The sequence below is a fragment of the Paenibacillus sp. 1781tsa1 genome, from assembly GCF_024159265.1.
Lineage (GTDB): Bacteria > Bacillota > Bacilli > Paenibacillales > Paenibacillaceae > Paenibacillus.
The window spans coordinates 57,672-115,342 of the sequence record NZ_JAMYWY010000001.1 but is presented as its reverse complement, the minus strand read 5'-3'; the positions used below and the strand labels follow the sequence as shown (position 1 = coordinate 115,342).

The 57,671-nt window shown below is 47.5% G+C and carries 50 protein-coding genes, 1 tRNA gene, 3 rRNA genes and 1 riboswitch (2 of these 55 cut by a window edge); of the genes, 11 read left to right on the top strand and 43 right to left on the bottom strand.

From position 1 onward, the window contains the following. Positions 1–1,228 carry the 3' portion of a transglycosylase domain-containing protein gene (locus NKT06_RS00555; RefSeq protein ID WP_253428976.1) on the top strand. It extends 851 nt beyond the left edge of the window, so the window shows 1,228 of its 2,079 coding nt (coding positions 852–2,079); its start codon lies beyond the left edge, outside the window; its stop codon occupies positions 1,226–1,228. A 198-nt stretch (positions 1,229–1,426) separates the two neighbouring features. Here the strand turns inward: NKT06_RS00555 and NKT06_RS00550 are convergent, their stop codons facing one another. Then, positions 1,427–1,930 (bottom strand): YwhD family protein, encoded by a 504-nt coding sequence (locus NKT06_RS00550; RefSeq protein ID WP_253428974.1) that lies wholly within the window; start codon positions 1,928–1,930, stop codon positions 1,427–1,429. Positions 1,931–2,031: 101 nt separating this feature from the next. Between NKT06_RS00550 and NKT06_RS00545 the strand changes: the two genes are divergently transcribed. From NKT06_RS00545 to NKT06_RS00525, 5 genes are all read left to right on the top strand, one after another. Next, positions 2,032–4,023 (top strand): M1 family metallopeptidase, encoded by a 1,992-nt coding sequence (locus tag NKT06_RS00545; protein ID WP_253428972.1) that lies wholly within the window; start codon positions 2,032–2,034, stop codon positions 4,021–4,023. 10 nt (positions 4,024–4,033) lie between these two features. Next, positions 4,034–4,885: a hypothetical protein gene (locus NKT06_RS00540; RefSeq protein ID WP_253428970.1), complete on the top strand. Its 852-nt coding sequence runs from the start codon at positions 4,034–4,036 to the stop codon at positions 4,883–4,885. Between the two features lie 245 nt (positions 4,886–5,130). Next, positions 5,131–5,268: riboswitch (cyclic di-AMP (ydaO/yuaA leader) on the top strand. 3 nt (positions 5,269–5,271) lie between these two features. Further along, on the top strand, positions 5,272–5,742 hold the full coding sequence (locus tag NKT06_RS00535) for a C40 family peptidase (RefSeq protein ID WP_301289666.1): 471 nt from the start codon (positions 5,272–5,274) through the stop codon (positions 5,740–5,742). Positions 5,743–6,094: 352 nt separating this feature from the next. Further along, entirely contained in the window at positions 6,095–6,589 is a 495-nt protein-coding gene (locus NKT06_RS00530) for a GNAT family N-acetyltransferase (RefSeq protein ID WP_253428968.1), read from the top strand. A 150-nt stretch (positions 6,590–6,739) separates the two neighbouring features. Further along, positions 6,740–7,099, top strand: a complete 360-nt coding sequence (locus NKT06_RS00525; protein WP_253428966.1) for a c-type cytochrome — start codon at positions 6,740–6,742, stop codon at positions 7,097–7,099. Positions 7,100–7,169: 70 nt separating this feature from the next. Here the strand turns inward: NKT06_RS00525 and rbsK are convergent, their stop codons facing one another. From rbsK to NKT06_RS00510, 3 genes are all read right to left on the bottom strand, one after another. Continuing rightward, positions 7,170–8,156 (bottom strand): ribokinase, encoded by a 987-nt coding sequence (rbsK, locus tag NKT06_RS00520; RefSeq protein ID WP_253428964.1) that lies wholly within the window; start codon positions 8,154–8,156, stop codon positions 7,170–7,172. 45 nt (positions 8,157–8,201) lie between these two features. Further along, a complete protein-coding gene (locus NKT06_RS00515; protein ID WP_062838136.1) occupies positions 8,202–8,498 on the bottom strand; it encodes a 4a-hydroxytetrahydrobiopterin dehydratase in 297 nt (98 codons plus the stop codon). Positions 8,499–8,750: 252 nt separating this feature from the next. Next, positions 8,751–9,044, bottom strand: coding sequence for a hypothetical protein (locus NKT06_RS00510; protein WP_253428962.1), 294 nt, complete (start codon positions 9,042–9,044; stop codon positions 8,751–8,753). A 233-nt stretch (positions 9,045–9,277) separates the two neighbouring features. Here NKT06_RS00510 and motA point away from each other — a divergent pair, with 233 nt between their 5' ends. Both motA and motB read left to right on the top strand, forming a co-directional pair. Beyond that, entirely contained in the window at positions 9,278–10,078 is an 801-nt protein-coding gene (gene motA / locus NKT06_RS00505) for a flagellar motor stator protein MotA (protein WP_017691317.1), read from the top strand. Next, positions 10,065–10,883, top strand: coding sequence for a flagellar motor protein MotB (gene motB, locus NKT06_RS00500; protein WP_253428960.1), 819 nt, complete (start codon positions 10,065–10,067; stop codon positions 10,881–10,883). Before motA ends, motB begins: the two co-directional genes overlap by 14 nt. A gap of 135 nt (positions 10,884–11,018) precedes the next feature. On the opposite strand, the gene NKT06_RS00495 is transcribed toward motB, so the two are convergent. After that, entirely contained in the window at positions 11,019–11,720 is a 702-nt protein-coding gene (locus NKT06_RS00495) for a pseudouridine synthase (protein ID WP_253428958.1), read from the bottom strand. A gap of 18 nt (positions 11,721–11,738) precedes the next feature. After that, the gene (locus tag NKT06_RS00490; RefSeq protein ID WP_253428957.1) at positions 11,739–14,084 is read right to left on the bottom strand and encodes an ATP-binding protein; all 2,346 of its coding nucleotides are present in this window, start codon (positions 14,082–14,084) and stop codon (positions 11,739–11,741) included. A 333-nt stretch (positions 14,085–14,417) separates the two neighbouring features. Between NKT06_RS00490 and tadA the strand changes: the two genes are divergently transcribed. Together tadA and NKT06_RS00480 are read left to right on the top strand one after the other, a co-directional pair. Further along, positions 14,418–14,924: a tRNA adenosine(34) deaminase TadA gene (gene tadA, locus NKT06_RS00485; protein WP_253428955.1), complete on the top strand. Its 507-nt coding sequence runs from the start codon at positions 14,418–14,420 to the stop codon at positions 14,922–14,924. A gap of 43 nt (positions 14,925–14,967) precedes the next feature. Next, positions 14,968–15,537: a GNAT family N-acetyltransferase gene (locus NKT06_RS00480; RefSeq protein ID WP_253428953.1), complete on the top strand. Its 570-nt coding sequence runs from the start codon at positions 14,968–14,970 to the stop codon at positions 15,535–15,537. A gap of 262 nt (positions 15,538–15,799) precedes the next feature. Here NKT06_RS00480 and NKT06_RS00475 read toward each other — a convergent pair whose 3' ends face one another. The 13 genes from NKT06_RS00475 to NKT06_RS00410 form a co-directional block, all read right to left on the bottom strand. Then, complete coding sequence (locus NKT06_RS00475) at positions 15,800–16,894, bottom strand: hypothetical protein (RefSeq protein WP_253428951.1); 1,095 nt, start codon at positions 16,892–16,894, stop codon at positions 15,800–15,802. A 233-nt stretch (positions 16,895–17,127) separates the two neighbouring features. Continuing rightward, a complete protein-coding gene (locus NKT06_RS00470; RefSeq protein ID WP_253428949.1) occupies positions 17,128–17,280 on the bottom strand; it encodes a small acid-soluble spore protein P in 153 nt (50 codons plus the stop codon). A gap of 21 nt (positions 17,281–17,301) precedes the next feature. Beyond that, the gene (locus NKT06_RS00465) at positions 17,302–17,478 is read right to left on the bottom strand and encodes a hypothetical protein (RefSeq protein ID WP_017691325.1); all 177 of its coding nucleotides are present in this window, start codon (positions 17,476–17,478) and stop codon (positions 17,302–17,304) included. 26 nt (positions 17,479–17,504) lie between these two features. Beyond that, the gene (locus tag NKT06_RS00460; RefSeq protein WP_253428947.1) at positions 17,505–17,846 is read right to left on the bottom strand and encodes a hypothetical protein; all 342 of its coding nucleotides are present in this window, start codon (positions 17,844–17,846) and stop codon (positions 17,505–17,507) included. 192 nt (positions 17,847–18,038) lie between these two features. Then, a tRNA-Ser gene (locus tag NKT06_RS00455) sits at positions 18,039–18,127 on the bottom strand. Positions 18,128–18,319: 192 nt separating this feature from the next. Then, positions 18,320–19,603 carry a serine--tRNA ligase gene (serS, locus tag NKT06_RS00450; RefSeq protein ID WP_253428945.1) on the bottom strand — a complete coding sequence of 428 codons (1,284 nt, stop codon included), beginning with the start codon at positions 19,601–19,603 and terminating at the stop codon, positions 18,320–18,322. A 272-nt stretch (positions 19,604–19,875) separates the two neighbouring features. Further along, a complete protein-coding gene (gene pdxT, locus NKT06_RS00445) occupies positions 19,876–20,466 on the bottom strand; it encodes a pyridoxal 5'-phosphate synthase glutaminase subunit PdxT (RefSeq protein WP_253442309.1) in 591 nt (196 codons plus the stop codon). A 341-nt stretch (positions 20,467–20,807) separates the two neighbouring features. Next, positions 20,808–22,196, bottom strand: coding sequence for a D-alanyl-D-alanine carboxypeptidase family protein (locus tag NKT06_RS00435; protein ID WP_253428943.1), 1,389 nt, complete (start codon positions 22,194–22,196; stop codon positions 20,808–20,810). A 417-nt stretch (positions 22,197–22,613) separates the two neighbouring features. Continuing rightward, on the bottom strand, positions 22,614–24,071 hold the full coding sequence (guaB, locus tag NKT06_RS00430; protein WP_253428941.1) for an IMP dehydrogenase: 1,458 nt from the start codon (positions 24,069–24,071) through the stop codon (positions 22,614–22,616). Positions 24,072–24,436: 365 nt separating this feature from the next. Next, positions 24,437–24,553: ribosomal RNA gene (rrf, locus tag NKT06_RS00425) — 5S ribosomal RNA — on the bottom strand. 81 nt (positions 24,554–24,634) lie between these two features. Then, positions 24,635–27,560: ribosomal RNA gene (locus tag NKT06_RS00420) — 23S ribosomal RNA — on the bottom strand. Between the two features lie 317 nt (positions 27,561–27,877). Further along, positions 27,878–29,430 (bottom strand): 16S ribosomal RNA (locus NKT06_RS00415). Together the 16S, 23S and 5S rRNA genes form the textbook arrangement of a ribosomal RNA operon. Positions 29,431–29,871: 441 nt before the next feature. Further along, the gene (locus tag NKT06_RS00410) at positions 29,872–30,423 is read right to left on the bottom strand and encodes a hypothetical protein (protein WP_253428939.1); all 552 of its coding nucleotides are present in this window, start codon (positions 30,421–30,423) and stop codon (positions 29,872–29,874) included. Between the two features lie 88 nt (positions 30,424–30,511). Between NKT06_RS00410 and NKT06_RS00405 the strand changes: the two genes are divergently transcribed. Then, on the top strand, positions 30,512–31,102 hold the full coding sequence (locus NKT06_RS00405; protein WP_253428937.1) for a TetR/AcrR family transcriptional regulator: 591 nt from the start codon (positions 30,512–30,514) through the stop codon (positions 31,100–31,102). A gap of 88 nt (positions 31,103–31,190) precedes the next feature. Here NKT06_RS00405 and NKT06_RS00400 read toward each other — a convergent pair whose 3' ends face one another. The 24 genes from NKT06_RS00400 to spoIIE form a co-directional block, all read right to left on the bottom strand. Continuing rightward, the gene (locus tag NKT06_RS00400) at positions 31,191–32,528 is read right to left on the bottom strand and encodes a TrkH family potassium uptake protein (RefSeq protein WP_253428935.1); all 1,338 of its coding nucleotides are present in this window, start codon (positions 32,526–32,528) and stop codon (positions 31,191–31,193) included. A gap of 203 nt (positions 32,529–32,731) precedes the next feature. Beyond that, the gene (gene lysS / locus NKT06_RS00395; protein ID WP_253428933.1) at positions 32,732–34,243 is read right to left on the bottom strand and encodes a lysine--tRNA ligase; all 1,512 of its coding nucleotides are present in this window, start codon (positions 34,241–34,243) and stop codon (positions 32,732–32,734) included. A gap of 116 nt (positions 34,244–34,359) precedes the next feature. Then, positions 34,360–34,839: a transcription elongation factor GreA gene (gene greA, locus NKT06_RS00390; RefSeq protein ID WP_076216743.1), complete on the bottom strand. Its 480-nt coding sequence runs from the start codon at positions 34,837–34,839 to the stop codon at positions 34,360–34,362. Positions 34,840–35,087: 248 nt separating this feature from the next. Continuing rightward, positions 35,088–36,107: a tRNA dihydrouridine synthase DusB gene (dusB, locus tag NKT06_RS00385; RefSeq protein ID WP_253428931.1), complete on the bottom strand. Its 1,020-nt coding sequence runs from the start codon at positions 36,105–36,107 to the stop codon at positions 35,088–35,090. Positions 36,108–36,203: 96 nt separating this feature from the next. Beyond that, complete coding sequence (locus tag NKT06_RS00380) at positions 36,204–36,398, bottom strand: helix-turn-helix domain-containing protein (RefSeq protein ID WP_483311605.1); 195 nt, start codon at positions 36,396–36,398, stop codon at positions 36,204–36,206. Then, positions 36,359–36,907 carry a 2-amino-4-hydroxy-6-hydroxymethyldihydropteridine diphosphokinase gene (folK, locus tag NKT06_RS00375; RefSeq protein WP_253428927.1) on the bottom strand — a complete coding sequence of 183 codons (549 nt, stop codon included), beginning with the start codon at positions 36,905–36,907 and terminating at the stop codon, positions 36,359–36,361. The genes NKT06_RS00380 and folK overlap by 40 nt, the downstream gene beginning before the upstream one ends. 9 nt (positions 36,908–36,916) lie before the next feature. Beyond that, the gene (gene folB / locus NKT06_RS00370) at positions 36,917–37,279 is read right to left on the bottom strand and encodes a dihydroneopterin aldolase (RefSeq protein WP_150364151.1); all 363 of its coding nucleotides are present in this window, start codon (positions 37,277–37,279) and stop codon (positions 36,917–36,919) included. Between the two features lie 116 nt (positions 37,280–37,395). Beyond that, positions 37,396–38,259: a dihydropteroate synthase gene (folP, locus tag NKT06_RS00365; RefSeq protein ID WP_253428925.1), complete on the bottom strand. Its 864-nt coding sequence runs from the start codon at positions 38,257–38,259 to the stop codon at positions 37,396–37,398. After that, positions 38,256–39,140: an aminotransferase class IV gene (locus NKT06_RS00360; RefSeq protein ID WP_253428923.1), complete on the bottom strand. Its 885-nt coding sequence runs from the start codon at positions 39,138–39,140 to the stop codon at positions 38,256–38,258. The genes folP and NKT06_RS00360 overlap by 4 nt, the downstream gene beginning before the upstream one ends. A 1-nt stretch (position 39,141) precedes the next feature. Then, entirely contained in the window at positions 39,142–39,717 is a 576-nt protein-coding gene (pabA, locus tag NKT06_RS00355) for an aminodeoxychorismate/anthranilate synthase component II (RefSeq protein ID WP_124118817.1), read from the bottom strand. Between the two features lie 50 nt (positions 39,718–39,767). Beyond that, complete coding sequence (locus NKT06_RS00350) at positions 39,768–41,378, bottom strand: anthranilate synthase component I family protein (RefSeq protein ID WP_253428922.1); 1,611 nt, start codon at positions 41,376–41,378, stop codon at positions 39,768–39,770. A 139-nt stretch (positions 41,379–41,517) separates the two neighbouring features. Beyond that, complete coding sequence (gene cysK / locus NKT06_RS00345) at positions 41,518–42,456, bottom strand: cysteine synthase A (RefSeq protein ID WP_253428920.1); 939 nt, start codon at positions 42,454–42,456, stop codon at positions 41,518–41,520. A gap of 345 nt (positions 42,457–42,801) precedes the next feature. Then, positions 42,802–43,752, bottom strand: coding sequence for a peptidyl-prolyl cis-trans isomerase (locus NKT06_RS00340; RefSeq protein ID WP_253428918.1), 951 nt, complete (start codon positions 43,750–43,752; stop codon positions 42,802–42,804). Between the two features lie 23 nt (positions 43,753–43,775). Then, entirely contained in the window at positions 43,776–44,696 is a 921-nt protein-coding gene (gene hslO, locus NKT06_RS00335; protein ID WP_253428916.1) for an Hsp33 family molecular chaperone HslO, read from the bottom strand. Positions 44,697–44,769: 73 nt separating this feature from the next. Then, positions 44,770–45,540 carry a type III pantothenate kinase gene (locus tag NKT06_RS00330; protein ID WP_026081372.1) on the bottom strand — a complete coding sequence of 257 codons (771 nt, stop codon included), beginning with the start codon at positions 45,538–45,540 and terminating at the stop codon, positions 44,770–44,772. Between the two features lie 6 nt (positions 45,541–45,546). Next, entirely contained in the window at positions 45,547–46,413 is an 867-nt protein-coding gene (nadC, locus tag NKT06_RS00325; RefSeq protein ID WP_253428914.1) for a carboxylating nicotinate-nucleotide diphosphorylase, read from the bottom strand. Continuing rightward, positions 46,410–48,044: an L-aspartate oxidase gene (gene nadB, locus NKT06_RS00320; protein ID WP_253428912.1), complete on the bottom strand. Its 1,635-nt coding sequence runs from the start codon at positions 48,042–48,044 to the stop codon at positions 46,410–46,412. The genes nadC and nadB overlap by 4 nt, the downstream gene beginning before the upstream one ends. 35 nt (positions 48,045–48,079) lie before the next feature. Further along, positions 48,080–49,018 (bottom strand): quinolinate synthase NadA, encoded by a 939-nt coding sequence (gene nadA / locus NKT06_RS00315; RefSeq protein ID WP_253428910.1) that lies wholly within the window; start codon positions 49,016–49,018, stop codon positions 48,080–48,082. Positions 49,019–49,317: 299 nt separating this feature from the next. Next, positions 49,318–51,363, bottom strand: coding sequence for an ATP-dependent zinc metalloprotease FtsH (gene ftsH / locus NKT06_RS00310; RefSeq protein WP_253428908.1), 2,046 nt, complete (start codon positions 51,361–51,363; stop codon positions 49,318–49,320). 100 nt (positions 51,364–51,463) lie between these two features. Next, positions 51,464–52,003, bottom strand: coding sequence for a hypoxanthine phosphoribosyltransferase (gene hpt, locus NKT06_RS00305; RefSeq protein ID WP_253428906.1), 540 nt, complete (start codon positions 52,001–52,003; stop codon positions 51,464–51,466). 52 nt (positions 52,004–52,055) lie between these two features. Further along, the gene (tilS, locus tag NKT06_RS00300) at positions 52,056–53,495 is read right to left on the bottom strand and encodes a tRNA lysidine(34) synthetase TilS (RefSeq protein ID WP_253428904.1); all 1,440 of its coding nucleotides are present in this window, start codon (positions 53,493–53,495) and stop codon (positions 52,056–52,058) included. A gap of 44 nt (positions 53,496–53,539) precedes the next feature. After that, on the bottom strand, positions 53,540–54,487 hold the full coding sequence (locus NKT06_RS00295; RefSeq protein WP_253428901.1) for a serine/threonine protein kinase: 948 nt from the start codon (positions 54,485–54,487) through the stop codon (positions 53,540–53,542). Further along, on the bottom strand, positions 54,471–55,223 hold the full coding sequence (locus NKT06_RS00290; RefSeq protein WP_253428899.1) for a VWA domain-containing protein: 753 nt from the start codon (positions 55,221–55,223) through the stop codon (positions 54,471–54,473). The genes NKT06_RS00295 and NKT06_RS00290 overlap by 17 nt, the downstream gene beginning before the upstream one ends. An 85-nt stretch (positions 55,224–55,308) precedes the next feature. Then, on the bottom strand, positions 55,309–57,671 hold the 3' portion of the coding sequence (gene spoIIE / locus NKT06_RS00285; protein ID WP_253428897.1) for a stage II sporulation protein E. 145 nt of this gene lie beyond the right edge of the window; only the last 2,363 of its 2,508 coding nucleotides appear in the window; its start codon lies beyond the right edge, outside the window — the gene reads right to left on this strand; its stop codon occupies positions 55,309–55,311.

Below are 57,671 nucleotides of genomic sequence, written 5' to 3'. Positions count from 1 at the left end.
ACTGGGAATCAGTGAAGCGATGCTGGATCATGGAGGATTGAATATCTACACTACCCTGGATCTGCGTGTACAAAAAGCAGCTGAAGACGCTATAGCGAAGGGTATGGATGCCAAAAGCGAGCTGGAGACAGCTCTGGTGTCCATCGACCCTCGGACGGGCTACATTAAAGCCATGGTGGGCGGCAAGAATTACCGCACCAATCAGATTAACCATGTACTGGCGACAACGCGCCAGCCAGGTTCGGCGTTTAAACCCATTATGTATCTGGCAGCCTTGGAATCCAAGCAGCTTACTAGTGCATCCATGTTTAAAAGTGAACCTACCCTGTTTCACTACGACAATGACCGCAAAACCTATAAACCCGGCAACTTCGGAGACAAGTATCTGGGTGAGATTGATCTAAGACAGGCGATCGCCGCTTCAGACAACATCTATGCGGTCAACACCATTATGCAGATCGGTCCTGAGCAGGTTGTGAGTATGGCGAAAAACCTCGGTATTACAAGCAACCTGAGCGCCGTACCTTCTCTTGCACTGGGAACATCACCTGTCAGCCCGCTGGAGATGGCATCGGCCTTTTCCGTCATTGCTGCTGGTGGACAACGGACGCCGCCTGTCGCCATTCTGCAAGTGACGGATGCAGCAGGACGTGTACTCTATGAATCGCCTCAAACCAAGGCTGAGAACGTTGTAGAACCTGCGGCAGCTTATGTACTAACTCGATTAATGGAAAGTGTATTCGAAAATGGGGGAACGGGTAACAGGGTATCTGCCGCGATCAAACGCCCGGTTGCCGGAAAGACAGGGACGACCAATACGGATGCCTGGCTCGTTGGATTCACACCAGAGCTTTCCACTGCCGTATGGGTTGGATACGACCAAGGCAAAGCCATATCGACTTCGGATGGCCGCCGGGCTGCGCCGATTTTTGCCCAGTTCACAGAGCAGGCGCTTGCGAGCGTACCACCCAAAATTTTCACCGTGCCTGATCATGTCGTAAGTGTCTATATCGACCCGGAATCCGGCAAGCTGGCAGGCAACGGTTGTGAAGAGAAAAGGCTGGAAGTTTTTATTGATGGTACTGAACCGACAGAGGTCTGCCATGGGACGACAGATGATTCGGATTCAGGAGAAGATGAAAAGACACGTCAGGTACAGAATCAACAAGGCATACAGGAAGAGAAACATTCCTGGTGGGGTGATTTCAAACGTTGGTGGGTAGAATGACGCAAATGCGCGATGACTTAATTGCGTCACCTGTACCCTCTGGTTACATTGGGCATTTGGAAATTCACTTTGGATGAAAACTCATAATTATTCAGATCAATGAATACAGTTCATGCACAAGCAAAAGACCCCAAACCGAACTTTACGGTCAAGGGTCCTTTTGCTTTTTTAATTTTATACGGTGTTGAATGATTTGCCTTAGGCGAGTGCTTCTTTCAATTCATCTGGAGAAGCATTCCACCATTCTTCGTTGTGTGAGATCAGCAGCTTCTTAAGTGCAGCCCGATCTTCCGGCCCCAGCTCATCCAGCATGAAACGGCGCTTCATGGCATAATCCATGCGATTCACATGTTCAGCCAGCAGTTTCCAGCCACGTCTCGCTTCTGTATCGATCCACATCTCACATGCCGTTGCTCCACCATACAGTTGCCCCTCTTCCGTGCGATCTACAGCTACCCACACCAGCCATACTTGGCGTCCGTTGGGTACATCCTCACGATTCGTCGAGAACTTGATATTGCGCTCCACTTTACTCTTCGCATGCATCGCACCAATATCAATTTTGGCTTCGCCATTGTCAATAATGACCGGAGATAGGTTATTCAGATCAATGGAGCCTGCACCGAAGCCCTTATGCTTGCTTTTTGCACTAACGATATTCAAGGCAATCTGTTTTTTGCCGTTTTGCTCGTTTTGGTCCATGTTTATAGCCTCCAAGGGTTGATACAAATATTTTAACTAATAATTGGCCCATTGCAAACATATACATGCTGTAGATGCTTGTCAACGGGAGGTATTTAACGATGATTCCACGACGCGCCAAGAGCTGGCTCACCGCATCCCTGGCCCTATGTGTGCTGGCCGGAGGGATATGGATCACTCTGGGTTATACTCACTCAACACATTCCGAATTGCCCACACTTGCCCCGGAATCGGGCAAGCCTAAGGCAAAAGCCCCAACGCCAGCACCTCCAGAAAGTGTACAGACCCCCACTGCCGAAGTGTACAGCAACCGTGTTGTGGAATATCACATGGATGTAAAACTGATCGAAGGGAACGTACTGGAAGGGACTCAGACGATTACCTGGACACATCCAGGTAAAAAAACCGTCAACGAGCTTTACTTTCATATGTATCCCAACGCCTTTTCTTCTGCTGACACCACCTTTATGAAGGAATCCGGTGGAAAGCTTCGGGGTGATGTCATGCCTACCAACGGTTATGGCTCCATGAACATTACCGAAATGAAAACGGAGGACGGGCTCTCTCTGCTGCACCGGATGCAGTATGTACAACCAGATGACGGAAATATCAAGGACACTACCCTCATTAAAGTACGCTTACCCAAACCCGTCAAAGGCGGAGAAAGCATTACACTCCACACCCGATTCCAAGTGAATCTGCCAAAGATTTTTGCCCGGATGGGAACTGCTGATGATTTTGTCATGGCAGGTCAATGGTTTCCCAAATTAAGTGCCTATGAACCTGTGGGCAGGCGCGGACGGACAACGGAAGGCTGGAATCTGCACCAATACCATGGCAATTCAGAGTTTTACGCCGACTTCGGTATATATAGTGTGCGTATTCGAGTGCCTGAAACATACAAAGTTGCTGCTACCGGATTTCCAACGCAACAAGCCGTGGTGAAGAACGGAGAAAAAGTCTATCAATTCTATGCCGATGATGTGCATGATTTCGCCTGGGCAGCTTCGCCGGATTTTGTCTACGCCGAGGAACCCTTCTCTGCACCCAATGTGCCTGGTGTACGAATCAAGTTATATTTAGATCCTGCTCATCAGGATCTGAAAGAACGTTATTTCTACGCCGCGAAGGCCGCACTAGCCAATTATAGCAAATGGTTTGGCCCCTATCCTTACGCTACCTTATCCATCGTTGTTCCACCCAAAGCGGGGAACGGTGCTGGAGGTATGGAATACCCTACGCTAGTTACGGCCTTTGGAGCTGATGACACTACTCCAGGTTATGACTTGGAACGTACCGTAGTCCACGAGATCGGACACCAGTACTTCTACGGCATGGTTGCCAGCAACGAATTTGAGGAAGCCTGGCTGGATGAGGGGTTCACCTCTTATGCAGAAGACAAACTGATGGAGCAGGAATACGGATTGATTCCGAATCTGCCGGTACAATCGGGACTGATTACGTCTCCTTCATCCTTAACGCAAGAATCCTGGAAGTTCGATTCACAGAATGAGTATGCAGCCAATGTCTACACACGTGGCAAGCTTGTATTGCTTGGTATTGAACATCAAGTCGGCACAAAAAAGATGGAACGCATTCTCTCTACCTATGTAAAGAAGTACCGCTTCAAACATCCCACTTCAGCTGATTTTCAGAACGTTGTGGAACAAGTGACCCGCACTTCCTGGTCTGATTATTTTGACCAATACGTCTATGGTAATGGAATGGCTGACTTTGCTGTAGAGAAGATTCGTGTTACGCCTGTACAGAAAGACGGTCAAACATTGTACGAGTCATCCGTGACGATCGCCAAAAAAGGCAGTGATTACAACGCCGTTCCTGTTCGAATTGCTTTTGAAGACGGACATATCCTCACCAAGCAATGGGATGGCAAAGAAGATCGCATTACCTATAAATTAACGCACACATCCCCCGTATCCTGGGCCATGACCGATCCCCTATACACGATCGTGCTGGAGAACCGCCATATGAACAATTTCCTGAAATCCGGACTGGATGAGCAGGCAAAATCCCGCTGGAGCATGAGTGTAACCAAACTAATAGAAGCTATATTCGGAGGTCTGTCATGGTGAGGTGGAAACGGTGAAAGCGAAAATACGTGAAGGCTGGTTTCTCGTCCGTCAGCATATGTTCATTGCCGCACTCTTATTTCTTTATCAACTCATTTGGGGATATTTCTTCTATCGAATGGTACAATCAGCAGTCGTCCCGCTACTCCTGCGCTATCCAGATTCTGATGCTGGGGAGCTGAGTACACTTTTGTTCAAAATGGAAAGTCAACTTAACTTGTCTACCCATCCGGAGGTTCATCGTTATCTATGGATCCTGGGGGGCATGCTGCTGGTTCGCATGTTGATCAGCCCCCTCATTCAGGCAGGACTGCTCTACTCACTTCAGCACTTTAATTCTACAGAAGAGCGCATCCCATTCGTCCGGGGAATCAAAAAACTCTGGAAACCGATGATGCTGCTGCACACCATACGTACATTATTGATACTTCTACCCGCCTACTGGCTTATACCGAAGCTCTACTCGATTCTCATGGACGGATTTCATTCCCTTCAATTACTTTTGCCTGGTATACCTTATGTTGCTGCCTGGATTGTATATAGTTGGATTATCCACCATGCCATCCTCTACATGCAGTTCGGTGTGTCGGCACCAGAAGGAGAAGGCGGGGCTCACGGCACCCTCAAAGCACTCTGGATTGCACTGCGTCATCTTATCGCCGTTATCGGCATTGCACTCCTGCTGGGCGGAATCCACCTGCTCGTCTTTGGGGCATTCACTTCAGGCTCATGGTTATTAACGGGACTTACCGGACTTATACTACAACAGACGTATCCACTTGCCAGATGTCTATTGAATCTGTGGAAAATATGCAGCCATTTCCGATTATGGCAGTCCAAAATATCCAAAGGTGAGAGCACATAGTTTAAAAATTGTTACCATCACATGTTAAACTCATGGCCTAATATGTACTTATAAATAGGCAAACCTCAACCTTTCCCCGTCAAAGGTCGAGGTTTTTTTTGCTAAATTTGTTGCTAAACGTTGCCAAAGCCGTACTCCTCTGTTACAATAATCGCAGTGAGTTTTTAGTAACAACTTTGTAATCTTTACATTCATATTTGTAACTACTTAAAATTAAATCGTCATTTCTTGATTTCGCAGGTGCATAACTAGCATAGCCAAATTCCTGGCACCTGGGAAGCGGGGGAACCAGTTATGGGTGAATTGATCTTGCTACAGAGGGATCATAGGGGACCTTCAACCGAATCCTTAAGCTAACCTCGCAGGCGTTGGAAGGGGAATATCTCTTGTTCAAGAAGAAATTAACCGCAGCTGTACTTAGCATCACATTTGCATTATCGCTTGGTGCAGGTAGCGCATTCGCAGATTCAAAAATGGATAAAGTAATTGATTCAGCAATGGGAACTACATACAAAAGTGGGGGAACAACGCTTAACGGCTTTGACTGCTCCGGATTTACACGGTATGTATTCGACAAGTTGGGTATTGATTTGGCACGCCAATCCAGTTCCCAATTCGACATGGGTGATTCCGTATCCCGCATGGAAATGAGAGCTGGCGATCTGGTATTCTTTAATACAACAGGCAAAGGCGTATCACATGTAGGAATCTTTGTAGGGGATGGAAAGTTCGCACACTCCTCTTCTTCCAAAGGCGTTACGATCAGTGCATTGAGTGAAAACTACTGGGCCAATCGTTATGTTGGCGCTAAACGGATTATGAGCACGGACGCATATGAATCACTGGCCCTTGACTAGGGACAAGCTGAGCAACATGATGCTGTAACCATTAACCATACTGGAACGAAGCAAGAAGCATAACAGAACCGCCCGGTACATTCTCCGCAGGAATGTATCCGGCGGTTTTTTTGTGCTTCCATCCTGATTCATCTTGCAAGTTACCCTCGGGGCTATCCTGCGACATAACAGGCTCATTTTGCGTTCGTTCGTCCGTGCCCTTATGATGTTTTTACCCATCCTGTTATAATATAAACGAAATTAACGGAACTTTTGTTTCATTTTTTTCCTGGTAAGGGTGACTTGCTAAATGAACTGCTCTTTTGTAGAGTGGACAAAGAGTTCTGTTTCAATGAAAGGAGCATGCAAGTGTATGAAGGAAGCCCCTGTGACGTTCCACGTTGTACCCATGCGAGAAGAACATGCGGAGCTTATCTGCAGTTGGCAGTATGATCCGCCTTATAATATCTACAGCTGGCTTCCCTGGGAGCAGATGAAAGCACTGGAAGTGGAATTCGGAGATGCACAGCTGCGGCAAGAGCAATATGCGACCGTCCTGGATCAGAACGATCGTATATGTGGATTTGCTCAATACTTCCCACTTCAAGGGGTAACTCGGATTGGCCTCGGCATGCATCCAGAGCTGTGTGGTCAGGGTCAAGGGACAGCTTTTGTCACGGCCATTGTACAGGAAGCCATTCGCCGAAATCCGAAGAATGAGATCGATCTGGAAGTGCTCACTTGGAATGCTCGTGCCATTCAAGTCTATCTCAAAAGTGGATTTGTCACTCAGGATACATACGAACGACAGACCCCGAGCGGCTTAAAGCCCTTTCACTGTATGGTTTATGAAGGGCCTCGTGATTAAAATCGATTGCAAAACAACCTAATTTGCGCCTTGTTATGTGATTAGTTCAAAAATTTCCCACAAAATGCTATGATGTCAGTACAGGTTCCGTTATAATGATATGGATAGTTTCAGGTTAGATGATCTTTCATTCTGGAGGGGACATAAGGGATGCACAAATGGATCATGAGCGGAGTATTTTTTGCAGCATGCGCTTTAGCTATTGTTTTAATGTTTACGCTTCCAGGGAAAGAAGAAGTGGCTGAAGAAGCCAAGCCAACCATGCCGGAAGTCACATTGGATGCCGGACAGGCTGAAGCACTGGTGAAAGCCAATTGTATCTCCTGTCACGGGGATCAGCTTCAGGGTGGCGTAGGACCCGCTCTGGCTAACATCGGTAGCCAGGATGATCTGGAGAAGATCTACACTACGATTGTCAAAGGTAAAGGTGGTAGTATGCCTTCCTTCAAGGGCAAACTGCAGGATGAAGAGATTGCCAATATCGCCATGTGGCTGTCAGAGAAGAAATAATCTCTGCATGCACATAACAAAGAGGCTCTTAATTCCCTTTGGGAGAATAGGAGCCTCTTTGTTATGCCAATTATTCGGCGTCTGCCGCATGCTCGGCCAGAAAGGCCTCCACTTCACGTGCGGATGGCATCCCGGACTGGGCGCCGAGCTTCGTCACGGATAACGCGGCCGCACCCATGGCGAAGCCTACGGCCGCGTCCAACGTCTCACCGCGCGCGAGGGCTACCGCCAACGCGCCGTTGAAGCAATCGCCAGCGCCGGTCGTATCGACGGCGCTTACGGCGTAGCCGGGCGCACGGCATGCGCCGGCACGCCCTGCCTGTACGCGGCCACCAGGCGCCGCCGCGTACACAGCCCCCTCGGGGCCGAGCGTCGTGACGACAGCGGCCCCGAGGGATGCGGCGAGCTCTGCGACCGCCGCATCCAGGTCTTCCGGCCGGAGATGATCTCGGCCGGTAAGCACGGCAAGCTCACTGCGGTTCGGCGTGACAACGTCGACGCACCGCAGGAGCTCCTGGGGCAGACCCGGCACCGCGGGAGCCGGGTTGAGCACCACCAGTGCGCTGCCTTCAGCCGCCAGTTGGGCGGCGCGGGTAACCGCTGGCAGCGGGATCTCCAGCTGCAGCAGCACCGCTGCGGCTGCAGTCAGGCTTTTTACCGTATCCGCCTCTTCCAGCATCTCAGGCACGACTTGCCCATTCGCACCAGGAATAACGATAATCCGGTTGTCTCCCCGAGAGAGCCAGATGGAAGCTGTCCCTGTAACCGTGTCTTCCAATATGCGAACCTGCGAGGCATCTGCACCACTTTCCGTCAGACTGTGCAGCAGACTTTCGCCAAAACCGTCCGATCCTACCGCACCAATCATTGTGGTCTGTCCACCCAGACGTGCAGCAGCGACAGCTTGATTTGCACCTTTGCCGCCAGCGAGATAATGCAGTTCCTCACCGCTCACCGTCTCTCCCTCTTCCGGTATCGTATCTGTCTTCACCACGAGATCCATATTGAGACTGCCTACGACAGCAATAAGAGGTTGTTCCTGATTATAGTCTGACATGTATGGGTTCACTCACTTTCGGGCGTGCGATAATAACCAACCTCGTTATTCCGACCTCATTTTGTCATAAGCTTCGTTGTATTGCCCTGCTTCCTTAATATCCACAGATGTAATACCGCCTGCATCCCATGACGTGAGACGCAGCGTAACCGTTGTATAGTCAATCGTAATAAAAGGATGATGATTGAATGCTTCCGAGATCGCAGCGACCTCATCCACAAATGCAATCCCTTTCATGTAGTTGGAGAACACGAATTTACGTACAATCCACCGTCCCTCTTCCAGTTCCCAGCCTTCCAGCCTTCCCAGATGAGCTTCGACTTCCTCTTGCGAAAAAACCATGCGTTATCTTCCTCCCCATAGGATGGTACATTACAGACGTGCGTCCGTATAACCACCAACACCTTCGGCGCTATCGACAGCATCCTCAAAGGCCAGGCTCACCGCCATGCGGTTGGCCCATTTCACGACTAACATCTTACCACGGACAAGCTTCTAAATTCAATCAACTTAAAAGGGCATAGAACCACTAACCATAAGGCTTTGAGGAAAATTATAGTGCCATTTATACCCCTGAAAATGCATGTAAACACACTAAATTAAAGGTACAAATGTTAACTCTTCTTCCCCGATCAAAATATGAATGCGGTGCTGCTCCTTATCATGGATGACCACGCCACTTCCAACCGGAATCACAGACTCCTCGCCCAGCGCATAGAACAAATCCTCCGCCAACGCCTCATCCACTTCAAGTTGCTCCGGTGCAGCCAGTCTCTCCCACTCTTCCGCGTCCATTTCAAAGAAAACATACCGATCTGGTATGCGTCCAATTGCCGTTGTCAGATCTGTCAAAATTCCTTCATAATCCCGTCCATGCTTTACGCCCATTGGCTTTTCACTCCTATTCGGCCCCTAAGGAGCGGATTTGATCTTATTATACCTGAAAATAGCCCTTAAAAAAAAAGGCCTTCTGGTCGATAAATACATATATGACCGTTTTAACTGTTTTAGCAACCGTAAGGAATGCCTAACATTGAACGGATTGCGGCCAAAAATTCGTCCGGAAGCCCGAATACAGCCGCTTGAAAGGATTCAATTTTATCTCATGGATGAGGTGTATGATGAACATTTCAACGATTATTGGACTCGTTTTTGGACTGGTCTCCCTTGTACTCGGTATGTTCCTGAAGGGTGCGCCCTTAATCAACCTGGTTAACAATCCGGCAGCCTACGTTATTATCTTTGTTGGTACGGCAGGAACTATCTTTATCGCATTTCCAATGTCTGAAGTTAAGAAAATCCCTAAGCTTTTCGGGATTATTTTCAAAAATCAAGTACTTATTGATCGAGTGTCTCTGATCGGCACGTTTATGGATTGGGCTTCCACTACCCGTCGTGAAGGTTTGCTTGCACTGGAATCAAAAGTAGAAGAGATTGACGATCAGTTCCTTCGTGGCGGTATGCGTATGATTATCGACGGCAACGATCAGGAATTTGTAAGTGATGTACTGATGGAAGATATTCATGCTACAGAGGAGCGCCACCGCGGCGGTGCCTTGATCTTCGCTCAGGCGGGGATGTACGCGCCAACGCTCGGGGTTCTCGGGGCCGTTGTAGGTCTCATCGCAGCACTTGCCGATCTCAGTGACATGGAGAAACTCTCCCATGCGATTGCGGCAGCATTTATCGCAACACTCCTTGGTATATTTAGTGGTTACGTGTTATGGCACCCGATGTCTAACAAGCTGAAGCGGATGTCCAAGCAAGAAATGGAGATCAAGCTGATGATGGTTGAAGGATTGTTATCCATACAATCCGGTGTATCCACCATTGCCATCAACCAAAAGTTATCCGTATTCCTGACACCTTCCGAACGCAAACAACTGGAAGAGAAGGAGGGATCATCAGGTGAAAAAGGCTAAAAAGCACGAACCACATGAAGAACATATAGACGAGAGCTGGTTGCTTCCCTATTCTGACTTAATGACCTTGTTGCTTGCCCTGTTTATCACGTTGTTCTCCATGAGTTCACTCGATGCGGCCAAGTTCGAGCAGATGGCTTCCGCACTAAGCAGTGCATTGAATGGAGGCTCCGGTATTCTGGATCATACGTCCATGAATCCGGATACGCCAGGTGCCGATCTGGGCAAGAACAAACAGGAACCTACAGAAATCACCAAGAAAACACCAGCTCAAATTACGGATGCACAGATGGCTCAGAAAGAACAGGAAGATCTGGAGAAGCTCAAGAAACGGCTTGACCAGTATATCTCGAAGAACGGGCTTTCAGACCAGCTGAACACCAAGCTGAATCAGTCTGAATTGAAGATCACCATCAGTGATAACGCCCTGTTCTCCTCAGGCCGAGCAGATGTGAAGCCTGAATCACGGTCTCTGGCCAAAGCCATTTCAAGCATGCTGCAAGAGTTCCCTGAATACGAAGTGGTTGTATCCGGTCATACCGATAATATTCCCATTTCGAACAACCAATATAAGGATAACTGGGATCTGAGTGCAGATCGTGCGCTCAACTTCCTGAAAATCCTGTTGCTGAACACGCAATTGGACCCTTCCAAATTCACACCAAGTGGTTATGGAGAGTATCACCCGATTGCCAGCAATGACACCAATACCGGACGGGCACAGAATCGCCGTGTAGAGGTATCTATCATTCGGAAGTATCAAAGTAACAATACCAATGTAAAAGCCGTTGGCGAAGGAAACTAGAGGCCTGCTGCGATGCATTAACAAAAGACCGTTCTCCAGATACAAGGAGAACGGTCTTTTCGTGTATATATCTTTATGTTTGGTATATCTATACATTTATCTCTACATCGTTTAAATCAGCCAAAGTCGAATCGACTATTCCAGTGAATAATCCAACAGTCCGCCCAGCTCCGCTTTTTCAGCAGCGCTAAGCTCTCTCCAAGAACCTGTTGCCATTTCTCCAAGATGGATGTTCATGATCCGAATCCGCTTGAGCTTACGAACTTCGTAGCCAAAGGCACTACACATCCGCCGAATCTGACGGTTCTTTCCTTCGGTCAAGATAATACGGAATACACGATCCGTCATCCGGGTCACTGTACAAGGCAGTGTCATTTCACCCAAAATCTTAACTCCGGTACTCATCCCTCTAAGGAAACTCGGTGTTACCGTTCGATCAACAGTGACGATATACTCTTTCTCATGGCGCCCTTCTGCTCTAAGAATCCGGTTAACGATATCTCCGTCATTGGTCATCAGAATCAAACCTTCCGAGTCCTTATCTAGACGTCCAATTGGAAAGATACGTTCATCGTGTCCGACAAAATCAACAATATTCCCCTGAATATGCTGCTCGGTTGTACTTGTGATTCCAATCGGTTTATTCAGCGCAATGTATACATGTTTTCTCTTTTCATTGATCGGTTTTCCATTAATTCGTACATCGTCGCCTTCTTCTGCCTGACTGCCCAGTTCAGCCTTAACTCCATTAATGGTTACCAGCCCACGATCCACCAACTTGTCGGCTTCACGCCGGGAGCAATAACCTGTTTCACTAATAAATTTATTAATACGCAAAAGGTAATCTCACCTCATCTATTTCTCTTCATCTGTAATTGGTTCATCCGTTACAGTTACCTGATCTACCTCAATAACCTCCGGTTGTTGCTCGGATGCAGGCAGTTCAATGATAACCGTCGTCCCCTTGTTCATGACGCTTTTAATATCCATCATGCCCTTATGTGATTGAATAATTCGCTGACTGACCATCAGACCAAGCCCTGTCCCAGACTCCTTATTCGTAAAAAAAGGCTCCCCAAGCTTGGGCATCATCTCTTCCGGGATACCAATGCCTTCATCCCTGATCTCAATTCTGACGCGTTTCGACTGCTCGTCATGCTTGAGCTTGATATGAATGCTTCCTCCATTTGGCATGGCCTCCATACCGTTTTTCAGCAAATTGATGAATACCTGCTTCAACTGGTTCTCTTCACAGTGTACCATAGCCGAATCGGATGAGGCACGCAGTACAAATTCTACACCATGCAGATGCGCCTGACTATCCAGTAACGAGATGACATCGCCGAGAATAAAACGAATATCCCGATTCTGAAAATGAACCGCCTGCGGTTTGGCCAAGATCAGGAATTCACCAACAATAAGGTTGATGCGATCCAGCTCCGATAACATCAGATCCAGATGACGATGGTTCAGCTTGTTGCTCTCTTGCTGTAACTGTAGGAATCCGCGCAGCGTGGTCAGTGGATTACGTATCTCATGTGCCACACCTGCGGCAAGCTGCCCCACGGTCGTTAGCTTCTCAGAGCGTCTGAGCAGCTCTTCCATCCGATTACGGCTCGTAATATCCCTGGAGACACTAATGAGCGCGGTTATCTCTCCAGCTTCGTCTCGTACCGGAGCCGTACTGACACTGACTTCCACCCGAGTCCCATCTTTCTTCATCCAGGTGGTTTCATTGGACGTAATAGACATTCCCTCAACGAGTTGGGCATGCTGACGTTTCATTTCTTCTTCTGCCTCTGGCGGGATGATCTTCAGATTACGACCTTCCACCTCGCGACTTCGAAAGCCATATAATTGTTCAAATGCCCGGTTAACCCGCAGCACTTTCCCTTCAAGATCCGTAATATGAATGGCATCCGCTGTCTGATTGATAATGGACTCCAGATGCTCTTTTACCGCGCGATTTTCTTCATACATCTGTTTCAGACGACTCGTATAATGGCCCAGATTACGAATCATGGCATTAATCCGATTGGCCAGTTGGCCGAGTTCATCCTTCCTCCGTACTTTCAGACGGAAGTCAAAGTGTCCATCCGCTACATCATTCACTTTGCCCAGTATGGATTGGATCGGACGCGTAATATAACCTGCGAGCAGATAGCTACCAAAGATCACGATCTCCAGCAACACCAACGATATTGAGGCATGGCTCACCAGTTGCTCAGACACCATGGAGGATATTTGCTTATAGTCCATGACAATACTGATGACATATGAAGACTGATTAGGTGTGAAAATGGGAATAAAACTCTTCAGTACCTTCTGTTCGTGCGTTTCACTGACAAAAGATACATTCTGTCCTGTTCGAATGGCGCGCACCACAGCACGATGATCTTCATCTGTAGATCCATACTGGTACGTCCCGAACCGAATAGGTCTGTTATTCAACTTGCTAAAATTCGAATCTCTTCCGTCATCACCCATGTTCGGGCTGCCAAAAGTCAATGGATTGATGCCTGTAATCTCCAGAATGGAGGGATTGACCTCACGGATCTTATTCAAAATCTCATCCGGACTAGAGATTTTCACATAGTCATCAACTTCCGTATTATTATAGAAGGGATTGATTATGTAGTTTCTCTTTCCATCATGGTAGTAACCCCAGATATCAATATCCGAGGGACTGGATGTCGAATACTCGAAACCATCGGACCAGAAATGCTCTAGCTTCTGCCCTTGAGGAATGGTTACCTGTTGTTTTTCAAATAATTGTTTAAACGCCTGATACCAATAGGTCATGGATTTGGTGGATAGCCCGATCTCTCTTGGATCTGAAGAGCGGCTTACCACAATATCATCATCCGTCTGTTCCATCAACGAAATATGCGAGACGCCAACCTTTTGACTCAAGCGAACAAGTTCTTCATTTGTGATATTATTAATATCCGGGTCCAATTCTCCCGCTGCCATGACAGCAGCAAGCCACAGATTGTTTCCAATCTGCCTTTTTACATAATCCGAACTGTATTGATTCTGTTCGACAGCAATTGCAATCTGCTTTGCAGTGAGTACCATCTTGGTTTCACTGTCCTGCCTCAGATTCTCTTCTGTAGTATAATAACTCAGTGCGATATTCAACACTAAAATAACGAGCACTGAGCAGGACATAATCATGGATAATTTCGTTTTAATAGACAAGTTTTTTTGTTCACCTCTCGGCTTGTACCCTCTGGCGATATATGGCAAAACCTATCTCCATCATAACGCTTGTATGTCTTTTTGAAAAGGATAATTGACCTGTGTCCAAAAGTTACCGAATGACATAAAAGCTCGAAATTCGTTGTTTTTTGCATTTTCGAACTCTACAATGAAATTAATCACTATATTTGTCCACATACCCACAGGCTTGTGGATAGTTTGTTTATAACTATGTGAGCAACTCCATGGTTATCCACATTTCTATACACAACATGTTAACAACCCGAATACTTGTTCGCTGAATAAATGCTTTTTGGAAGGAGTTATATTGTAATGAATGACCATTCTCTCCAGCCCGACCTTTCTCCATTATCCGAGGAAGCCCAGCATGAGCATTGGATGCGAGAGGCCATTGCCGAGGCATACAAAGCCGAGGCCCTTGGGGAAGTGCCGATTGGAGCTGTAATTGTACAAAATAACCAAATTATTGGCCGAGGATACAATCTGCGTGAAACTACACTGGATTCTACCGCCCATGCAGAGATGGTGGCTATTCGTCAGGCCAGCGAGACCATCGGAGCTTGGCGTTTGTTGGATTGTTCTCTGTACGTCACACTGGAACCTTGTCCGATGTGTGCAGGCGCAATTGTACAATCTAGGGTCCCCCGCGTAATCTTTGGTACGGCTGATCCCAAGGCAGGCTGTGCAGGTACACTGATGAACCTGCTACAGGAGCCTCGATTTAACCATCGCACCGAGGTGATCCCGGATATCCTGCAGCCTGAATGCTCTACTATGCTAACTCAATTTTTCAGAAATCTGCGCCAAAAGTTAAAATAATCACCGACTACAAACATCCCAATTGGAAAGGAAGTGTGCTGTAATGGCTCTAACACTCTATGATACAGCCAATGGCATAAGCCTTCGGTTGCTCACACCCCAGGATACACAATCCTATCTGGACCTGATTCAGATTACACGAATCCCATACCAGTCTGTAGAGCCCGTGCGAGAAGATGATTTCTATACATTGGATGTTCAGACTCGTCGGATTGAGGATCGGGTCAAGGCAGCAGAAGAAGGTACAGGATATCAATTTGGAATCTACACCATTAAAGACAGCCTGTTGATCGGACAAGTAAGTCTTAACAATGTCGTATTAGGCGTTGCCAATTATGCTGATATGGGCTACTTTATCCATCCAGATTATCAGGGCGGCGGGCGAATGACAGCAGCGGTTAAACTGGCCGTAGCCTATGGCTTCCTTGCGCTGAAGTTAAATCGGGTTCAGGCTGCGGTATTGGCGTCTAACAAGGGTTCGCAGCGCGTATTGGAGAAGAACGGATTCCAGTTTGAAGGTACGGCTCGCAAATACCTCAAGATCAATGGCAAATATCAGGATCATCAGATCTATGCTGTACTTGCTGAGGACTTGGATGAACTTGCGGATTAATTAATTTAGAAGCTCCACCACAAAGCTGTCTGTATCCCCAATTCAAGATGATACAAATTCAATATTCAAAACCGCACAACCCTATTCATGTAGGAGAGAGTGCGGTTTTATTTGTATGTATTCCCAGCCAAAATTCAAAATCAAAGATCAATCATTCTGCGGATATCCCCTCTTACGCTGTCTAACATAAAAAAACCGCCTGTATCCAAGCGGAAGGAGATTATCCTTCACTTGAATCACAGACGGTTTGAACTCAGCGAGATTAGTATCCGTATGAAGCGCTCATCAGTTCTTCGAACTCTTGCATAGTAATTACGTCATCGCCAGTAGGGATGTTAATTTTGAATGCTGCTTTTTCGTTAATCTTGGTGTACGTATTGGAACCGGTAAATGCCAGTTTCACTTCGTCTTTCGTATCTTCTGGCTTGATCAGCACATCAGCGACCATCTTCTGATATACAGGGAAGTCGTTTTTGTCCAATGCGAAATCGATGTTGAATTGGTTAATTGTCAGAACATCTTTCAATTTATCCAAGTCTTTAGCCATTTCAGCCTGATCTGCTTCAGTGATTTTCAAATCTTCTTTAGCTTTGTCGATATCAGCCTGATCCATTTGAAGCATTTCACGATATTCCTCTTTGGAAAGAATATCCAATACTTTAGGCATAGCTTTTGTTACCAGTACAGTAACTGCTTCTTTAACATTGTCATTATTCACCGAGAATTGTACAACCTGCTTCGCATCTACACCTTCAGGAAGTTGTGCATCTTTGGTGTCTAGATTTTTGAAGAATTTAGCTTGATCGTATTCGCTCAGCACTGCGTCCATGACTTCGTTGCTCAGCTTTTGAGTTTTGGCTGCGTCCATAGCATCCGGGTTCCATTCTGTACCCTCTTGCTCAGCCAGCTCTTTCAGATCAAGTTCTAGGAATTTGCCAACAACGTTCTCCGGAATTGGGAAAAACGGAATATTCGGCACTTTCACATAGAGTTTCTCAGCTGTCATCACCATTGGAATGGTAAAGGTCATACCCATGTCGCCTTTAAGTTCAATGCCAAGAGTCATCTCTGTCTGCATTGGCTCACTTTGGTATACACCTGTTACATTCAACTGAGCATCCTTCAACATGCTCATAAACTGAGTCATGGTCGGATCCGTTTGAGATGCATCCCCAGGTTTATAGCTCAATTCATTAATAGTGAAGTTGGAACTCATTTCATACGAAGTTAATTTGGAAGCATTGGCCGCAGCCGTCTTCAATGCCTCTTTTGGTTCCTGCTTACTGCTACATGCTGTCAAGGCCATGGATACGGTCAACAGCAACGTAAGAAGAAGCGCCCCCATACGTTTAGTCATTTGTTTCTCTCCTCTCGTGATAACCCCAAAAAAAGTAATTCAATATCAATGATATACCATATCACCAGATACTGAAACCTAATTTGGGAAAAATGTGATCTTTCCTCTTTAAAATGGCTACAAAGACCTATGTGAGGTTTGGGAATAACCATGTGCCTGTCTTTATATATGTATGAATACGCAAAAGCCCCCTGTTAGGTAACAAGGGACTTTTGCGTAAATCTTCTTCTAAGTTAACCTTGAGGATTCAGATGATCCACATGATTTTGATTTTTCACTTTTTTGGAACCGGATAATGGTTCCTGCATGGAAGAACGTTTGGATGAATGATGATGCTGTTCGGCAGCTTGCGCTTCCGGTACAGGAATTGTTTTTGGTTTGCTCATAATGTTGCCCCCTCATCAATGTTAGGAATGGGATGGGTCCCTATCTTCCGTTTTATCATGATTTAGTGCATCTTGATGACGGCGATCATTGATATCTTGCTGAATTTGCTGAGCATGGTGACTGTTTACGGCTGGCTGCTCCAGATCATCGACTACATTTTGCAGGTTTTTGTCTACTCCCGCTTTGGCTTTAGTCAATTGAGTTCACTCCTTCAGATTTCAGGCTATTGTCTCGTCTGGGATTGTAACGACTGGGCGCATTCGTGAATATGCCGCGTATAATCGTGAGCCAGTTCCTGAATTGGCTCTGTACGCTCATCTGTCGTTCGTCCATCCCGTTCCACATCAATCAGTTGTACACTGACTTCACGGGAATCCACATACTCACACTTGAAATCAAAAGAGTACATCTCATGACCTGCTGTCGCAATGTGTATGCGGATGGCCTGTTGATCGGCTTCATCCGCCATTACTTGAGCCTGATCGCCAACATTCAAGACTTGAGGCAAACGCTCTTGCCAAGCCCCTACAAGCTCTGTCTGATCGATGTTTAACTCGCGATTCATCTTACCACCTCCACTCCTATAAAGTGCGGCGATGAAGATGTTTTTATACATATTTGAATTACTCAAAATATAACGTTGTACTGAGCAACGTATACACCGGTCATCAACCTGTATGCTCACTACGTTGAACAAACCCAAAACGCAAAAAAGGACCCGAGCGAGATCGCTCGAATCCTTGTTATAAGTGTAGTATGGCGGAGAGGGTGGGATTCGAACCCACGTGGAGTTGCCCCCTAACGGTTTTCAAGACCGCCCCGTTATGACCGCTTCGGTACCTCTCCAGGGAATTAACTTTTATAAACTTGCCACGAAAATTATCATACCACATCTCGACATCATAATGCAACCTTTTTATATTAAAATTGATAATCCGTATCAGACGTATGCCTCAGTGATACAAAACACTCCAATCCGCCATTCCTAAATGACGGATTGAATTTGTATTCCTTTTGATGAGGATGTTTAACTCTCGCTTAAGAGCGACGTGCAATCACACTTGCGCCGCCCATATAAGGACGCAATGCTTCAGGAATAACAACCGTACCATCTTCCTGTTGATAGTTCTCCAGGATAGCGGCTACCGTCCGTCCAACGGCCAATCCTGACCCGTTCAATGTATGCACAAATTCCGGTTTGGCTTTTGGTTCTCTGCGGAAACGGATATTGGCACGGCGTGCCTGGAAGTCCTCACAGTTAGAGCAGGAAGAAATCTCACGATAGGTGTTGCTCTCAGGTAACCATACTTCGATATCATACGTTTTAGCTGAAGTGAAGCCCATATCTGCGGTACATAATGTCAGAACGCGATACGGCAATCCCAATAATTGAAGCACACGCTCCGCATTTTGAGTCATCTGCTCCAACTCTTCATACGAAGTCTCCGGAGTAGAGAGCTTGAGCAGCTCTACTTTGTTAAACTGATGCTGACGAATCAAACCGCGTGTATCCCGTCCAGCCGAACCGGCTTCAGAACGGAAACAAGAGCTGTATGCCACAAAATGCTTAGGCAATTGATCTACATTCAGAATCTCTTCGCGATGATAGTTCGTTACCGGAACTTCAGCAGTAGGGATCAGATAATATTCGGTATCTTTCAACTTGAACAGATCTTCTTCGAACTTCGGCAGTTGACCTGTTCCAAACAAGCTATCCCGATTAACGATGTATGGAGGCAGAATCTCTTCATATCCATGTTGATCGCTGTGCAGATCCATCATAAAGTTAATCAATGCACGTTCCAGACGGGCACCCAACCCTTTATAAAAGGTAAAACGAGATCCTGTTACTTTGGCAGCAGCTTCAAAATCCAGGATATCGAGATCCTGAGCAATTTCCCAGTGGGCTTTTGGTGCAAAAGTAAATGACTTTGGCTCTTCCCAACGACGAATCTCAACATTGTCGTCTTCAGAAGCTCCAACAGGTACACTTTCGTTAGGAATGTTCGGAATTGCCATGGTGAGATCATTGATCTTCACTTCCAGTTCACGAACTTCTTCGTCCATGGCTTTGATTCGATCAGAGACTTCGCGCATCTCCACAATCAGATCATCAGCATTCTCGCGGTTCTTCTTCAGTCTAGCAACTTCCGCAGAGACCGTATTCCGACGGCTCTTCAGCGTCTCACTCTCTTGAAGCAATTCCCGACGTTTGGTATCCATATCGGTAAACCCAGCGATAAGATCCAGCGATTTGCCTCGTTTAGTCAATGCTTCTTCTACACGTGCATACTCATTCCGCAATATTTTCACATCAAGCACGATATACCCCTCCTAAATAACCCCACGAAGTGAAGCCTTATGTTAATTCAATTCTCAAAACTCTACTGTGTATACCTTACTATATACTTATCGGAATCTGTAACCACAAAACAACCTATGTCCCCGGTGTGACCCTGCGCTGCGATTCCCGCTATGAAGCAGATACAGGCAACATCAGGCATCCGTTCAGATGCAACTGCCAATCAGCGGCCTTACAAGGCTGCTGGGGAAGTGATCCGATGACCGGGAGATCATAGGTTGTACATCATACACTATTTAGGGTCTACCGCGTGTTTGTAGGACTTGGCCATGTCTACAAAATAAGCATGCAGACGATAGTCATCCGTTAACTCCGGATGATACGAGCAAGCCAGTAAATGTCCCTGACGAGCTGTAACAATCTCATCATTGTAAGTAGAGAGAACCTCTACCTGGTCTCCCACACTCTCAATCAAGGGAGCCCGGATAAACACAGCTCTCACCGTTTCCTCAATGCCTTTGACCGGCAAGTCTGTTTCGAAACTTTCTCTCTGCCGTCCAAATGCATTTCGGGATACAGTCATATCCATTAGCTCCAAATGAGCCTCTTCCTGTCCTGTGATGTGCTTAGCCATAACGATTAAACCAGCACAGGTACCAAATACCGGTTTGCCCTCGGCAGCAAAGGCTCGAATGGCATCCATAAACCCATACTTACGCATCAGTTTGCCAATCGTTGTACTTTCCCCGCCAGGAAGGATAAGACCATCCAGATCATCCAATTGCTGAACCTGTTTGATAGCCACACCTTCTGCTCCAGCGCGTTCAATACTCCGTATATGCTCTGTGACAGCCCCTTGAAGTGCTAATACGCCGATCTTCATTTGCACATTCCCCTTCTCATACCAGCCGCGATCTTGCATACGCTCGGAAGGTGCAAGTTTGGATATCTCTATGCCCTTCATCGGTGCTCCAAGATACTTGGACACTTCGGCCCGTAATATATATGTCGTTCATTGCCTAAGATAGAGCAGTTAACCCGCTCCACCAGGTAAAAAAACATTGGAGTTTTTTGCTTCATTATACGTGAATTCTAACTTGATATTTTACCGGAAAAATTGTAAATATACAATCCATCCAGTCGGAATAACTTGTATTTTCTCAATGATATGACCTTATATCATCAAATTCATGATCATACTCTTTTAGAGAAGTACGCTATAGGCTAAAACAGGTTTTTGATCCCGTCAAAGAGATCCACGAAGAAATCTTTAACAGCACGGAAGAACAGACGGAACCATCCGCCTTTATCGGCCTCTTCGGCTGTAATCAAGTTCACTGTTTTTTCCTGAGGCTCAATTCCATCTGCTTTATACGTGTACGTTACTGTACCAACCTTCGTACCTGCTTTGATTGGTGCTACCAGCTTGTCCGCCTCAGTTACGTTGGCTTTAAACGTCACATCCAGGTTCTGAGTACCTTTGGGTACAACGAAACTAACCGCATTATCTGTTACGACAGGAACGGTTGTTTCTTTACCTTTTTTCAAAGGTACAGCTTCCCAGCCCGTCACTTTGGTCTTGCCTGCGACAGCCTGCTTCACTTCAAAGTTGTTAAATCCAAAGTCCAACACCTTTTTAGTTTCTCTGAAACGTGCGGATTCCGAATCTGTGCCCATAACAACACTAATTAGACGCATACCGTTACGTTCCGCTGTACCTGTAAAATTATTACCTGCATTCGTGGTATGGCCTGTTTTCATTCCATCCAGACCTTCATAGGCATAGCTTTTGAAGTTGGTTATATTTTTATTCGCTTCCAGCATCCAGTTGTAATTAATAATTGGCGCTTTATCGTTTGGACGGAACTTATAAGATTGAATGGTTGTAAAATCTTTGTAGTCTGGGTGATCCATGATGATATATCTGCACAGAATTGCAGCATCCAGTGCGGACATGACTGTTTCTTTGTCTTCAGCTGGACGGAAGTCGGCAGGCATATCTGCTCGATCGAGACCGGAAGAGTTGATGAAGAACGTATCCTTCATACCCATACGCTTCGCTTCATCATTCATCATTTTCACGAAATCTTCTTCCGAACCTGCAACATGTTCAGCCAAAGCAACCGTAGCATCATTGGCAGAGCCAACAGCCATGGCAATATAGAGATCCTTAACTGTGTGCTGGTCACCTTCCGCGAGGAAAATACGCGATCCGACACTTTGTGCAGCATTCTTTTTAACAGTTACAATATCGTCCCAGCTGAGTTTGCCTTGTTTGACTTGTTCAGCGACAATGTACTCTGTCATCATTTTAGTCATACTGGCAGGTGGCATGGCTTTATCTGCATCGACATTGAGCAAAATTTGACCCGTTGATGCCTCCATAAGAACCGCTGACCTAACCTCAAGCCCAAGTGAGTCTACCCCAGGAACCTGTACCGCTTTCTCCGTCTTCGTTGTTGTTGCTGCTGCAGTCAGGACCTGCCCAGAGTCGTTCGCAGCAGCCATGACTGGCATTACTGCAGACATGCAAAGCATGTTAATTAGCATTACCGAGGCTACGCTCTTTTTGAGCATTTGGCGTTTCTTCTTATTCATGTGTTTGGCTTTCAATGATGAATACTCCCTTCGATCCAAAGCATTGTTAATTGCTTCAGTGCAGCTTATGCTGCGATTTTCTTGTTCCCTAACCTGCGTGTTTGATGTGTGAGATGTGTGCTATATGCGCTGTATCGAACGAGCAATATTATTGCTCCTAAAGTTCGTTATCGATTGTCACTTAGTCCGCATTTTGCGAATGCTTATGTAAAAGGACGTCCGCGCTTCTGTTTAGCTGGCAGCCTTTTCTTGCACTGCAATTTGCTTTTCAAAACCATATTCATAGATTCACGTCAAATAGCCGCCGCAACGCCTTAATCCATCCATGGATCGTCACCGCTTGTTCTATTCTATCACAGGGGTATCTGCAAAAAAAGACAGACCCGGTGAAAATCACCGAGCCTGTCCTGGAAATGATTAACTCTCTTCCGATTACAACGAGTAGTTAGGTGCTTCTTTTGTGATCTGTACATCATGCGGATGACTTTCGCGCAGTCCCGCACCTGTAATGCGAATAAAGCCAGTATCGTTCCGAAGTTGCTCCAGGTTGCTTGTACCGCAGTAACCCATACCGGAACGCAGACCACCAATCAGTTGGTGAATCGTATCGGACAATGGACCTTTGTAAGCGACACGACCCTCAATTCCTTCTGGAACCAGTTTCTTGTCGTCATCCTGGAAATAACGATCTTTACTACCTTGTTTCATTGCAGCCATTGATCCCATACCGCGATAAACTTTGTAGCTACGTCCTTGGAAAATCTCAGTTTCCCCCGGGCTTTCCGCTGTACCGGCAAACAAGCTTCCCAGCATAACCGCGTGTGCACCTGCAGCCAGTGCCTTCGTAATTTCACCGGAATACTTAATTCCGCCGTCCGCAATAATCGGAACTCCATATTCACGTGCCACTGTTGCACAATCGTAAACTGCAGTTACTTGAGGTACACCAATACCAGCGATTACACGTGTTGTACAAATCGAACCTGGACCAATACCCACTTTGACTACCGAAGCCCCTGCTTCGATCAGGTCACGAGTGGCTTCACCAGTAGCAACGTTACCTGCAACGATGGTCAGGCTAGGGAAACGTTCACGAAGCTGACGTACCGCTTCAATGATATTAATGTGGTGTCCGTGAGCCGAGTCTACCGTGATCAAGTCAACACCAGCTTGTACCAAAGCATCTGCACGTTCAAATGTATCTTTGGAAATACCAATCGCTGCACCAACTAACAAACGACCTTGAGCATCTTTGGCTGCATGAGGGAATTGAATGGCTTTCTCGATATCTTTAATAGTGATAAGACCTTTCAACGTGTTCGTCTCATCAACTAATGGAAGTTTCTCAATCTTGTGTTTCTGAAGGATACCTTCAGCTTCTTGCAGTGTAGTACCTACAGGAGCGGTAACCAGATTCTCACGAGTCATGACTTCGCTAATTTTGATGCCGTAATCATGGATAAAACGCAAATCACGGTTGGTCAAAATACCAACCAGCTTCTGATCTCCTTCAATAATAGGCACGCCGGAGATCCGATATTTTGCCATAACTTCTTCTGCATCAGATACCAGATGGTCTGCTGTGAGTGAGAATGGATTCGTAATTACACCACTCTCTGAACGTTTAACCCGATCTACTTCTTCAGCCTGTTGTTCAACAGACATATTTTTATGAATGATACCGATACCGCCTTCGCGTGCAATGGCAATAGCCAATGTCGCTTCAGTTACCGTATCCATTCCTGCACTAATCAAAGGAATATTTAACTTCACAGTGTCGCTTAAACGAACAGATACATCTACTTCTTTAGGCAGTGTCTCGGATTTCCGTGGCACTAGCAATACATCATCAAAGGTGAGGCCTTCCTTACCAAATTTATCTTCCCACACGCAAGTGTTCCTCCTTATGGTTGCTCAGCTTTACGGTCCAAAACCCGAAGATTCCAGGCTGTATTTTACGCCGAAAATACGTTTTCTGAAAAATTTATTATTGCCATCTTAGCAAAGCGATATTTAGACTGTCAAGGAAAAGTACTTGGTTATATTAGGTGTGTTGCCTGATGAATACAACTGTTTTTCTCAAGCGGACAAGTTGAATCAATATAACATATAAACGTCTGCTCAAATCAACCAACATTTATTTCTATCGAACCATTTAGGATACAAAGTTTCCGTTTTCAGGCTTTTTTTATACCTCACTATTCATTTATATACAAATAAAAACCACCACCGAATAACATCGGCAGTGGTTCTTTGCTTGGCGGCATCCTACTCTCCCAGGACCCTGCGGTCCAAGTACCATCGGCGCTAGAGGGCTTAACGGTCGTGTTCGGGATGGGTACGTGTGGAACCCCTCCGCCATCGCCACCAAACGCATAGCTCAGCTTACATTTCAGAGTTGTTGTTCTCTGAAAACTAGATTCGAAACGAAAGATGCGAATTATCACTTGCAATTGGATAAGCCCTCGACCGATTAGTACTGGTCAGCTCCATGCATTGCTGCACTTCCACCCCCAGCCTATCTACCTCGTCGTCTTCAAGGGGTCTTACATACTGGGAAATCTCATCTTGAGGGGGGCTTCACGCTTAGATGCTTTCAGCGTTTATCCCGTCCGTACATAGCTACCCAGCGGTGCTCCTGGCGGAACAACTGGTACACCAGCGGTACGTCCATCCCGGTCCTCTCGTACTAAGGACAGCTCCTCTCAAATTTCCTACGCCCACGACAGATAGGGACCGAACTGTCTCACGACGTTCTGAACCCAGCTCGCGTACCGCTTTAATGGGCGAACAGCCCAACCCTTGGGACCTACTTCAGCCCCAGGATGCGATGAGCCGACATCGAGGTGCCAAACCTCCCCGTCGATGTGGACTCTTGGGGGAGATAAGCCTGTTATCCCCAGGGTAGCTTTTATCCGTTGAGCGATGGCCCTTCCATGCGGTACCACCGGATCACTAAGCCCGACTTTCGTCCCTGCTCGACTTGTAGGTCTCGCAGTCAAGCTCCCTTATGCCTTTGCACTCTTCGAATGATTTCCAACCATTCTGAGGGAACCTTTGGGCGCCTCCGTTACTCTTTAGGAGGCGACCGCCCCAGTCAAACTGCCCACCTGACACTGTCCCCGCACCGGATTACGGTACCAGGTTAGAACCTAGATACGATCAGGGTGGTATCCCAACGTTGCCTCCACAGAAGCTTGCGCTCCTGCTTCAAAGGCTCCCACCTATCCTGTACAGATCGTACCCAAATTCAATATCAAGCTGCAGTAAAGCTCCATGGGGTCTTTCCGTCTTGTCGCGGGTAACCTGCATCTTCACAGGTATTAAAATTTCACCGGATCTCTCGTTGAGACAGCGCCCAAGTCGTTACGCCATTCGTGCGGGTCAGAATTTACCTGACAAGGAATTTCGCTACCTTAGGACCGTTATAGTTACGGCCGCCGTTTACTGGGGCTTCGGTTCACAGCTTCGGATTGCTCCTAACCACTCCCCTTAACCTTCCAGCACCGGGCAGGCGTCAGCCCGTATACTTCGCCTTACGGCTTCGCACAGACCTGTGTTTTTGCTAAACAGTCGCTTGGGCCTTTTCACTGCGGCCCCCTCGTGCTATTCACACTACCGGGGCACCCCTTCTCCCGAAGTTACGGGGTCATTTTGCCGAGTTCCTTAACGAGAGTTCTTCCGCGCGCCTTAGAATACTCTTCTCGCCTACCTGTGTCGGTTTGCGGTACGGGCACCTTCACCTGGCTAGAGGCTTTTCTTGGCAGTGTGAGATCATGACCTTCGCTACTACAATTTTCGCTCCCCATCACAGCTCAGCCTTACAATGTGCGGATTTGCCTACACATCAGCCTTACTGCTTAGACGGACATCCATCAGTCCGCGTCACTACCCTACTGCGTCCCCCCATTGCTCATAACGGCTTACGGTGGTACAGGAATTTCGACCTGTTGTCCTTCGACTACGCCTTTCGGCCTCGCCTTAGGTCCCGACTTACCCTGAGCGGACGAGCCTTCCTCAGGAACCCTTAGGCTTTCGGCGGATCAGATTCTCACTGATCTTTTCGTTACTCATACCGGCATTCTCACTTGTATAATGTCCAGCGCTCCTTACGGTACACCTTCAACCCTTATACAACGCTCCCCTACCCCTGATGCAAAGCATCAAGCCATAGCTTCGGTGGTGTGTTTAGCCCCGTTACATTTTCGGCGCAGAGTCACTCGACCAGTGAGCTATTACGCACTCTTTCAATGGTGGCTGCTTCTAAGCCAACATCCTGGTTGTCTGTGCAACTCCACATCCTTTCCCACTTAACACACACTTGGGGACCTTAGCTGATGGTCTGGGCTGTTTCCCTTTTGACAATGGATCTTAGCACTCACTGTCTGACTCCCGGAAGTAAGTCTATGGCATTCGGAGTTTGACTGAGCTTGGTAACCCTTGCGGGCCCCGCACCCAATCAGTGCTCTACCTCCACGACTCTGTTTTCCGAGGCTAGCCCTAAAGCTATTTCGGGGAGAACCAGCTATCTCCGAGTTCGATTGGAATTTCTCCGCTACCCCCACCTCATCCCCGCACTTTTCAACGTGCGTGGGTTCGGGCCTCCAGTGCGTGTTACCGCACCTTCACCCTGGACAGGGGTAGATCACCCGGTTTCGGGTCTACGTCCACGTACTACATCGCCCTATTCAGACTCGCTTTCGCTGCGGCTCCGGCTCTTCACCTTAACCTTGCACGGGAACGTAACTCGCCGGTTCATTCTACAAAAGGCACGCCATCACCCCTAAAACGGGCTCTGACTTTTTGTAAGCACACGGTTTCAGGTTCTATTTCACTCCCCTTCCGGGGTGCTTTTCACCTTTCCCTCACGGTACTGCTTCACTATCGGTCGCTAGGAAGTATTTAGCCTTGGCAGATGGTCCTGCCGGATTCATACGGGGTTTCACGTGCCCCGCACTACTCGGGATCCGTCTCGGAGGGAACAGACTTTCAACTACAGGGCTTTTACCTTCTTTGGCGGGCCTTTCCAGACCTCTTCGCTTAACCGGTTCCTTTGTAACTCCATGTGAGACGTCCCACAACCCCAAAGAGCAAGCTCTCTGGTTTGGGCTTCTCCGCGTTCGCTCGCCGCTACTGACGGAATCACTATTGTTTTCTCTTCCTCAGGGTACTTAGATGTTTCAGTTCCCCTGGTATGCCTCTACATAACCTATGTATTCAGTTATGAGTAACTGGAAATTACCCCAGCTGGGTTTCCCCATTCGGACACCCCCGGATCAAAGCTTGCTTACAGCTCCCCGAGGCAGTTTCGTTGTTCGCCACGTCCTTCATCGGCTCCTAGCGCCTAGGCATCCTCCGTGTGCTCTTAGTAGCTTAACCAAATTGCTCCGGTTTCGATCGCTCGCTTCCCTTGTTTTGGACTACGTCCAAAGCCAAAAGTCGCTCCCACTCGATACCATCGCAAAAGCAATTATCTACCTTATAAACACTTCACTTGTTTGCACAAGATCAGCTTAAAGGAATGTTCTAATTCGCATTTACTTTCGTTTCGATATCTAGTTTTCAAAGAACAAGCTCCATGCAAAAGCAAGCTGTTTGAGAGTTTGAGCTCTCAAAACTGAGCAACGAGTGAGTAACTAGCCGACCTGGCTAGATTTTATTTGAATGTTTCCGTTACAGGAAACGATTCTCCATAGAAAGGAGGTGATCCAGCCGCACCTTCCGATACGGCTACCTTGTTACGACTTCACCCCAATCATCTATCCCACCTTCGGCGGCTGGCTCCTTGCGGTTACCCCACCGACTTCGGGTGTTATAAACTCTCGTGGTGTGACGGGCGGTGTGTACAAGACCCGGGAACGTATTCACCGCGGCATGCTGATCCGCGATTACTAGCAATTCCGACTTCATGCAGGCGAGTTGCAGCCTGCAATCCGAACTGAGACCGGCTTTGTTGGGATTCGTTCCACCTCGCGGCTTCACAGCCCGTTGTACCGGCCATTGTAGTACGTGTGTAGCCCAGGTCATAAGGGGCATGATGATTTGACGTCATCCCCACCTTCCTCCGGTTTGTCACCGGCAGTCACCTTAGAGTGCCCACCCGAAGTGCTGGCAACTAAGATCAAGGGTTGCGCTCGTTGCGGGACTTAACCCAACATCTCACGACACGAGCTGACGACAACCATGCACCACCTGTCTCCTCTGTCCCGAAGGAAAGGTACATCTCTGTACCGGTCAGAGGGATGTCAAGACCTGGTAAGGTTCTTCGCGTTGCTTCGAATTAAACCACATACTCCACTGCTTGTGCGGGTCCCCGTCAATTCCTTTGAGTTTCAGTCTTGCGACCGTACTCCCCAGGCGGAGTGCTTAATGTGTTAACTTCGGCACCAAGGGTATCGAAACCCCTAACACCTAGCACTCATCGTTTACGGCGTGGACTACCAGGGTATCTAATCCTGTTTGCTCCCCACGCTTTCGCGCCTCAGCGTCAGTTACAGCCCAGAGAGTCGCCTTCGCCACTGGTGTTCCTCCACATATCTACGCATTTCACCGCTACACGTGGAATTCCACTCTCCTCTTCTGCACTCAAGTCACCCAGTTTCCAGTGCGATCCGGGGTTGAGCCCCGGGATTAAACACCAGACTTAAATGACCGCCTGCGCGCGCTTTACGCCCAATAATTCCGGACAACGCTTGCCCCCTACGTATTACCGCGGCTGCTGGCACGTAGTTAGCCGGGGCTTTCTTCTCAGGTACCGTCACCTTGAGAGCAGTTACTCTCCCAAGCGTTCTTCCCTGGCAACAGAGCTTTACGATCCGAAAACCTTCATCACTCACGCGGCATTGCTCCGTCAGGCTTTCGCCCATTGCGGAAGATTCCCTACTGCTGCCTCCCGTAGGAGTCTGGGCCGTGTCTCAGTCCCAGTGTGGCCGATCACCCTCTCAGGTCGGCTACGCATCGTCGCCTTGGTGAGCCGTTACCCCACCAACTAGCTAATGCGCCGCAGGCCCATCCCCAAGTGACAGATTGCTCCGTCTTTCCAGTTTCCTTCAGGCGAAGAAAACAATTATTCGGTATTAGCTACCGTTTCCGGTAGTTGTCCCAAACTTGAGGGCAGGTTGCCTACGTGTTACTCACCCGTCCGCCGCTAACCATCAGAGAAGCAAGCTTCTCTTCAAGTCCGCTCGACTTGCATGTATTAGGCATGCCGCCAGCGTTCGTCCTGAGCCAGGATCAAACTCTCCAATAAAGTATTGAAAAGAGCGATAAGCTCATTTTGAATCTGACGAGATTAAAAATCTCAATTGTGTGCTCCAGTCGATCCAAGCCAAGGCTTGTTTCAAACTTTCGCGTTCATTCTGCAAGCAGAATGTTTTACTCACTCGTTGTTCAGTTTTCAAAGATCAAACTCATTTCGCTACCGAATGTCGCTCTCTTCAGCAACTTTTATATCTTATCACATCCGAACCAACTTTGCAAGCTCTTTTTTTCAAGTTTCTTTCGAAGCTTATTTCATTCGCTTGCCGCACCGTGTAACTGTGTTTTCTTGGCCGGAATTAGAATATACCATGTACATATTTTGATTGCAAGTCTTTTTTTCAAATATTATCAATCATTAAAACGATACGTTTAGAACGTATATAGGGTATTCTCCCTTTTTAGCAAATTCGTATGCACATCCATTTGAATTTTATTGTTTAACATTCCTAGCAGGAACTTTTCTTGGCCATAAACTATAGCTAAAGCTTATCAGAAAATCGATTCCGATTATGATTCCCCACATTTTAATCAGATTATAGAAGACGGCTGTACGTTCAGCATTCCCAATCCACCATATCATGGCGAATAGAAATGCACTGCCTATTGTCCATGCCAAAAGATGTCTAAACCATCCACTACGCTCACGACTCGCATGTTCTCTGCCATATAACTTGTTGCTACGAGGATTCTCTCCGCCTTTGAACCAATATAGGAAGTATCGATCCGCCCAAGCGATCATCTGATGACCATAGGCGATACTTACTCCGATATACACCGCAGCAATACCATGAATCATGCTCGCTGTAGCTCCACGCTGAAGATCTATCACAGTGGCCACCAGCAACAACAGATCCACTATTGGTGTTGCCATCAGTAGACCAATGCCTAACCTTTTCATGCCAAGAAGATACCTGACACTTAGACCCGCAAACACAAACACCCAAAAGGCAATCTCACATCCTATAATGAAATAACCAATCATCTGTTAACCCCCCTTTTTATAATACGAATGTATTAAATACAATTTAGCACATTTGTATCATAATAATCAACAATGATATAATGTTCATATGCCTAAAATTGTTGATCATGATAAACAGCGTGTGCTCGTGGCCGAGGCAGCTTGGCGTATTATACGAAGAGATGGCATGGAACAAGCCTCTGTTCGAAATATCGCTGAAGAAGCAGGAATTTCGGTCGGTTCAATGCGTCACTACTTTTCCACTCAGTCGGAACTACTACTATATGCCATGAATCTGGTATCCGAACGGGTATCCAAACGAATCCAACACATGTCCTTCTCCGGATCTCCCGTGGATAATATGAAATGCTTATTACTCGAGTTATTACCAAACACAGATGAAAAACTGGCCGAAATGGAGGTGTGGTACGCTTTTACAGCCAGATCCAAAACCGATTCTACGCTCAAAGAACTTGCCGATACAGTGTATGATGAACTCAGACAGGCTGTAGGCTATGTTATCACTCACCTGATCGAACAAGATCTTACCAGACCAGATCTTGATATTAAACTTGAGATTGAAAGATTGTATGCACTCGTGGATGGCTTGGGTATCCATACTGTGCTTAGACCTGATCAGATGAATGCCAAGCTCATGGATGATATTCTCAGCTTGCATCTTGCTTCCTTGTGCCGTTAAACCAAAAAAAACCGCAGTACATTCGTTATGACTAAACCCTGTTACGATAACAGTAGAGTTAGTTCTGAATGTCTGACGGTTTTTCTTTTTATCCGATAATGATCCGGCCCTCGGGATGACGATACAGTTTTTTCTCTTTGCGCGGACGAAGGGCGTACGCGATGGTTAGTGGCCCAATCCGACCTACAAACATGGTAAAGGTAATAATGATTTTTCCCCAATTGGTCAACTCATCCGTCACGCCCACGGAAAGCCCCACGGTACCGATTGCAGATGCAGCTTCAAACATCAGTGAGAGGAATGGTGCATCCTCGGTCGTAAGTAGAAGCATTACCACAATCATGAATATGATCAGCGAAACCATAATAATGGTCAATGCTCTCATCAGCAGCTCCTTCGGAACACGTTGGCGGAAAAACACGATATCCTTATTCCCACGAATCATGGCATACACTGCACCAATCATGATCAGGAATGTAGTCGTCTTGATTCCGCCCCCGGTCGATCCCGGGGATGCCCCAATAAACATCAGCAGGATGAAGAAGAATTGGGTAGCCTGCCTCATCTCCGTAATATCAATGGTACTCGTCCCAGACGAACGTGTAGAGACCGACTGGAAGAAGGACGCATAGATCTTCTCGCTCCAGGTGAGTGAAGCCAGTGTATGTCCATTGGTAAATTCGAAAACAAACAACACAACCGCTCCTATACCAATCAGCGCTCCCGACACAGACAGCACCAGTTTCGACTGTAGGGATAGACGACGGCGTTTGCGATACTCAAACAGATCATTTAACACAACAAAACCTAGTCCACCAGAGATAACGAGCACGGAAGCAGTCAAGTTGAATATCCAGTCTCCGGTATAGTATTGAAAGCTGTTGCCGAACAGATCAAATCCGCCATTATTAAACAATGAAACGGAATGAAATATCCCATAGTATACAGCCTGACCCAATGGCATCTCTGTTGCCCAACGCAGCGCCAGTATGAAAGCAGCCACCCCTTCAATGGTAAAGGAGAAAATCAGCACCTTGCGGATAATACGTACGATCCCTTCCATACTGTCTGCATTAATGGCCTCTTTGAGTAATAGCCTGTCCTTAAGTGAGATTCGCTTGCCCAAAACTAGCGCAAAGAGAGTAGCCATGGTCATGAAGCCGAGTCCACCGAGCTGCATTAATACCATAATGACGATCTGACCAAACAAATTAAAGGTGGTCCCTACATCCACAACGACAAGTCCTGTCACACATGCGGCAGAGGTTGATGTAAAGAGCGCGTCAATAAACGCCAGATGCTCACCACTTTGGTTGGAGATTGGCAACATGAGAAGCACTGTTCCAATCGCAATAATAAGCAGAAAACCACCGACCAGGATTAACGGGGGAGATAAGAATTTGGCAAAGTGAAGCCTGAACTTCATGAAGGGCACCTCTTTTAACAAAATACGAACAGGTTGGTCTAACTTAAATCACAGACGCAGTTCCACCATAATGGCGTGCTGAGAACACGGCGTTCTGACAAACTTTATTTTAGCGCCTATGTAAACCTAAAGAGGAACTTGCCCCAGCATGATACTGAACGGCAGGTTCCTCTTCTATTATGAACGTATGATACGTTCCTTATTTAATCTTGCGTACGAGGACGCATGTGCGGGAAGAGCAGTACGTCACGAATCGAAGGGGAGTTGGTAAGCAACATGATCAGACGATCAACCCCGATTCCCAATCCGCCTGTTGGTGGCATACCATATTCGAGCGCACGGATGAAGTCGTCATCCATCTCATGAGCTTCGTCGTTCCCATGTTCTTTCTCCAGCATCTGTGCTTCAAAGCGCTGACGTTGATCGATTGGATCATTCAGCTCTGTGAACGCATTGGCGTGCTCGCGTCCAACGATGAACAATTCGAAGCGATCCGTGAAGCGCGGGTCTACATCGTTTTTCTTCGCCAGCGGTGAGATTTCAAGAGGGTGTCCCGTGATGAATGTCGGTTGAATCAACGTCTCTTCCACAAATTCCTCAAAGAACGCGTTCAGAATATGACCAAATGTCATATGTTTTTCAACCGGAACCTTATGTTCCTTCGCCAAGCTATGTGCTTCCTCATCCGTCATATGTACGGAGAAGTCTACGCCCACAACTTCCTTAACTGCATCCACCATCGTAACACGACGCCACTGCGGCGTAAGATCTACTTCATGGTCTCCATACTGGATCACTTGCGTACCCAGCACTTCCTGTGCAATATGAGCTACCAGGTTCTCCGTCAATTGCATAATATCCTTGTAGTCTGCATATGCCTCATACAACTCAATCATTGTAAATTCTGGATTGTGACGTGTGGACATGCCTTCGTTCCGATATACACGGCCGATCTCATATACCTTCTCCAGTCCGCCAACAATCAGACGTTTCAGGTGAAGCTCAATCGCAATCCGCATGTACAATTCCATATCCAGCGCATTGTGGTGCGTGATGAACGGACGTGCTGCAGCTCCTCCTGCGATGGTATGCAACGTAGGTGTCTCCACTTCCAGATATCCAAGGGAATCCAGGTAACGACGCATCGATTGAATGATTTTGGAACGTGCGATAAAGGTCTGTTGTACGTCCGGGCTCATAATCAGGTCAACATAACGCTGGCGGTAACGCAGCTCTACGTCAGTGAGACCATGGAATTTGTCCGGAAGCGGATAAAGCGATTTGGACAGCACTTCAAGGTCTTTAACTTTGACAGAAGTTTCACCTGTTTTGGTCTTAAAGATCACGCCAGTTACCCCAACGATATCGCCAAGGTCCAGCAGGCTGAATGCCGCATACTTGTCCTCAGGCACGGTATCCTGACGAACATAGATCTGGATTCTGCCGCTCAGGTCCTGAATATGTGCAAAGCTTGCTTTACCCATTCCCCGCTTCGCCATAATTCGTCCGGCAATACTGACTTCGATGTGCTTCTCTTCCAGCTCTTCCTTGGTCAGTTCTTCATACTTTTTCAGAATGGAGCCGGCTTCTTCGTTACGTACGTATTTTTGGCCAAAAGGATCGATTCCCAATTTGCGGAGCTCGTCCAATTTGTCACGGCGAATTTGTAAAAGCTCGCTAAGTTCGGTTTCCTGATTCAAGACTTCATCCGTCATGATCTATATTCATCTCCTTATTTACATTGCAGGCATCGCTTGAGGACACTCTTCCTCAAATGTTGAAAAAGCTTCCCTAAGGAAGCTTTTGTTTACCGTGCCCAACTGCTTCGTTACTATAGCTTTTTAATATCTACAATTTTATATTGAATTACGCCAGCAGGCACACTTACATCAACAACTGTACCATTTTTCTTGCCCAAGATCGCTTTACCGACAGGGCTTTCGTTGGAAATCTTGTTCTGAAGCGGGTTTGATTCAGCAGAACCTACAATTGTATATTCTGTGATGTCGCCGAATTCCAAATCTTCCACAGTAACTGTTGCACCTACACTCACGACATCGGTGTCAATCTCATCACTGTTAATAATGCGTGCGTTCCGAAGCATTTTCTCCAAAGTAATAATACGACCTTCAATGAAAGCCTGTTCGTTCTTGGCATCTTCGTATTCAGAGTTCTCACTGATATCTCCATACCCGATGGCTACCTTAATCCGTTCAGCCACTTCGCGGCGCTTCACTGATTTCAATGTTTCCAGTTCTTCTTCCAGCTTCTTAAGTCCCTCTGGTGTAAGGATAACTTCCTTGTCGCTCATCTCAACCGATTCTCCTGTCATGGGAATAATTTGATTGTACGGCAACGGAATCAGTGGTAATTACATAGCTCCGCCCGCATACATCTTCAAAACTATATGAAGTTCTCCAGAGAAATAGAATATTCCTCCTGATGACTAGCCTTTAATTAACGCACATGGCGAATTTATACTGTGAAAGTATAGGGGAACGATCTCGAAAAGTCAATGTTACGTCATCTGTAGCTGTAAACGTTTTAAGCCAACCTTAATTACGATGCACTTCCGGCAACTACCGGTTCTGACTCCAGATTACCTTCGCTTTTCAGCTGACTCACAAAGTTCTCCAGAATCTGTACCATCTCATCCCGCTTGGTGCCTTCCATAATAACATCCTTGATACGGGCAGATCCTTTCAAGCCTTTCAGATACCAAGCCAGATGTTTACGCATCTCGCGTACGGCAACCGTCTCATTCTTCAATGCAATCAGGCGATCCATATGCAGGATGGCAACACGGATCTTCTCTTCGCCATTCGGGTCTGGAAGCAATTCACCCGTGCTTAAGTATTGAATGGTACGATACAGCATCCAGGGGTTACCCAGGGCGGCACGACCAATCATAACTCCGTCACAACCCGTTTCATCCAGCATACGGCGTGCATCCTCTGGTGTATGGACATCACCGTTTCCGATCACTGGAATAGAGACAGCTTCTTTTACATCTTTGATGTGTGACCAATCAGCTGTGCCTGTATAGAGTTGCTCACGCGTACGGCCGTGCACACTTACCGCCTGTCCGCCCGCACGTTCAACCGCGAGCGCATTCTCAACCGCGAAGATATGCTCATTATCCCAGCCGATACGCATCTTGACCGTCACAGGCTTCTCAACCGCATCGACTACAGCAGATACCATCTCATAGATCTTGTTCGGATCTAGCAACCAACGTGCACCTGCATCACATTTCGTTACCTTTGGCACAGGGCATCCCATGTTAATGTCGATGATGTCTGCATTGGTTTCTTTGTCTACAATTTTGGCTGCTTCTACGAGTGAGTCACGATCACCACCGAAGATCTGAAGGCTCAGCGGTTTCTCACGCTCATCTACAAACAACATCTCCCGTGTACGCTGGTTGCCATGGACAATGGCTTTGCCACTTACCATCTCCGCACATACGAGGCCTGTTCCGAATTCTTTTGCGATTAATCGAAAAGCCGGATTACATACGCCAGCCATCGGCGCAAGTACGACCTGATTTTTCATTTCAATGCCACCAATGTTAAGCACGGTAGTCGTTTCACTCCTTTTACAATTCTATATAAATCAACGATTATGGTTCGATCGATATCTCTATTGTTATAGCATGACAAAACCGAAACGGTCCTAGTTACCCTGTAACTCCTCGACACTGATTGCCAGCACACCAGCAATTCGATCCAGCTCTTGCTGTGATACCTTACGGTTCCCCCGCTCAATAGTTCCCAGAATGGCCAGCGAGATGCCGGTCTCGGCAGCAAGTTCATGTTGTGTTAAACCTTTCAGCTTCCGGAATGCCCGGATTCGATTGGCCAATTGCATGTTTTCCAAAGCTGTATTCCATCCTTTCCATCCAGTACAGACAACGATGAGTGTACAAAGGTATACAAACCTGAAACCTCGTCCTCCGGTACGATATCCGACAGTGGCACCAGTACAAAAGCCCGCTCTCCCATACGGGGATGAGGCAGTTGAAGCAATTCGGTATCTCGCGTCTCACCCTGCATCCAGAGCAGATCCAGATCAACAGTGCGCGGTCCCCAGCGAATATCACGAACACGGCCAAGCCGGTTCTCGATATCCAGTAATTCCGTAAGCAACTGCTCCGGTGTCAGCATCACCTGTACGGCGACTGCCATATTCAGAAACGCAGGCTGATCTACATATCCTACAGGTTCCGTCTCATATAGCGCTGAACAACGCAGAACGGATATATGAGGGTGTTCATCGAGCAAAGACAACGCTTCAAGCAACGTCTGTTCCCGGTCACCCAAATTGGCCCCTAAAGCAATATAAGCCTCTGAAGATTCAGAGGTCGAATGTGCAATCATGATCGGTTCTCACTTTCTTGTGCGGCGAAGCTCTACCGTTACGCCCTCAAAATGAATATCGAATGGCGGATGTGGCTTCGTCACCTTGACTGTCAATGCATTGATAATAGTATAAGTGTCTAGTAAAGAAGATGCAATATGTTCGCCCAAAGCTTCAATTAACTGGAATGATTTATTCTCTACAATCTGTTTTACCAGCTCATGGATCTCCGCATAATTGATCGTTTTGGTCAGATCATCGTTACGTCCAGCCTCACCGAGGTCCATGTCAATCTCCAGATCAATATAATAACGTGCCCCTAGCTTCCGCTCCTCGGCAAATACACCGTGATATCCGTAATACTCCATTCGATGCATGACCATTCTATCCATACGATCCGCCTGCCCTCTATATATATTGAAATCCTAATCTATTTGAAGTTATCCCTTCGCTTCGCCTTTTGAAAAACGCTGCGCTTCCACTGACGGGTCACTTGGACCCGTCAGAATTATTTCCTCCGTATACCCGGAGAAGCATATAACATGGCATCACACATGTCTGCCGTCCGCCGAATCGACTTCACATCATGAACCCGAACCATCTGGCAGCCTTGGGCAATGCCAAAGGCAACGGTCGCTGCCGTTCCTTCCAACGCATCATCGGCACCAACATCCAGAGTGTTCTGGATGAATCTTTTGCGTGAGGTGGCTAGCAGAACCGGATAACCCATTTCATTGAGTAAACCGAGCGATGACATGAGAGTCAGATTTTCTGCGAGATCCTTCACAAATCCAATGCCTGGGTCCAGGATAATCTGATCTGCTTTCACGCCGGCTCCCAGCGCAATTTGAATGCTCTCCTGCAAATCGCTCACCACATCACTCAAATAATCGGTATAGTCTCGCTCCTGCCGATTATGCATCAGAATAAGGGGACACCCCAGCTCTGCTGCCGTGCGTGCCATATCTGGATCTGCCTTGGCACCCCACACATCATTAATGATATGGGCACCGGCTAGAATAGCTTGACGCGCAACATCGGCCTTATACGTGTCTACCGATATTGGAATGTGCGGGGCTTGCTGATGCAATGCTTCAATAACCGGAATGATCCGGCTCAGCTCTTCATCGGCGCCCACTACCTTTGAACCTGGCCGAGTGGACTCCCCGCCGATATCAATCAAGTCCGCCCCGTCCTCCATCATCTGCATGGCATGTGCAACCGCCCGCTCCACGTTGGTATACCGTCCACCATCCGAGAATGAGTCAGGCGTGACGTTAAGGATGCCCATAACCTGTGTTCTTGCACCCAGCTTCAACTCAGCTGGCCCCCATGCATAGTTCCGTTCATAGATGACAGGTGTAAGTGTCATGAAGTATACCCCGCTTTCTGCCGGTACATACCCAGAAGGACTGTTGTAACCGGGCCTATATGTCCGTTGCTGATTATCGTTTCGAATCCATCCTGATCCCGCAGAGTCGTAACCGGAACCAGTTCGGCAACTGAGCCTGTTAGAAATATTTCATCTGCTTGCAGGAGGTCCTCCCAAGCAGCTAACGTTTCTATGCAAGGAATTCCTTGCTGCGTGGCAATTTCAAGTACCACGGCTCTCGTGATGCCCGGCAGAATGCCGGTTGAGAGTGCTGGCGTGTAGAGCACATTTTCCCGTATCCAAAATACATTGCTGACAATACCCTCAGCGACATGCCCATCACGGGTTAATTGTAGACCTTCTGCACCCTGCACATCCTGCCCATACCCGTTGAGCTCCCGTTTCGCCAGAATGCTGTTCATGTAATGCAGTGACTTGAACCGGATTTCACCTTCGGGCGTGTTGCGTGGCGTAGACAACCGTTGAAGCATTTTGCCACTTTCATATAAAGACGGAGTGGGTTCAGGTAATGCTTTTGCCAGTAAAATATGATTTGGCTTCGAATAATCACCAGAAGGTAAACCTAGCGGCGCTTCACCCGCGGATACCGTATATCGCACGTACGCATCTTGAAGTCCGTTCGCCTGCATCAAACGTTGAATCCAATCTGTCACCTCTGCCGCGGTCGTTGTAAAAGGAATGCCAAGTTCCTTACACCCCGAGGCCATGCGCTCCAGATGCCGTTCCAAAAGAAATGGGACACCCTGATAGGTGCGAAACGTCTCGAACAATCCAAGTCCGTACAAAAAGCCGTGATCCGTTACAGGAACCACGGCTGCCGCCATATTGACCAACTCTCCGTTTATCGCGGCATATTGCATATTATACCTTCACCTGTTGGGACAGGAAGTTGCGAAGCATCTGATGACCATGGTCTGTAATAATGGATTCCGGGTGGAATTGAACCCCTTCAATCGCATATTCTTTGTGGCGCAAACCCATAATTTCACCTTCAGCTGTCTCCGCTGTAATCTCCAGGCAGTCGGGCAGGCTGCTGCGCTCTACAATGAGGGAGTGATAACGGGTAGCTGTAAATGGGGATGGCAATCCGGCAAATACGGATGTTCCATTATGGTGCATCTCGGATGTTTTGCCGTGCATCATGCGCTCTGCACGAATGACATTGCCGCCAAACGCTTGTCCAATGGACTGATGCCCCAGACAAACACCAAAGATCGGAATGCTTCCCTTGAAATGCTCGATGACCGCCAGGCTAATGCCCGCTTCATTTGGTGTACAAGGACCCGGAGAGATCAGAATATGATCAGGTGCCAGTGCCTCTATGCCTGCCAAATCAATCTCGTCGTTGCGGCGAACTTCCACCGTCTCGCCCAGTTCACCAAGATATTGAACCAGGTTGTACGTGAAGGAATCGTAATTATCGATAACCAGTATCATATGCCTGCTCCTCCTCATCTTCCGTCAATGCAAATGACGGTTGCTTCGTTTTATTTTTTAATCGCTTCTGTTCGCTCCGCTTGTTCTTGTTCAATAGCTCTGCTTGCTTCTGCCTCTTCGCTGTAATTCACAGCTCTCATCATCGCTCTTGCCTTGTTGCGGCATTCCTTGTATTCCCGATATGGATCGGAATCAATGACAATGCCTGCACCGGCTTGTACATAACCAATACCATCCTTAATGGCAAGGGTACGAATGACGATGTTCAATTCCATATTTCCACTGTAATCTATCCACCCGATGGAACCCGTATAAGGTCCACGACGCACAGGCTCAAGCTCCTCAATAATCTCCATGGTGCGGACTTTGGGCGCTCCTGTAATCGTTCCACCCGGGAATGTCGCAGCAATCACATCAAATACGGATAACCCTTCTGCCAGTCTGCCTTCCACCTGGGAAACGAGATGCATGACATGGGAATACTTCTCGATGGTCATCAATTCAGGCACATGAACCGAACCGTAGGCTGCAATCCGTCCGATATCGTTACGTTCCAGATCGACGAGCATAATATGCTCCGCCCGTTCCTTCTCACTACCCAGCAGTTCATCCGCCATAGCCTTATCCTCTGCCTCATCACGGCCCCTTCTTCGGGTCCCCGCGATGGGACGTGCACTGACTTTACCGTTCTCCACTTTGACCAGAAGTTCGGGAGATCCGCTTACCAGTTGAAAGTCTGGACTACGAAGCATACCCATATACGGTGATGGATTCACGAGGCGCAACCATTCATAAATATGCTCAGCGCTCGAATGAAGCCGCTTTTCCTGTCTCAAGGACAGATTCACCTGGAACACATCGCCCTGTCTGATATATTCCTGTACTGTGCGTACAGCCTGTTCAAAGTCCTCCTGTGGGAAGGAGGTCGCCCACCCTTCGGATTCCCTTGCCGCATCTTCAGGCTGCGGTGTACGATTGACCTGCTTGTTGCGGCGTTCCAGTGCCTGCATTTGTTCCTCGGCCTGTGCAACCCCCATAATATGAAGCCATCGTTGCTGCATCGCTATCGCCCGTGCCTCGGCTACTGCATATAGACCACGGACATCGGTTTCGTTCAGATTAGGTTCTATAGCCAGGTGAACCATGCAGAAAAGTGCCTCTTGCTGATGGTCATACGCCCATATTTCTTCAAAACGCATCCACCAATAATCCGGCAGAGCCGGGTTATCTTCAGCCAAGGCTGGAAGCTTCTCCAACGATCTCGCCACATCATAGCTGAGATAACCTGCGTATCCACCCCCAAAGTCTGGAGCTCCAGTAACTTTAGGTGCACGATAAGGGGCTGTCCATCTCTTCAATACATCAAGCGGCTTGCCGCTGTCCGTCGAGGTGGTCCCTTCCGGAACATTGCGAATAACCGCTTCCTGACCCTTCCCGGAAATAACGGATACGGGGTCTAGTCCCAGAAATGTATATCTTCCGCCTTTGCCATTCTCCAACACCATTGCGTATGGTGACGCCTGTTCCCAGGCTGCCTCCCACGATAACGGTAAACCGCCATGATACGGCCCCTCATCCGACTTGGTGATATAGGGCAACATGGTCCAGCCTTGCTCAGCCCACTCCATCCAGTCGGCGTATGTTGTCATCAGGTGTGTCATTGCGGTGTGCCGCCCTCCATCTGTCGCTAGTTCTATTGTCTGATAGTATACTAAAGCGCCGCTCCTTTTAAAAGCATTACGCCAAAAATCCTCCATACCCGTCAGCGGGCAAGGAGGATTGGTTTTGTCATTTGTAGGCTTAGCCTTCGAAGTTGTAAAGCGGTGTGCTGAGGTAACGTTCGCCGTTACTTGGCACGATTACAACAACGCGTTTGCCCGCGCCCAATTGTTTCGCAACCTGAAGACCTGCACGGATCGCTGCACCGGAAGAAATACCGGATAGGATACCCTCTTCCTTCGCTACCTGACGAGCCGTCTCGAATGCATCATCATTCTCAATGTGGATGATCTCATCATAAATTTCCTGGTCGAGGATCTCAGGAATAAAGTTGGCACCAATTCCTTGAATCTTATGAGGTCCTGGTTTGCCGCCTGCGAGAATTGGCGAAGCAGCTGGTTCAACTGCAACAATTTTAATACCAGGGAAAGCTTCTTTCAGCACTTCGCCTGTACCTGTAATTGTTCCGCCTGTACCAATTCCTGCAACGAAAGCATCCAACGTACCACCCACAGATTGAATTGCTTCAACAATCTCAGGGCCAGTCGTTTCACGGTGGATCTTCACGTTGGCTTTATTTTTAAATTGCTCAGCCATGAAATAAGATGGGTTTTCTTTCAGCAGTTCTTCGGCTTTTTTAACAGCACCGTTCATACCTTCAGCTCCAGGTGTAAGCACAAGCTCAGCACCATACGCACGAAGCAAGTTGCGACGCTCCAAGCTCATCGTCTCAGGCATTACAATAACGGACTTGTAGCCTTTGGCTGCAGCCACCATCGCGAGTCCGATTCCCGTGTTACCACTTGTTGCTTCGATAATGGTATCACCTGGTTTCAGCTTGCCTTCTTTTTCCGCTTCTTCCACAATGCTAATTGCGATACGGTCTTTCACGCTTGAACCTGGATTCTGATACTCCAGCTTCACGAATACTTCAGCACTGCCTTCAGGTACGATACGGTTCAGACGAACAAGCGGAGTACCTCCGATGAGTTCTGTTACGTTATTAACTACTTTAGCCATATGAATGCCCTCCTTAGTGGATGAATAAAACTTGAGTCCTGTTAACCTATACTGTGCGGCCGATAGCCTCTGGGATGTTATAGAAGAACTGCGGAAATCCTATTGCTCCCATCCCTTACTGCTAAGATTTCTAGACAGGGTGAAGGTTTCCGAAAGTTTCTTTGTTCATAAGTAAAGCTTTTATATCCGAGTAAACGAGTAGGTATTTATTATTTTCATCTTATCAACGTTAACCCTTATTGTCAATATGAGTACTCAAAAAAATACTCTGCCTTCGGCCCTAAGACCGCAGACAGAGTATTTTTATCAAGATGCAGCAGCGTGATACAATCTTTTCCATTGAAATCAGGAGGCAGGAATCTCGGACAGGATTACGGCTTCATACTTGTTACGCAGCATTTGCTCCACCTGTGGCAAGGGATCTGCCTGACTCAGAGCCAGCTGCATTCGAATCTCCTCACGGACCTCTTCGGCCGATTGCACCTGTTGGTCTTCTTTATCATTGAGTCTGATAATTGCATAACCTTCTTCCACTCGAACCGGACCGGCAATATCGCCTACATCCAGCCCGGCAGCGAGTTGAAGGAGTTCTTTTGGCTGGAATGGATCATTCCGCTCAATCCAGCCCAGCCTGCCACCAGCATCACGAGAGAAGCTGTCTGTCGATTGCCTGCGGGCAGCTTCTTCAAAGTCTTCCCCCTTCTCCAACGCATCCAGTAAGGAATCGGCTTCCTCTTCTTCCTTCACTACGATGATGGACAAGTCATATTTCTCAGGGGAAACGTAATCCTCACGGTGTTCAGTCCAGTAATGCTCAATATCTGCATCCTTGATCTGTATGCCGATCGTTGCGATTTTCTCCAGCAGCAGTCTATAGCCGGCTTCCAATTCAAGTTCCTGTTTCGACAGGCCCAATTGAGACTTCATTTCGTCATAATACGCTTTCTCTGAATCGTACCCATCCATCGCGGCCGCAAGTTCTCTTGCAATCTCTTGGGGAGTGACGATCAGCTTGCGTTCAATTGCTTCGGCGTATACTGCTTTACGGTTTAACATCTGAAGTAATAACTCACTGCCGTAACGTCGTTTTAGCGCATCGGTCCACTCTTTATCCGTGATCACTTCTCCGTTGATCGTCGCTACGGTGCTTCCTTCTTCCGTATTGGCATCATGGGATGCATCTGCCTCGTCTTTGCCCTGTCTGAGACCATGCATAGCCATCACCGTACCCATGACCAGCATGCCCAGCGTCAAGACAATGACAGCCGTCCACAACCCTTTTTCCTGTCTTGTCATTCCGCATCCCGTCCCCGCATAGATCAGTTCTTGGCTTGCTCTAGGATGGTCTCAAGTTGTTCTTTGTTAAAGTCATAGGCTTCATTACAGAATTGGCAAACGACTTCAGCTCGGCCCTCTTCTTCAATTAATTGCTCCATCTCCGTTTGGCCCAGACTGATTAGCGTCTTCTCTACCCGCTCACGTGAACACTCACAGCTAAAATGAATATCCAATCCTTCCATCACTTGTACATCTGGCAACAATCGGCGAAGCAACTCTTCCAATTCAAGCCCCTGCTCCAGTAACGTCGTCACTGGCGGCAACGTACTGATGGCGTTTTCGATCGCCGTGATCTCTTGATCTGTCAATCCCGGCAACAGTTGCATAATGAATCCGCCTGCGACAATAACTGAATTATCTGTATCAACGAGCACACCAACGCCTACAGCAGAAGGTGTTTGCTCCGATTGAGCAAAGTAGTACGTGAAGTCTTCACCCAGTTCTCCTGAAATAATAGGCACACTGCCACGATATGGCTCTTTCAATCCCAGATCCTTCGTTATGTTAATGAAACCTTCCGTTCCAACCGCGCCGGCAACGTCCAGTTTCCCCACACTATTGCTTGGCAGATGTACATGCGGATTAGAAACATATCCTCGTACTTCGCCTTTGGCATTGGCATCGGCTACAATCTGTCCGATTGGCCCATCGCCGTTGACTTGTACCGTTAACTTCTCTTCACCTTTGAGCATTGCACCCATAATGGCTGCTGTTGTAACCGTACGCCCCATGGCAGCTGTAGCCGTGGGAAACGTATCATGTCTTCTGCGTAGTTCCTCAACCAGTTCTGTAGTTTGGACAGCAAAGGCTCTTACCTTTCCATTCATTGCTGTACCACGAATTAACCGGTCATGCTTGTTGTTGTTTTCCAAGTCATTCAGCCTCCTTTGGCGTATCGCCATAATAGTCGTAACACAGAAAAAACGGCACAACACTTAAGCTGTAATCTCAGCCCGCTGTATGCCGTCTCTATGCTCACCTTTCCCGGTTCCGCTCATATATAATACGCAGCCCTTCAAGCGTAAGCAGCGGATCAACTTCCTCTATACTACGGGTTTCTTCTGCGATAAGTGTAGCGAGACCACCCGTCGCGATAACTCTGGGCTTCGCACCCATCTCCTCGCGAATGCGTTCTACAATACCGTCTACCTGCCCTGCATAGCCAAATATAATACCTGCTTGCATGGCATGAATAGTATTACGGCCAATGACCTTTTTAGGTTTCTCCAGCTCTATACGCGGCAGCTTGGATGCCCGCTCATAGAGCGCTTCAGTGGCGATCTGAATGCCAGGTACAATAGCTCCCCCCAGGTAGTGACCTTTCTCGTCAATACAGTCAAAAGTCGTTGCGGTACCGAAATCGACCACAACGAGAGGGCCGCCATATTTCTCAACGGCTGCCACTGCATTAACAATACGATCTGCACCCACTTCACGAGGGTTCTCGTATCGCAGGTTCAAGCCAGTTTTGATGCCAGGCCCGACGAGTAAAGCTTTTTTGCCTACATATTTCTCACACATCGCTTCGATGACATTCACCAGTGGCGGAACCACAGATGAGATGATGACACCTTCGATGTCACTTGCCCTGATGCCGGACATATGAAATAAATTATAAATCAATACGCCGTATTCATCCACTGTTGACTGACGGGATGTACTCAGACGAAAGTGGTGCAGCAATTCCCGGCCTTGATATACACCGAGCACCATATTGCTGTTCCCCACGTCTACAACTAGAATCAAAGGGGTTCACCCCTCTTTCTTTTCATTTAAATCCAGGCTGATATCCAGGCTCTCAAAAGAATAGGTTAACCTGCCAACCGAAATTACATCCACACCACTCTCTGCAATACCACGAATGGTCTGGAGGGATACGTTACCGGATGCTTCAACCTTCACATGAGGAGCCTGTTCACGTATAAGCTCAACCGCTTCACGCATCCGCTCTGGATGCATGTTATCCAGCATAATGATATCTGCCCCGGCTTGCAAGGCTTCTCTCACCTGCTCCAGATTTTCAGTCTCCACTTCAATTGTCATCGTATGTGGAATAACAGTTCTGGCACGCTGTACCGCCTCGGTGATTCCGCCTGCACCCTTGATGTGGTTATCCTTAATCATAACAGCATCGTACAGTCCAAATCGATGATTCGCTCCGCCACCCACGCGCACTGCGTATTTCTCAAGTAATCGGTGACCCGGCGTTGTCTTACGTGTATCCACGAGCCTGGTCTCAAGACCATCCAGCACATCTACGTAGGCACGCGTACGCGTAGCAATTCCGGACATACGTTGCAGCAAATTGAGTGCCAAACGTTCCCCCGTAAGCAGTGAATGTGTACTTCCCTCTACCTCGGCCAAAATCGTGCCGTGGGTAACCTTGTCTCCGTCTGTTACCTTGGGTGTAAATACAAGATCGGGATCAACGACCTGAAATACCAGCTCAGCCACAGTCATGCCTGCAATAATACCATTGTCTTTGGCGTGTATAATGGCCTTGGATTGGTTGCCTGCTGGGATCGTCACACTCGTTGTAACGTCGCCTGCACCAACATCTTCACGAAGCCAGTTTTTGATTGATTCGATAAGCCCTTCATTATATCCGTTCAGTATCATGACATCAATTCCTCCACAATCGCTTGTTCTCGCTGCTGCAGACTATGCTTCTGCCACACGTTATCATCACGTGCCGGGAAATCCTCACGATAGTGAGCCCCCCGACTCTCCTCGCGGTGTAATGCTCCGCTTGTAACTAACCAGGCACAGGTCAGAAGATTGGCATACTCCAGCTCTTCCTTATGAGTGAGTGTCTGATCAAAAAATTGCAATTCCTGTTGCAACTTGTCCATGGCCTTCTGCAGGTCCTCACCTTTCCGGCGCAAGCCTACCTGACGAACCATCATTTTCTGTAATCGTAAGCGTCTTTCGGATATCGGCTTTTGCTCTTCCATGATCTTGTTGATCTTGCTATTCATGGTTCCAGATGAAGGCGCACCCGCTCTTACTTGTAATGAACCAAGCTGAGGAAGAGATTGAATACGATCAACAATTCTCCGCCCAAATACAATCGCTTCTGATAAAGAGTTGCTTGCCAGGCGGTTAGCTCCATGTACTCCTGTAGAAGACACCTCGCCACAAGCAAATAATCGAGAGATGCTGCTCTCTCCACTCAAATCCGTTTTCACTCCACCCATCATGTAATGGGCAGCAGGTGCAACGGGAATCCAGTCCGTTGTCATGTCTAATCCATAACGCATACAAGTCTCATATATGGTAGGGAACCGATGCTTGATCATCTCTGGCTGTTCATGCGTAATGTCCAAATACACAAAGGTACTGTTGGTGGACTCCATCTCACTAACAATCGCTCGTGCCACGATATCGCGTGGTGCTAGTTCAAGCTGGGCATGATAACGATCCATGAAGCGTTCGCCCTTCACATTGCGCAGATATGCTCCTTCGCCGCGTACTGCTTCTGACACAAGAAAACGCGGGGCCCCCGGGTAACAAAGAGAGGTGGGATGAAATTGGATGAATTCCATGTCACGCACGATAGCACCAGCCCGATAAGCCATCGCTACACCATCGGCAGTAGCTACGTCGGGGTTCGTTGTGTATCGGTATAATTGTCCTGCCCCACCAGAGCAAAGAACGGTTGCCTGTGCCTTCACGAATACTTGCGATCCGTCATCCTTCTGAACCAGTGCGCCAATGCATTCCCCTCGCTCTGTAATCAGGTCAACAACAAAATGCTCATCCCATACTTCAATCCCAGGATGCTCATTCACTTCGACAGCAAGTGCACGTACAATCTCATATCCCGTGGCATCCCCGTTGGCATGCAAAATACGGCGGTGGCTATGCGCACCTTCCTGCGTCAATGCCAACTCGCCGTTCTCCAGATCAAACAAAGTACCTAAACGAATCAGTTCCTTCACTCCGTCCGGACCCTCATTCACCAATACCTCTACCGCCTCGGAGCGGCATAAGCCCGCTCCTGCAACAAGTGTGTCCTGCAAGTGGTATGCAGGTGAATCATCCTCAGCAATAACCGCAGCGATTCCTCCCTGCGCATATCTGGTGTTACTTTCAAGTAATGACTTCTTCGTGATCATTAATACACGTTGTTGTTCACTTGCCTTAATGGCAGTAAACAAACCAGCAATCCCTGAGCCTATAACCAATACATCCGTCTCTACCATGGGTAGCGCAGACAGATCAAAATCAACTAAATATTGCGGTATCATGTTATTCACCTGTCTTGGAGCAAGAGTAGCGCATCCTATTTTACCAACAACATGCGCTCTAGTGATTCTCTGGCTTTGTCGGCAACAGCCGGTGGCACGTAGATTTGCGGCTTCATCGTTTCCAGGCATTTCACCAGTTTCTTCAAGTTGTTCACCTTCATATTGGGACATACAAGAAACTTGGTAGCAAAGTGGAACTGTTTATCCGGACTATCCAGACGAAGCTGATATCCTGTACCATCTTCGGTACCTACGATAAATTCCTTCGCTGATGAATTTTTGCAATACTCCAGAATAGCTGTTGTGCTACCTACAAAATCACCCATCTCTACAACCTCAGGTCGACACTCTGGATGAACAACAAACTCTGCATTTGGATGCTTGGCTCGCATTTCCACCACATCTTTGACTGTGAGCATATCATGCGTGTTGCAGTAACCTTCCCAGATAATCATTTTCTTGTCTGTATGCTGCTGCACATAATGTCCCAAATTTTTATCAGGTACCCAGATAATTTCGTCGGAATCCACTGATTGAATAACCCGAACCGCATTCGCTGAAGTACAACAGATGTCAGTCTCAGCCTTAATCTCAGCCGAGGAATTGATATAAGTAACAACCTTGGCGTTAGGGTGTTGTGCTTTCAATCTGCGTAGTCCATCCACGTTCACCATATCTGCCATCGGGCAGCCCGCACGTTCATCCGGAATAATAACTGTTTTGTTCGGCGCCAAAATTTTAGCGCTTTCACCCATAAAATGAACACCACAGAAAACAATCACATCGGCATCTGTTTGTGCTGCCTTCTGGGCTAACAGAAACGAATCTCCGCGGAAGTCAGCAACCTCCTGTACTTCATCACGTTGATAATAATGGGCAAGAATAATGGCATTACGTTCCTTCTTCAATTCCATCAGCCGCTCACGCAGCTCGCGGTTCATCTCAGCCTTGCGCTCTAAAGCCAGAGCTTCCACCTGTGATCCTCTCCTTTATCGGGACAGCGTCATGCGCTGTTTCGTAGGGCTAACCTAAGTCGTTAACTTCGCTTGAGAAACGAATCACAAGCGGTTTAACAACTAATTTACACAACGTTCACGACTCTGTCAATAAATGAAAAAGGCCCAGTACTGCGCCTTAACCACCTGTTTGCTAACTGGTTCGCCATCTAACTCCCGTTTATCTTTATCTATCCTCTTTTAAAATAATGGACAAAAAAAGAGAGCCCGAGGGCTCTCCTGATTTCACCTGCTGTCCTAGCCAGATGTATTATGCATTAAGACGTTGGCTTCGTTCCGCCATCATCCGGGTTATTGTTATTACCTTTTTCCAGATTCGGAGCTTCGTTTGGAATATCTCCGGCTGGTGGCTCAGGCGTTTCATCTTTACCTTGAATACGGACACGCACATCACCGATGTTGTCGATGATTGGCTCTCCGCCTTCAGTTGGTGTGCCTTCACCATCATTGTCGTTCTCTGCTTTTGGAGTTAAGGAACCAGTTTCGATCAATTGCTTGATCTGATCCATTTCCAAAGTCTCTACCTCAAGCAAAGTTTGAGCGATCAGATGCATCTCTTTTGAATGTTTAACAAGCAAGTCCTTACATTTCTCATAACATTCATTGATAAAGCGTTGCATTTCCTGATCAATCTCATACGCAATGGAATCCGAGTAATTCTGTTCATGACCGATATCCCGACCAAGGAATACCTGGCCTTGTGAACTTCCGAATTGCATAGGTCCCAATTTCTCACTCATACCGTATTCCATAACCATGCTGCGAACAATACCTGTCGCTTGCTGGAAGTCACTGTATGCACCAGTACCAATCTCTCCGATGAACAATTCTTCAGCTACACGACCTCCGAGAAGTCCGGTTACTTTATCCAACAGTTCCTGCTTGGTAACCAGCATACGGTCTTCTTTTGGCAACATGATTACATATCCACCCGCACGTCCACGCGGGATAATGGTCACTTTATGTACCATATCAGCATGTTCCAGGAAGTATCCTACAATGGTATGGCCTGCTTCGTGATAAGCAACGATTCGTTTCTCACGATCACTGATGACACGGCTTTTCTTCTCCGTACCAACGATGACACGGTCAATCGCTTCGTCAACTTCTTTCATGGAAATATCTTTACGATTACGACGTGCTGCTAGCAATGCCGCTTCGTTCAAGAGATTCTCCAAATCTGCACCAGAGAAACCTGTTGTACGCTTCGCGATAATATCCATCTTCACATCTTTAGTCAGTGGTTTATTACGGGAATGTACTTTCAGGACAGCTTCACGACCTCTTACATCAGGGCGGTCAACCGTAATTTGACGGTCAAAACGTCCTGGACGCAGCAAGGCAGGGTCCAAAATATCTGCACGGTTCGTTGCAGCTACGATGATAATACCTTCGTTAGCTCCGAAACCGTCCATTTCAACGAGCAACTGGTTGAGTGTTTGCTCACGCTCATCGTGACCACCACCAAGACCAGCACCACGCTGACGTCCTACAGCATCAATCTCATCGATAAAGATGATACATGGCGCATTTTTCTTCGCATTTTCAAACAAATCACGTACACGTGATGCACCGACACCGACAAACATTTCAACGAAGTCGGAACCTGAAATACTAAAGAATGGTACACCCGCTTCACCGGCTACGGCACGAGCGAGCAACGTTTTACCTGTACCTGGAGGACCTACGAGCAATACGCCCTTAGGAATCCGTGCACCTACTGCTGCGAATTTACGAGGGTCCTTGAGGAAGTCTACAACCTCAACAAGTTCCTGTTTCTCTTCGTCAGCACCCGCAACATCTTCAAATGTAACCCGCTTCTTCTCTTCGTTATAGAGACGAGCACGGCTTTTACCAAAGTTCATTACTTTACCGCCGCCGCCTTGAGCCTGATTAAACAGGAAGAAGAACAGCAGGAACATAATGATCAAAGGAATAAAGGAAGTCAGCAACGTCAACCAGATGCTGTCACCTTTCATTGGCTCCTGATGATATTGGAAATTGTTAGTTTCACTTGCAGCTACAAGCTCACTAATTGCCTCATCCGTAGGAGGAATATACGTTGAGAAATTTTCTGATTTGGCGCCATCAGGTGCCTTCTTGTATTGACCGGTCACGAGATACGTTTGACCGTTGAATTGAACCGTCAATTCAGAGACATTGTTGGCTTTGATCGCTGCACGCAACTGATCATATCTAGGATTATCGGTGGCTTCGCCGCCATTGCTGACGAACTGGACTATCCCCACCACAACTAAAAAAAGAATCAAATAAAAACCAGAATTCCGGATGAACCGATTCATCCCCTACCTCCTCTCGAGACACTTTAATTATTTTAACATAGCCCGACATGGCTTCTCAACAGAAGCCATGAACAGCTCAAGGCTTGGGTCGGGCAGGATATTAGCTACTATAGACTTCCGGCTTCAAAATCCCGATATAGGGCAGGTTCCGGTACTTCTCCGCAAAATCCAAACCGTAACCAACGATGAACGCGTCAGGAATGTCAAAGCCTGTGTAATGAGCTTCCAACTCAACTTTACGGCCTGAAGGCTTGTCGAACAGCGTAACCACACGCACCGACTCGGCACCACGGTTTTCTAACAGTTCAATCAGATAGCTGAGTGTAAGTCCGCTGTCGATAATATCTTCGACAATCAGAACTTCCCGTCCTTCAACGGCTACATCCAGATCCTTAATGATTTTGACAACACCTGATGACTTGGTGGAAGCGCCGTAACTGGATACCGCCATAAAATCCATTTCAACAGGTACCGTTATGTTTTTAACCAAATCAGCCATAAATATAAACGCACCCTTGAGCACACAAATGACCAAAGGATTGCGGTCTGCATATTCGGCACTTAGTGTTGCGCCTAATTCCTTGACTTTACTCTGAATTTCTTCTTCACTGATCAATACTTCCTGAATGTCGTTCTGCAACTGTGCGAACCTCCTAAGTTATACTATGAAAGCCTTACCTGAACCATAACCACTACCCCTGAATCGCTGAATCGCCTACAGTCATGTACAGGATTGCGGAAGTGCCCTCCCTGACAGGAGCCACACTGGACCGTCGAACACCCGGTAACCAGATGATATGACCTGCTCCATCACATACCACAGGAATACGTGGACGGACAGATGGGGGGATTTTCTCATCGATGAAAATATTTTTCACCTTTTTGCTTCCGTTTAATCCCATTACTTTCATGGTATCTCCAGGTAACCGTGAACGCACAACCAGCGGCATAAGCAGTTGATCCGCATCAAACGCGGCTTGATCCGCCGATTCCGGTACATGATAGTCCTCGGGACTCACCGTCATCAACCGAATATATCGATTAATTGGGGTGAGTGAAAGCTCATAAGTTCCACTCCATTGCGCAAGACGATACTCGTAAGATTGATCCTGTACGTCCGTCCGTATGCCAAAAGAAATCAGATTATACTCCCGAGTGCAGGCGAGTGTCTGTCCTATATCCAGGCTCCAGGTCGTCACATGGGTCTCCATGACCTTGCGTCGAATGGTTTCTATACGGGTAAAGTCGACAAAATCACTGTCCAAAGGCAGATAATTCAATATTAGTTTAATCAACCTTCGTTGTAAAGCGACATGTAACTTCAAGAAGGAAGGCACCTCAAAGGTTTGCCTTCCGCCGTTCACCTGCACTAGACACCTGTATGTGTCATATGCACTCTGCTCCATGAAATCGTCTTCATCACCCACAATTTCGGCAAGCCGATTCAATGACGGCGTGAGTTGTCCATTATACTGCCCCAAAAAAGGAAGCACATCCAAGCGAATGGCATTACGCCGATATTTACGCAAGGCGTTGCTTTCATCATTGAAATACATAAAACCCTGGGTATTACAAGCTTCTACAAGGTCTGTCTTGTTTATACGAAGGCATGGACGAATAAGTTCCACATTTTTTTCTCGCCTTTTAAACTTCATTCCTGAGAGTCCCGACAAGCCGGTTCCACGAAGCAAATGAAGCATGACTGTCTCCGCCTGATCATCCGCATGATGTGCCAAAGCGATGCTTGCGGCATTATATTTGGTAGCTACTTCATGTAGAAAAGCATACCGCTTGTTGCGGGCCGCTTCCTGTGGTCCTTGACCCGTCAGCTCCATATATGAAGGAACATCGGCCTTGGTCCATTCAAATGCAATGCCAAGCTGCTGTGCCAGTTCCATCATTTTCTCCGCTTCATCATCAGATTCGGGACGGAAACCATGATGCACATGCGCACAGATCAATTCAAGCGGGACATGCCGCTTGCTGATCTCGTGCATGATATGCAAAAAAGCCACCGAGTCCGGCCCGCCCGACACTGCGACGATAATCCGATCCCCGGGAACCCATAACTGATGCTCTTCCGCTGCATCCAGCACGTTCTTCACCAGCATGTTCCAGCGTAAAGCCTCCATACCTGTTCCTCATTCCTTGCGTTATGTATATGCACTCTCACAGATCAGAAACGTAGTGCATAGATGAGCACTCCAATAAGTAAAATCACAGATACAGCGAATGCGTTCTTAAGCCAGCGCGGTGTTGTACTTTTGGAACGACGGCGAAGTGGCGTGGGACGAGCCATCATTTCCTTCCACGCTTGTGCCGCATGACCTGCATCACGAAACTGACCTCGTAGTGCCTGAATCGTCCAATTGCGAAAAGGACCCAGTCGTTCACTGCGCTCCACCAGCGCTACGAGCTGATTCACACTTCGCAGTTGCGGTAATCCTTCTGCTGCCAGTGCCTTGAGCGCGTCTGCTTCAAGTACATGAATCAACAATAATGCAAATGCAAACACATCATAGGTACCATCTGCTGTACGGCTGCCTGCATTCCAGAAGCCCCGATCATACCATTCGGTGAACTGCTTAACGCTTCGACCAATAGACGTAACTCCGCCGTAGTCGATCAATTCCACCTGCCCATAATCGGATACCAGCACATTCTGAGGTTTAAGATCACCAAACACCCATCCCGCCTGATGCAATTGTGCCAGCTTCTGCAAGAGCCTAAGTCCAACCAGAAGTGTCCAGTCTGTCCCCTGACGCCGAATGAAGTGATGAAGAGCCTCACCTCTAACGTAACGCATCACATAAAAGGGAATATCCCGGCCACGAACGGCATAATCATCCACATCTTTAAGATAGGAAGGAATGCCGCTCTGCCGAAGGGCTTCATGATTACGCTGTAGTTGAAAAGATTTGAGCACATTGACTTCCGATTGCAGATCTACCGGATCAAACCCCATTTTTAGCGCGTAGTGTTTGCCATTTTCACCCCGTTGGACAAGAAAAACGATGCCATTGGCTCCTTTGCCCAGTAGCTTCCGAATCGTGTAACGACTGCGATTCCATTTCCCTGTAACCACTGTTCCTGGCGGGAAAGAGGCGTCAGACAACGTTGTCACCGAGCATCCCTTCTCTTTCAATGCGATAGTTCCCTTCTATTTCCTGCTGTTTCTCCAGTGTACCATAACGGTAAAAATCAATCACCTTCTGAATTGCAGGACCTGTCGGTGTTGCACCCTTCATCTGCAACCTTCCAAACAGGGACCGAACACGGCCTGGATCCGTTGTCCAGTCAATATCCATTACCGCATCTTCTCCACTGTGTCGTCCCGGGAAATGAAATACGGAAAGCTTGCTCTGACCTACACGCGCCTGCAAACTCAACATTAAATCGCGAATGCCTTCTTCTACCGCAGCCAGTTTGGGCTTCATGCTGGCACTGACGTCTATTAGCAATATCACCTGTAAGGCTGTAGTTTCAGCCATGTCATCCATCACTTCCACGACCCGGGCGCGTTGTGCAGGTTCCAGATCGGTTACGGTTTTGGGCTCCTTCTCTCCCAAAATTTGTGTTAACTCTCTATTAACCGCCTGCTGAATCGTCTGAACCACCGTTTTCCTTGTCATCATCTGCATGGTATGAGCAAGCTGCCGTGTACCTACAATTTGGCTGATTCCACCTCCGGCTCTGGCAATATCCTCAATTTCCCGGCTACCCAGCTCACCAATGGTTCCATAATCAATCACGCCAACCACATTAACCGTAATCCCCTCTTCCTGTGCTTCGCCCGCTGCCAGCACCGGACTTGGTCCAACATTGGAACAACCGTCGGTGATCAATAAGATTTGCTTCATCCGATATCCCTCCGTTATTCGTTACTCTCCAACTCTATGACTAGCATTGCCAGAATGAAGAGACTTCAAACAGAAGAATATGCAATTAGCTGACGGTCCGTGGTCGTTCCATCCGGTTGATGCCAGGCACACGCAGTGTGGCCCATTCAGGACGGAAATGCTCTACTTTTCCAACAACGACGGTCATATCATCCAAAATTTCATGCTGCTGATATCTTATGACACTTTCAAGCAGGCAATCGGCCAAATCTTGTGGATCATCGGTATCAATCTCTTGAATGAGCCGTTTCATCCATAACTCTTTGTTCACAGCATACCCCGGTGCATCATAGATGCCATCCGTCATCATAATGAGGATATCACCTGGTTGTAGCTGTACCGTCACCAAATCCACTTCAATATCTTTAATAATACCGATTGGCAAATTGCTGGCTGAAACTTGAATAACCTCCTGTCCACGTTTGATAAAGCTTGGCGTCGATCCGATTTTCATAAACGTTGTCTCTGCCGTATATTCATCAATCAGCGCCATATCGACTGTGGCATACATCTCTTCAGGGGAGCGCAGCATCAGAACGGAGTTCACGGATTTGATCGCCAGTTTCTCGTCCATGCCGGACTGTAACAACTGCTCCAGTATGTTCAACGCCGCGCTGCTCTCCATGCGTGCCCGTTCTCCATTACCCATTCCATCACTGAGCGCGACCGCGAATGTACCGTTTCCTAACTCAACCGTGCTAAAGCTGTCGCCTGACATCACATCTCCCCCTTTGGCAGCAGCAGCAACACCGGTGGTTACCTCGAACGTTTTGGCTGAACCAAACGTAACTGTCGCCAGTCCCTGGCGAGGGTCGGTCATCGTCTCATGCAAGACGGCGATATGTTCGTCCAGTACATCCGAGATCAGCGGAGCGATCATTTTCCGGCACTCATCGAATCCCCGTGTATATGCATGTACGATCTCAATTTCCACATTGCCCGCTTCCAGATTGATTATCTCAATAGAGTGAATGGACAGGCCCAGTGACTCCAGTGCATCCCGAATCTGTTCCTCCTGTTGTACCATCTCCTCACTTTCCCGCTGAATTTCTTTGGCCAGGTCCTCCATGACCTGAGATACACCGGACAATTGCTCTGCAACCAGCTGCCGGCTATCAATAATCTGGCGTTTCCACTGCATGTTATGTTGATGCAACCCGTACTGGGCACGCATGACTTCAAGTACCTCTTCCGGCTTCGCACATACCCTGTTCCATTCCACTGGAATCTGCTTGCCTGAAATCTCCGGGTTCCCTTCAATGGTACTCATCACATCGGTCATGTATTTGTAGGTCTGAATAAACTTGGCATCCCAACATTGTGTACGCTTGAAGCAGCTTGCACATGTGCCTTCGGCAACCGCATTCATGAAATGATCCATTCCACCTTCTTTCTGTACTGGCTCGCCCGCACCGGACATCTGATCAAAGCTGCGTGACAATTGACGGAATACCTGCGAGAAGCGAGTTACCCGTTCTGCCGTGATATCCCTTATCCGTTTGGCATACTCATGCTGGGATTTTGTATGGTCCTGCGTACCTGGTACATATTTGGATATCGCTGTCATCAGGCTCTTAGGTGTCAACATAAACAGAACGATAGCCGCACATGTCTCCCATAATGAATTCATCACATCACCTGGACCACCCAAGTATATGGATAGAATGGACGAACCCAGCAGCATGCCCAGTGCCACTGCCGCACGTTTGCCCTCTCGAAGCATCCCTGCCAGCATCCCGGCAAAAGCAAGCAGGCTCATCTGATACACCGCTGACATGTCAGCCAGACTCAGAATCAAGCCGGTAATGACCCCAACTGAGGCTCCGAGGGGGGCTCCGCCCACCAGCGCAAAGATTAATATGAGATAACGGGAGAGCATATGCTCGACAGATAAGGACTGAATAGTCCACCCTACGGCTCCCGTCATAACGGAAGCAAGCAATATAATCAGGCAGAGGATCTCCTCGTTCTTTAGGCTGAACTTTTTTTTGCGGTAGGTGAAGATCGGTATGGCTTGTATGAAAACAAGGGTGAGCACAAAGCTTAATATGGAATCCATCGTGAGCATCAGCATGGCGTACCAGCTGAAGGATGGCCCGATCACGACCGCGAATAATTTGACCATAAATGTAGTGGTAAACACCATCGTCGGCGCATAAGATAATTCAGCACGATCATATGACTCCAGACCCCGGAAGAGCAGATAAAAGATGGCGATCTCCGATGCAACAATAAGTGGTACGGGAAACGGTGCAAACAGACTACCTGCGAGTAGAGCGGCGCCTACCGGAATGATGTAATCCCTGCGCATGAAAGCAATTACGGCGAAGTACGCAATGGCAAAAGGAGATAACTCATTTAGGATCATCGCCTTTCCGAGCAGAAATCCCATAAACGTAAGCAGCAGTA

What these genes read in the sequence shown, in the direction of transcription:
- hslO (WP_253428916.1), bottom strand. Translation starts at nt 44,696, where the DNA reads ATGGCGATACGCCAAAGGAGGCTGAATGACTTGGAAAACAACAACAAG.
- pdxT (WP_253442309.1), bottom strand. Translation starts at nt 20,466, where the DNA reads ATGAAGATCGGCGTATTAGCACTTCAAGGGGCTGTCACAGAGCATATA.
- folB (WP_150364151.1), bottom strand. Translation starts at nt 37,279, where the DNA reads ATGGATAGAATGGTCATGCATCGAATGGAGTATTACGGATATCACGGT.
- ftsH (WP_253428908.1), bottom strand. Translation starts at nt 51,363, where the DNA reads ATGAATCGGTTCATCCGGAATTCTGGTTTTTATTTGATTCTTTTTTTA.
- NKT06_RS00360 (WP_253428923.1), bottom strand. Translation starts at nt 39,140, where the DNA reads ATGCAATATGCCGCGATAAACGGAGAGTTGGTCAATATGGCGGCAGCC.
- tilS (WP_253428904.1), bottom strand. Translation starts at nt 53,495, where the DNA reads ATGGAGGCTTTACGCTGGAACATGCTGGTGAAGAACGTGCTGGATGCA.
- cysK (WP_253428920.1), bottom strand. Translation starts at nt 42,456, where the DNA reads ATGGCTAAAGTAGTTAATAACGTAACAGAACTCATCGGAGGTACTCCG.
- NKT06_RS00290 (WP_253428899.1), bottom strand. Translation starts at nt 55,223, where the DNA reads ATGAAGCAAATCTTATTGATCACCGACGGTTGTTCCAATGTTGGACCA.
- NKT06_RS00340 (WP_253428918.1), bottom strand. Translation starts at nt 43,752, where the DNA reads ATGACAAGACAGGAAAAAGGGTTGTGGACGGCTGTCATTGTCTTGACG.
- NKT06_RS00350 (WP_253428922.1), bottom strand. Translation starts at nt 41,378, where the DNA reads ATGACACACCTGATGACAACATACGCCGACTGGATGGAGTGGGCTGAG.
- NKT06_RS00470 (WP_253428949.1), bottom strand. Translation starts at nt 17,280, where the DNA reads ATGAGCAAACCAAAAACAATTCCTGTACCGGAAGCGCAAGCTGCCGAA.
- NKT06_RS00530 (WP_253428968.1), top strand. Translation starts at nt 6,095, where the DNA reads ATGAAGGAAGCCCCTGTGACGTTCCACGTTGTACCCATGCGAGAAGAA.
- nadC (WP_253428914.1), bottom strand. Translation starts at nt 46,413, where the DNA reads ATGATACTGAACGGATATAATGAAGGGCTTATCGAATCAATCAAAAAC.
- NKT06_RS00380 (WP_483311605.1), bottom strand. Translation starts at nt 36,398, where the DNA reads ATGCAATTGGCCAATCGAATCCGGGCATTCCGGAAGCTGAAAGGTTTA.
- NKT06_RS00410 (WP_253428939.1), bottom strand. Translation starts at nt 30,423, where the DNA reads ATGATTGGTTATTTCATTATAGGATGTGAGATTGCCTTTTGGGTGTTT.
- NKT06_RS00515 (WP_062838136.1), bottom strand. Translation starts at nt 8,498, where the DNA reads ATGGTTTTTTCGCAAGAGGAAGTCGAAGCTCATCTGGGAAGGCTGGAA.
- NKT06_RS00525 (WP_253428966.1), top strand. Translation starts at nt 6,740, where the DNA reads ATGCACAAATGGATCATGAGCGGAGTATTTTTTGCAGCATGCGCTTTA.
- NKT06_RS00550 (WP_253428974.1), bottom strand. Translation starts at nt 1,930, where the DNA reads ATGGACCAAAACGAGCAAAACGGCAAAAAACAGATTGCCTTGAATATC.
- tadA (WP_253428955.1), top strand. Translation starts at nt 14,418, where the DNA reads ATGAATGACCATTCTCTCCAGCCCGACCTTTCTCCATTATCCGAGGAA.
- NKT06_RS00545 (WP_253428972.1), top strand. Translation starts at nt 2,032, where the DNA reads ATGATTCCACGACGCGCCAAGAGCTGGCTCACCGCATCCCTGGCCCTA.
- NKT06_RS00480 (WP_253428953.1), top strand. Translation starts at nt 14,968, where the DNA reads ATGGCTCTAACACTCTATGATACAGCCAATGGCATAAGCCTTCGGTTG.
- lysS (WP_253428933.1), bottom strand. Translation starts at nt 34,243, where the DNA reads ATGACGGATGAAGTCTTGAATCAGGAAACCGAACTTAGCGAGCTTTTA.
- NKT06_RS00400 (WP_253428935.1), bottom strand. Translation starts at nt 32,528, where the DNA reads ATGAAGTTCAGGCTTCACTTTGCCAAATTCTTATCTCCCCCGTTAATC.
- folP (WP_253428925.1), bottom strand. Translation starts at nt 38,259, where the DNA reads ATGACACTTACACCTGTCATCTATGAACGGAACTATGCATGGGGGCCA.
- NKT06_RS00475 (WP_253428951.1), bottom strand. Translation starts at nt 16,894, where the DNA reads ATGACTAAACGTATGGGGGCGCTTCTTCTTACGTTGCTGTTGACCGTA.
- motA (WP_017691317.1), top strand. Translation starts at nt 9,278, where the DNA reads ATGAACATTTCAACGATTATTGGACTCGTTTTTGGACTGGTCTCCCTT.
- rbsK (WP_253428964.1), bottom strand. Translation starts at nt 8,156, where the DNA reads ATGTCAGACTATAATCAGGAACAACCTCTTATTGCTGTCGTAGGCAGT.
- nadB (WP_253428912.1), bottom strand. Translation starts at nt 48,044, where the DNA reads ATGATACCGCAATATTTAGTTGATTTTGATCTGTCTGCGCTACCCATG.
- pabA (WP_124118817.1), bottom strand. Translation starts at nt 39,717, where the DNA reads ATGATACTGGTTATCGATAATTACGATTCCTTCACGTACAACCTGGTT.
- folK (WP_253428927.1), bottom strand. Translation starts at nt 36,907, where the DNA reads ATGATTGCACATTCGACCTCTGAATCTTCAGAGGCTTATATTGCTTTA.
- NKT06_RS00460 (WP_253428947.1), bottom strand. Translation starts at nt 17,846, where the DNA reads ATGAATCGCGAGTTAAACATCGATCAGACAGAGCTTGTAGGGGCTTGG.
- NKT06_RS00510 (WP_253428962.1), bottom strand. Translation starts at nt 9,044, where the DNA reads ATGGGCGTAAAGCATGGACGGGATTATGAAGGAATTTTGACAGATCTG.
- greA (WP_076216743.1), bottom strand. Translation starts at nt 34,839, where the DNA reads ATGAGCGACAAGGAAGTTATCCTTACACCAGAGGGACTTAAGAAGCTG.
- NKT06_RS00405 (WP_253428937.1), top strand. Translation starts at nt 30,512, where the DNA reads ATGCCTAAAATTGTTGATCATGATAAACAGCGTGTGCTCGTGGCCGAG.